Origin of the sequence: Streptomyces sp. NPDC088400, assembly GCF_044753355.1 — a bacterium.
Classification (GTDB): Bacteria; Actinomycetota; Actinomycetes; order Streptomycetales; family Streptomycetaceae; genus Streptomyces.
The window spans coordinates 1-57,671 of sequence record NZ_JBIVMZ010000006.1 but is presented as its reverse complement, the minus strand read 5'-3'; the positions used below and the strand labels follow the sequence as shown (position 1 = coordinate 57,671).

The following is a 57,671-nucleotide window of genomic DNA, read 5'->3' as shown; positions in this document are numbered from 1 at the left end:
CGGCTCGGCTCGCTCGCCGAGGTGGAGACCCTCATCCGCGCGGGCATCCCCGTCATCACCTCGCAGTCCTTCCTCAAGGAGGAACTGACGGGCGCCGGCTACGGCACGGCGGGCCATCTGATGACCGTGATCGGCTTCACGGCCGACGGGGACGTGGTCGCCAACGACCCGGCCTCGCCGGACAACCCGGCCGTACGCCGTGTCTACCGGCGGCACGAATGGGAGACGATCTGGTTGAGGACGAAGCGGTACAACGCCGCCGGCAACGTGGCGTCCGGTACGGGCGGTGTCTGCTACGTGTACTGGCCCGCCACGCCCACCCCGGCCCAGCGCAAGGCCCTGCGGTCGGTGGGCCTGCTCTGACACCTGGCTGTGGTGTGCGCTGTTGGCCGTGGTGTGTGCTGTGTGTACGCGCCGTGGTGCGCGCCCGGCTCCCGGGGCAGTGACGCGGGTCTCTGCCCCGGGAGCCGGAATCCCCGGCACTGTGGCCGGGTCGCCGCCGGACGGCGGCCCCCGACTGCCGGCGCACGTGCCCGGCCGGACCCTGGCCGTGCCGCTCGCCGTCCTCGTCACGCGCGCGGGTCTGACGCGGGATGCGGACGCCCTGGCATGTAGCCGCCCTCGCAGGCCACGGGCGCCTCTGCAATCCCCGGTGTCTCTGCAATACTGCGGGGATCTTTGGCAGTCGGAGACCAGGACGCGAATGTGAATCGTAGTCAACAACGGGGCGCCTCAACGAGATCGCAGGTGCGACGCTCCGAACTCATCGCGACCGGCCGGAAGTTATTCGCCAATACTTCGTACGACGCGTTGTCGATGGACGACATAGCCCACCACGCCGGAGTGGCGAAAGGGCTGATCTACTACTACTTCAAGAACAAGCGCGGCTACTACCTCGCCATCGTCGAGGACTCGGTCACGGAGCTGGTGACCCTCGCGGCCGCCAGCGGCGCCGAACTGCCGCGCACGGAACGGGTCCAGCGCACCGTCGAGGCCTACCTCCGCTTCGCCCAGCACAACGAAGCCGCGTACCGCACCATCATCACCGGTGGCGTCGGCTTCGACACTCAGGTCCAGGAGATCCGCGACGCCGTCCGCACGGGCCTGGTCTCCACCATCGCCGAGGGCTCCTACGGCCACCACGACATCCCGCCGATCGCCCGGCTCGCGCTGCTCGGCTGGCTGAGCAGCGTCGAATGGCTGACGCTGGAGTGGCTGGAATACCAGGACCTGAGGCTGGAGATCCCGCGCGACCTGATGGTGCGGATGCTGCGTCATACGCTCAACACCATCGAGGAGTTCGCGCCGGAGTGCCCCGCGCCGCCGCAGGACCTCAGCTGGCGGCCGTACACGGGGCTGGAGCCCGCCGGTTCGACGGCGGGACCGGGTCCGGGACCGCTGGAGGACATAGGGCGAGGCCACGACGACGCGGAGGGCGGGAGCCGATAAGGCACCCCGCCCCCGCCCTCGCCCCCGAAGCCGGTCGACGAACCGGTCGGTGAACTAGTCGATGGACTTGATCAGTTCACCGTCGCCGGTGTCGCCGCTCAGCTCCCAGAAGAAGGTGCCGCCGAGGCCCTGCTGGTTCTTGTACGCCATCTTCCCCGCGATGGTGGCGGGAGTGTCGTAGCTCCACCACTGGCCGCCGCAGAAGGCGTACGCCGTACCCGCGACCGTCCCGTTGGCCGGGCAGCTGTTCTTGAGGATCTTGTAGTCCTCGATGCCCGCCTCGTACTTCCCCGGCGCCGCCCCCGTCGCCGTACCGCCCGGCTCCTTCTGGGTGACGCCGCTCCAGCCGCGTCCGTAGAAGCCGATGCCGAGCAGCAGTTTCTCGGACGGGATGCCGAGCCCCTTGAGCTTGCTGATGGCCGCGTCGGTGTTGAAGCCCTCCGTGGGAATGCCCTCGTACGAGGTGAGCGGGGAGTGCGGGGCGGTCGGGCCCTGGGCCGCGAAGGCGCCGAAGAAGTCGTACGTCATCGGGTTGTACCAGTCGAGGTACTGGGCTGCGCCCGCGTAGTCGGTGGCGTCGATCTTCCCGCCGTCCGAACCGTCGGCCGTGATGGCCGCCGTCACCAGATCGGACCCGAATGCGGTGCGCATCGCCGACATGACGTTCTTGAACGCGTCGCGCCCACTGGTGTCACACGTCAGGCCACAGGCGTTCGGGTACTCCCAGTCGATGTCGATACCGTCGAAGACATCGGCCCAGCGCGGGTCCTCGACGAGGTCGTGGCAGGACTTCGCAAAGGCGGCCGGGTTCTTCGCCGCCTCGGTGAAGCCGCCGGACCAGGACCAGCCGCCGAAGGACCAGACCACCTTGAGGCCGGGGTGCAGCTTCTTGAGCTTGCGCAGCTGGTTGAAGTTGCCGCGCAGCGGCTGGTCCCAGGCGTCCGCGGTGCCGTCCACGCTCTGGTCGGCGGTGTACGCCTTCTCGTAGTCGGCGAACGAGTCGCCGATCGTGCACTTTCCGCCGGCCACATTGCCGAAGGCGTAATTGATGTGAGTCAGCTTGGCGGCCGAGCCGGAGGTCTCGATGTTCTTGACGTGGTAATTGCGGTCGTAGACACCCCAGTTGGTGAAGTACCCGACGACCTTGTCACCTGCGGCGGCTGCCGGGGCAGGTGCGGCGGCCGTTGTGTCCGAGGCGGGTGTCTCACCGGCGGAGGCGCTGCCCGCCCCGGAGAGCAGGGTCACGCCGAGGACGGCGGTACACGTGGCGGCGACCAGCGCCCGGAACCGCGCGCGGTGGAGTCTGAGCATGAACTCTCCTCGTGGGGGAGGAAGAACGAGTGGGGGGAAATCTGGTGTGGCAGGTCTGATGTGGCAGGTACGCGAAAGGCGTTGAGGGGGACGTTAGAAGGACTAGACCAGTGGGGTCAATGGTGCGGACCATTTTCGGTCGTCCCCGGAAAGCGGCCTTCCTCGGCGTGGCCGAAAGGATTTCGCCCCTTACCGAGTCGTTGTGGACGGTGCCCTTCCGAACCGTGACGGGAGGCTGTTGATCGGGCATACTCAACGCTCCACAGCCGCTGATCATGACCCTCCGCGCCCCGGAAGGGCAGCATCGACGGGGTGGAACTGCCGTCCGGGTGCACCCCGGACTCCAGCCGGCGTCGTCGCCGCCCGCCGTGCGCGACCGCCGTAGTGCCCGACAAAAAGGAGAGCGCCGCAATGGCCGACCGCGCCCCGCAACCGGTGGAACGTCAACTGCCCACCGAGGAGGCCCAGGACCTCATCGCCCTCGTACGCGACATCGCCCAGCGGGAGGTCGCCCCCAACGCGGCCGAGGAAGAGGAAGCGGGCCACTTCCCACGCGAACTCTTCACCCTCCTCTCCGAGTCGGGCCTGCTCGGCCTCCCGTACGACTCCGCCTACGGCGGTGGGGACCAGCCGTACGAGGTCTACCTCCAGGTGCTCGAAGAGCTGGCCGCCGCCCGCCTCACCGTCGCCCTCGGCGTCAGCGTCCACTCCCTCGCCTGCCACGCCCTCGCCGGCTACGGCACCAAGGCGCAACAGGCCGAGCACCTCCCCGCCATGCTGGGCGGCGGCCTCCTCGGCGCGTACTGCCTCTCCGAGCCCGCCTCGGGCTCCGACGCCGCCTCCCTCGGTACGAAGGCGGTACGGGACGGCGACGACTGGCTCATCACCGGGACCAAGGCCTGGATCACCCACGGCGGCATCGCCGACTTCTATACGGTGCTGGCCCGTTCGGGCGGAGAGGGCGCGCGGGGCATCACCGCCTATCTCGTACCGGGTGACGCGCCCGGCCTGACCGCGGCTCCCCCCGAGAAGAAGATGGGCATGAAGGGCTCGCCCACCGCCCAACTGCACTTCGACGGCGTACGGGTGGCCGACACCCGCCGTCTCGGCGACGAAGGGCAGGGCTTCGCCATCGCGCTGTCCGCGCTCGACTCGGGCCGCCTCGGCATCGCCGCCTGCGCCGTCGGACTCGCCCAGGCAGCCCTCGACGAGGCCATCGAATACGCCACAGGGCGACGGCAGTTCGGCCGGCCCATCGCGGACTTCCAGGGGCTGCGCTTCCTGCTCGCCGACATGGCCACCCGCATCGAGGCCGGGCGGTCGCTGTACCTCGCCGCCGCACGACTGCGCGACGCGGGCAGGCCGTTCTCCCGGCAGGCCGCCATGGCCAAGCTGTTCTGCACGGACATGGTGATGCAGGTGACCATAGACGCCGTGCAGGTGCTCGGCGGCTACGGCTACACCACGGACTTCCCGGTGGAGCGCTACATGCGCGAGGCCAAGGTGCTGCAGATCGTCGAGGGCACCAACCAGATCCAGCGTCTGGTCATCGCCCGCCACCTGGCGGGCCCCGAGACGCGCTGACTCTCCGCCGAAGGCCCGGCGCGACTCTCCGTCACACGGTCAGGGGTCGCGCCGGAGCCCGTACGAGACCCCCTGGACGCCGCCGAACCTCAGGCGGCGTTCCGCTGCAGAGCCGGCACCTTGAACGGACGCGAGCCCGGACCGCCGACATGCGAGAAGGGCTGCGTCCGCCAGTTGAGCCCCTGAGGCAGCGTCAACAACAGCGCCGTGTCCTGCTCCTGAGCCTCCGACGACTCGTCAGAAGGCCTGGCCTCCGACGCCGAACGTCCCGTACCGGCACACACCGACAGCACGAACGGATTCCACGGCGTGGGGCACAACGCGTGCTCCGGCAGGACATCTTCGTCCGCCAGCAGGGCGATTGGCCGCACGCAGTCCGGGCAGACGACCCGGTACATCTCGAAGGTGTCATACGAGTCGAACTCGTCGGCATCGACGAGATCAACGGGCTCCGGTGCGGTGCGTCCGGTGCGCTTCAGGCTCTGCATGGAGACATTCCCCCTCGGGTGGGCCGACCAGGCACGTGTGGTCTCGACCACAGCAAGCAATGCCCGCCGCGCGAGCCAGGTAACCGTGAGGTCTCGACGGACCGTGCCACAAACCTGTGGTCTTCGTCACATGCCGCTCGCAGGTGCCCCGGAGGGCCGTAACCGACTGTGCCGGAAGTGACCCGGGGCAATAGGTTGATCCGTATGGAGGAGCTGGATCGTCAGATCGTGGAACTGCTCGTCAAGGACGGGCGGACGAGCTACACCGACCTGGGCAAGGCCACCGGCCTGTCCACCTCGGCGGTGCATCAGCGCGTACGCCGCCTGGAGCAGCGCGGAGTCATCCGCGGCTACGCCGCGGTGGTCGACCCGGAGGCGGTCGGCCTCCCGCTCACCGCCTTCATCTCGGCGAAACCGTTCGACCCCAGCGCCCCCGACGACATCGCCGAACGACTCTCGGGCATCCCCGAGATCGAGGCCTGCCACAGCGTGGCGGGCGACGAGAACTACATCCTCAAGGTCCGCGTAGCGACTCCACTGGAACTGGAAGACCTGCTCACCCGAATCCGCTCCCTGGCCGGAGTCTCGACCCGGACAACAGTGGTCCTCTCCACCCCGTACGAGTCGCGACCGCCCTCCTTTTAGGGCTCGGTTCGCCTCCGGGGCCGGATGGGACGTGCTGGGCTGAGGTTCAACAGACTCGGTGTGAAGGCGGACGTTTCGGCACCGACGCGCGCGGCCTTCTTTTTAGGGCTCGGTTCACCTCCGGGGCGCTGCAAGCCACTGTCGACGGTCGACCGTGCTCGGTTTGCTCGTACCTCACAAACCTGCGCGCGCTCTCCCTTTCGACAGCGGCGCGCCCCTTCGGCTCACTCGCCGGCGGACGACACCACCAGAGAGTCCCCTCACCGCCAACCCCAGACCCGCACCCACAGACAAACCTCAGCCCCCCACCTCACCCCACCAGCCCGGGGCAGGGGAGACCACCCCAGCCCCCACCCACCCCTAACCCCATCAGCGGCGGCCGTACGGAATCACGAGGCGGCCCGCAGACGAGGGACCGGCGGGAGGGGGTCGGGGTCGCAGGAGGTGACGTGTCCGGACGTAAAGCGTGATTTGTGGCGCACACCGGCCCGCACCTCAAGAACAGAGCCGCACGCGCCGTAAATCATGCAGTCCGGACATGCGCCTCCGGAGGCCCCGGCACCCGCACCCACCACAAACCCCACCCGCACCCGCACCCGCACCCACCACACACCCGCACCCACCACACACCGGCGCCCACGACCACGCCCCCCGCCGGACGGCGCACCGCACCGCACCCCACCCCCACCGCACGGCCCCCTGGCGCCCTCCCCCTCCCCGACACGCCAGACTGGTCCCCATGACCGAGCGCGCCACCCCCCAGACCGAACACCGCACCACGCTCCTGCGCGGTGGAGAAGTCCACAGCCCCGCCGACCCCTTCGCCACCGCCATGGTCGTAGAACGCGGCCACATCGCCTGGGTCGGCTCGGAAGGCGCGGCCGACTCCTTCGTCTCCGGTGTCGACGAGGTCGTCGACCTCGAAGGCGCACTCGTGACCCCGGCGTTCACCGACGCCCACGTCCACACCACCGCCACCGGCCTCGCCCTCACCGGTCTCGATCTGGCCGGCGCCGCGAGCCTGCCGGAGGCGCTCGCGCTCGTACGGGCCTACAGCGCCGCCCACCCTGGTGACCGGATCCTCCTCGGCCACGGCTGGGACTCCTCCCGCTGGCCGGAACAGCGCCCCCCGTCCCGCGCCGAGCTGGACGGCGTGACGGGCGGCCGGCCGCTCTACCTGCCCCGTATCGACGCGCATTCGGCCGTGGTGAGCACCGCGCTGCTCGACCTGGTCCCCGACGTCACCTCGCTGACCGGCTATCACCCGGACGCTCCGCTGACCGCCGCCGCTCACCACGCGGTGCGCGCGGCGGCCCACGGCGCGGTGAGTGCGCGTCAGCGCGCCGAGGCGCAGCGCGCGGCCCGGCACCGCGCCGCCTCGCTCGGCATCGGGACACTCCACGAGTGCGCGGGCCCCGAGATCTCCGACGAGGAGGACTTCGTCTCTCTGCTGAAACTGGCGGGGGAGGAGCCGGGGACCCGGGTCCTCGGCTACTGGGCCGAGCGGGTCGGCGACGAGAAGGACGCCCGACGGGTTCGTGAACTGGGTGCCATCGGTGCCGCGGGCGATCTCTTCGTCGACGGTTCGCTCGGCTCCCACACCGCCGCCCTGGACGCTCCGTACGCCGACATCGACGGTGACCGCGCCCATACCGGTACCGCGCATCTGGACGCCGCCGCCGTCGCGGCCCATGTCACCGCCTGCACCGAGGCCGGGCTCCAGGCCGGTTTCCATGCCATCGGCGACGCGGCGATCGGCATGGTCGTCACCGGGGTGAGGGCAGCCGCCGAGCGGCTGGGCCTGGCCCGGATCAGGGCCGCCAGGCACCGGGTCGAGCACGCCGAGATGCTCACTCCCGCCATGATCGCCGCCTTCGCCGAGCTGGGCCTCACGGCTTCCGTGCAGCCCGCCTTCGACGCGGCCTGGGGCGGCGAGGACGGTATGTACGCGCGTCGGCTCGGCGTCGACCGTGCCCGCACGCTCAATCCGTACGCGGCGATGCTGCGCGCCGGAGTCCCGCTGGCCTTCGGGTCCGACAGCCCGGTCACACCGCTGGACCCGTGGGGGACCGTCCGGGCCGCCGCTTTCCACCGCACTCCCGGGCACGGGATCTCGGTGCGGGCCGCGTTCACGGCGCATACGCGTGGTGGCTGGCGGGCCGTCGGCCGCGACGACGCCGGGACGCTGGTGCCCGGCGCCCCGGCCGACTACGCCCTCTGGCGCACCGACGAGCTGGTGGTCCAGGCTCCCGACGACCGGGTGTCCCGCTGGTCCACCGATCCGCGCTCGGGGACACCGGGCCTGCCGGATCTCACCCCGGGCCGCCCGCTGCCCGTGTGCCTGCGGACCGTTGTCTCGGGACAGACGGTGTTCGTGCGACCGAACGAGTGACGTACGGACATTTCGTACCGCCGTCCGATGTCTGTCGGCCTCCGCCACGACCTGCGGATCTTCCTCACTGACCTGCCGATTTTGGTCAACGCCGCAGGTCAAACGGCTGTTGACAGTAAGCCGCCACCGGCGGGTAGGTTCGGCCGGGTCCACCGCAGGACGTCCGTCCGGCAACCTCCGCGCAGTCGTCGAACGCCGCTGGGTCATGGGGTGGTGCGCCGCACCGGCGCACCACCACTGGGAGCCAGGTCCAGCACCCGCGTCTCGGGGACGAGAGAGGGTTTCCGTCGGGCCGGCAGGTGCGACCCGGATCGGGGCCCCGGCGTTCAGTAGACAACGGCTTTCGGTCGACCCGCAGCCAGCGGGTCCCGGGCCGGCCCGAAGGACGCCGGGTCCCGATCCGCAGTTCACGCTCTGTCCACGTCCAAGATCTCCGGTTCCGCACCCCATCTCCGGACATGGTGCCCGTCGCCTTCGACTCCCTGTGACCATGGTGGGCGCGGGCCCCCGGCGTGCTCGCTATGGTGGTGCATCGGCGTACGGCTATTAAGGGGCAGCAGTGAACGACGGCGGTGAGAGGCGGTACGGCCCGCTCGGTACAGCCTTGGTGATCATCCCGACCTTCAACGAGGCCGAGAACATCAAGTCGATCGTCTCCCGGGTGCGTGCCGCCGTTCCCAAGGCCGACATCCTGGTCGCCGACGACAACAGCCCCGACGGCACCGGCAAGATCGCCGACGAGCTGGCCGGTGCGGACGACCAGGTCAAGGTGTTGCACCGGAAAGGCAAGGAAGGGCTCGGAGCCGCCTATCTGGCGGGCTTCCGCTGGGGCATCGAGCGCGGCTACGGGGTCCTGGTCGAGATGGACGCCGACGGCTCCCACCAGCCGGAGGAACTGCCCCGCCTGCTGACCGCGCTCAAGGGCGCCGATCTTGTCCTCGGCTCACGCTGGGTGCCGGGCGGACGCGTCGTCAACTGGCCCAAGACGCGGGAGCTCATCTCCCGTGGCGGCAGTACGTACTCACGGGTCCTGCTGGGCGTTCCGATCCGCGACGTGACCGGTGGCTACCGGGCGTTTCGCAAGGAGACCCTGGAGAAGCTCGGCCTCGACGCCGTCGCCTCGCAGGGCTACTGCTTCCAGGTCGACCTGGCCCGGCGCGCGGTCGCGGCGGGCTGTCATGTGGTCGAGGTGCCCATCACCTTCGTCGAGCGCGAGCTGGGCGACTCGAAGATGAGCAAGGACATCCTCGTCGAGGCGCTGTGGCGGGTGACCACCTGGGGTGTCGAGTCCCGGGCGAACCGTCTCCTCGGCCGGAAGCCCAACGGACGGTCCTGATCTCCGCTCCGCCCCCCGGCCTGTCCCGACGGTTCGACTAGCCCGACCAGTCGATCATCCGATGGCCCGACTGTCCTGAACTCCGGTCCTCCTGATCATTTCTGATCGTTCTCATACGCCATCCGGGCCCGTCCCCAGGCACACTGGGAACATGACGACCGCGCAATCGCCTCGCACCGCTCCCAAGCGCTCACGCGCCCGCACCTTCCTCCCACTGGGCGTCGCCGCCTGGCTGGTGCTGGAGATCTGGCTGCTGATCGTCGTGGGCGAAGTGGCAGGCGGACTGGCCGTGCTGGCACTGCTCGTGGGCGCGGCCGTCCTCGGCGGAGTGGTCATGAAGCGGGCCGGCCGCCGGGCCTTCCGTAATCTCACCGAGACGCTGCAACGTCAGCAGCGGCAGCAGCAGGAACACCCCGGAGAGGTCCTCCCGCCGGAGACCGGAACCGGCAGCACCGGCAATGGGTTCCTGATGCTGGGCGGCCTGCTGATCATGCTGCCGGGGCTGATCACGGACGTACTGGGCCTGTTGCTGCTCGTGCCGCCCGTACGGACGGCACTCGGCCGGTACGCGGAGCGCTCGCTGGAGCGGCGGATGAGCGCGGCCGTGGCGGAGCCCGGCAGTCTCGGGAACGCCTTCCAGCAGGCCCGTATGCGTCAGCCGGACGGCAAGGTGGTCCAGGGTGAGGTCATCAAGCACGACGAGACGCCGGAAGGACGCCGTCCCGAGGACGAGGGCCCGCGCCCGCCGCTGACTCCGTGAGAGTCCTGAGAGTCCTGTAGAGACGTCTCGCAAAGGCTCCGCATAGAACAAGGCCGCAGGCCAAAGAACAAAGCCGCGGGCTGCGGCACACACTCGGTGTGACGCGACCCACGGCTTTCTGTTCGGTTGTCGCTTGTCTTGTGCGGTGGTTACGCGGTCAGGCGGACTTCCGGCTGTCCCGCGGATGCACGGCGATGTTCATGGCGCCGGAGCGCAGGACGGCCAGCCTCTCGGCCAGCACCTCCTCCAACTCCTCGCGGGTGCGTCGCTCCATGAGCATGTCCCAGTGCGTACGCGCAGGCTTGCCCTTCTTCTCTTCGGGGCCATCCCCGTCCACCAGGAGTGCCATGGCGCCACACGCCTTGCACTCCCACTCCGGCGGAATTTCCGCCTCAACCGAGAACGGCATCTCAAATCGATGTCCGTTCTGGCATGCGTACTCCACCGCCTGGCGCGGGGCCAGATCGATGCCGCGGTCCGTCTCGTAGCTGGTAACCACGAGTCGCGTGCCGCGGAGAGCTCGCTCACTCATGAATCGTGCCTCCCGGGCTTGTCGCCCACAGGACAGGTGTCGCTGTCGTCGTCATCCGGTCAACGTCCGGTCGGCGGTAAAGATTCCCGTTCCGGGTCATGCGTCGCCCGTCGTGCCGCCCTTGTTGTACCCACCAGCGCCCGGTTTGTCACATCTAACAGGAGATGTCACCCAGTGTTTTCATTCCTGCACTTCGCAGTAACGGTCCGCCTGGCAGGCCAAACGCGTACACTACCGCCCTTTGACTTCAACGTCTAAATCCGGTCCGGAGCAGGGTTTCCGGCGGCCACGATCGCCTGTCTGATCGGCACCCTTGCCAACAGGCCGAACCCCAGGACGAAGAAGACCACCAGGGAGATGATGGCATCCCGATAGCTCCCCGTGAGCTGATACGCGAGTCCGAACACCAGTGGCCCCAGCCAGCTCAGCCCGCGGTCGCTCATCTCGTACGCGGAGAAGTACTCGGCCTCCTTGCCCTGTGGCACCAGGTGGGAGAAGAGCGAACGGGACAGCGCCTGGCTGCCGCCCAGCACCAGGCCGATCGCCGAGGCCAGGACGAAGAACGCGACCGGCGCCCCGGCGGGCAGGAAGTATCCGGCCGTGAGGATCAGCGTCCAGACGGCCAGCGAGGCCAGAATGGTGCGCTTGGCGCCGTACGTTCTGGCCATGCGGCCCATGCCCAGCGCGCCCGCCACCGCCAGAATCTGCACCAGCAGTACGGCGACGATCAGTGTCGTCTGGTCCAGGCCCAGTTCCTCGGAGCCGTAGATCGAGGCCTGTGAGATGACCGTCTGCACGCCGTCGTTGTATACGAGGTAGGCGAGCAGGAAGGACAGCGTCAGCGGATGGCGGCGCATGTCCCGCAGGGTGTTCACCAGTTGCCGCCAGCCGGTGCCCACCGCTCCCTCGCCGCTCTTCGGCGCCCGGCGGTCGCGCAGCCGGCGCAGCGGGATGATCGTGAAGGCGCCCCACCAGACTCCGGCCGAGGCCAGACAGATCCGTACGGCCGTGGACTCGGAGACACCGAACGACTCATGGCCGGTGTAGAGCACCAGATTGAGGACCAGGACCAGTGCGCCCGAGGTGTAGCCGAAGGCCCAGCCGCGCGAGGAGACGTCGTCGCGCTCCTCCGGCCCGGCGATCTGCGGCAGATACGCGTTGTAGAGCACCATCGAGACCGACACCGAGGCGTTCGCCACGATCAGCAGCAGCGCGCCCAGCAGATAGCGGTCGCCGTCCAGGAAGAACATGCAGGTCGTGGCGGTCGCCCCCAGATACGCGGCGGCGGCCAGCAGCGGCTTCTTCCGTCCCGTACGGTCCGCCACCGCGCCCACCAGCGGCATCACCAGCACCGCGACCACGACCGACACGGAGACCGCGTACGCGAAGACCGAGCCCGCGCGTACGGGGATGCCCAGCGGATGGACGAAACCGTCGGCGTCGGCCGCCGCCTTCGCCACCGACGTCAGGTACGGGCCGAGGAAGACCGTGAGCACGCTCGTCGAGTAGACGGAGCACGCGAAGTCGTAGAAGTACCAGCCGCGTTGTTCGCGTCTGCGGTCCGCCGCCTCGTCGGCCCGGTCCTCGGTCTCGACACTCACCCGCGTTTCCCTCTCCCCGTGTGCCCGTCCCGCCCGGTCATCGCCAGGCTCCGCGCGCGGTGAACACCGCACGCAGCGTTTCCAGTTGATCGGTCATGATGCCATCCACCCCAAGATCCAGCAGCGCCTCCATACGATGTGGATCGTTGACGGTCCAGACATGGACCTGAAGGCCGCGCGCGTGTGCCATCCGTACGAATCGTTCGTCCACGACACGGATGCCGTTCTGGGTCTCGGGGACCTGAGCGCAGACGGCGCCCCGGCGGACCGGGGCGGGGATCCCGTACGAGCGAAGTCGCAGGCCCAGCACGCCCCGTACCCCGTACGAGGTGGCGAGGCGGGGACCCGCGAGGCGTTCGGCGGCCGCCACCCGGGCCTCGGAGAAGGAGCCGACGCACACCCGGTCCCAGCTGTCGGTCCTGCGGATCAGGTCGATCAGCGGGGCGAGGGCGGGCGCGGCCTTGATGTCCACGTTCCAGCGCGCTTCGGGGAACTCTTCGAGCAACTCCTCGAAGAGCGGCAGCGGCTCGTTCCCCGCGACCCGGGCCCGGCTCACCTCGGCCCAGGTCAGGTCCGCGATCCGGCCCCGGGTGTCGGTCACCCGGTCCAGGGTCGGGTCGTGGAAGGCGACCAGCCGGCCGTCGGCGGTGGCGTGCACGTCGGTCTCGAAGTAGCGGTATCCGAGTCCGGCCGCGCGGCGGAACGCGGCGGCTGTGTTCTCCAGGCCGTCCGCCGTGCCGCCGCGATGGGCGAACGGAATCGGGGTCGCCCGGTCCAGGTAGGGGTGGGATGCGCGAGTCACCGCCGCAGTATGACCTGCTCGGATGACCCGCCGTTGACGGCTGTGCTTCCGGCGTCCGCCCCAGGGATGGCGAAGACGCGGAGGAACAGCTGGGCGAGCGGCCCGATCGCGAGGGCGTAGGCCACCGTGCCGATTCCCACCGAGCCGCCGAGCGCGAAGCCGGTGGCGACGACGGCGATCTCGATCGCGGTACGGACCAGCCGGACCGAGCGGCCGGTCAGCCGGTGCAGTCCGGTCATCAGGCCGTCACGCGGCCCCGGGCCGAAACGCGCCGCTATGTAGAGCCCGGTGGCCAGGCCGTTGATCCCGATACCGGCGATCAGCAGCGGGACACGGGCGGCCAGGCCGTAGCCGTCGGGGACCAGGGCGAGGGTGGCGTCCATCGCGATCCCGACCACGAAGACGTTGGAGACAGTGCCGAGCCCCGGGCGCTGCCGGATCGGGATCCAGAGCAGCAGCACGACCGCGCCCACGATGATCGAGACGACTCCCATGCTCAGCCCGGTGAGCTCCGCCAGCCCTTGATGCAGGACGCCCCACGGTTCGAGGCCGAGGCCCCCGCGCACCAGCAGCGCGGCGCTCGCCCCGAACAGCGCGAGACCGATGTACAGCTGGAAGAGCCGGCGGGTGAGGTGCCTTCCCCGGAGGCCGGAAGGGCCCGAGGTGGCGGAGGTGGTGGACACGATGTTGCTCCCTGGTGGGATGGTGGACTGGTACACATCACTCTGTGGCTGGCAGACAGACGCCAACCATGGCCAATTCGGGGAAGGTGGACTGACTTCTATGGCTCAGTGGACCTCGGCCGTCGGTGCGACTCAGCTGGCCCGGCAGCTCCTCACGCAGCAGCCCCGGCCCGCCGGATCCGGTACCCGTAAACCGCCCGCCTACCGTGCCCTCGCCGACGGTATCCGGCTGCTCGTGCTCGAAGGCCGGGTCCCCGTCGCCGCCCGGCTCCCCGCCGAACGCGAACTGGCCGTCTCCCTGTCCGTGAGCCGTACGACGGTGGCGGCCGCGTACGAAGCGCTGCGCGCCGAGGGGTTCCTGGAGTCCCGCAGGGGCGCGGGCAGCTGGACGGCCGTGCCGGCGGGCAATCCGCTGCCCGCGCGCGGGCTCGAACCCCTGCCGCCGGAGTCGCTCGGCTCGATGATCGATCTCGGTACCGCGGCCCTGCCCGCCCCCGAGCCCTGGCTGACCCGGGGCGTCCAGGGAGCGCTGGAAGAGCTGCCGCCGTACGCGCACACCCACGGCGACTACCCGGCCGGAGTGCCCGCCCTGCGGCAGATGCTCGCCGACCGCTACACCCGGCGCGGCATCCCGACCATGCCCGAACAGATCATGGTCACCACCGGCGCGATGGGCGCGATCGACGCGATCTGTCATCTCTTCGCGGGCCGGGGGGAGCGCATCGCGGTGGAATCGCCCTCGTACGCGAATATCCTCCAGCTGATGCGGGAAGCGGGCGCCCGGCTCGTGCCGGTGGCCATGGCGGAGGGGCTGACCGGCTGGGACCCGGTGCGCTGGCGCCAGGTGCTGCGCGACGCCGCTCCCCGGATCGCCTATGTCGTCGCCGACTTCCACAATCCGACGGGCGCGCTGGCCGACGAGGACCAGCGGCGGCAGCTGGTGGACGCGGCGCGTTCGGCGGGCACGGTGCTGGTCGTCGACGAAACCATGTCCGAGCTGCATCTGGACCCGGACATCGAGATGCCGAGGCGGGTCTGCGCCTTCGACCCGGCGGGCAGCACGGTGATCACGGTCGGCTCGGCCAGCAAGGCCTTCTGGGCGGGGATGCGGATCGGCTGGGTGCGCGCGGCACCGGATGTGATCAGGTCCCTGGTCGCGGCGCGCGCGTACGCCGATCTCGGCACCCCGGTGCTCGAACAGCTCGCCGTCAACTGGCTGATGCGGACCGGCGGTTGGGAGGAGGCGGTCGGGCTGCGGCGTGCCCAGGCGCGGGAGAACAGGGACGCGCTGGTGGCCGCGGTGCGCGAGCGGCTGCCCGGCTGGGAGTTCGAGGTACCGCGCGGCGGGCTCACGCTGTGGGTGCGGACCGGCGGGCTGTCCGGCTCACGCCTGGCCGAGGTGGGCGAACGGGTCGGCGTACGGGTGCCCTCGGGGCCCCGTTTCGGGGTCGACGGGGCGTTCGAGGGGTACGTACGGCTGCCGTTCACCGTCAGCGGGCCGGTCGCCGTCGAGGCGGCGGCGCGGCTGGCGGCCGCCGCGCGTCTGGTGGAGACGGGAGCGAGCACCGGCACGGACGCGCCCCGTACGTTCGTCGCCTGAGGGCGAAGGCCGCCGGCCTAACCGACCGGCGCGGACCCGGCGGCCCGGTCCGGTTCCTGTTCCTGCCCCGGGACCCGGTCCTGGGTCGGTGTGCCGACGGGAGGCTGGGCGAAGGGGTCGAAGGAGGGGTGCCGCTCCGGCAGCAGCTCCATGACGGCCCGGCGGTGCGCCTCGCTCGTCGCGTCGTCGTACGGGTCGGGGGTCGCCGGGACCTGGAGCCTCAGGACCGGTCCCGCGCCGAGCCGTGCGTAGCCTCTGCCGGGCGGGACGTCTGCCGTGGGCGTCGTGCGCGGCAGTGCCCCGAGCACCGCTTCCACCTGCGCGGGTGTGGCGGCCCCGAGGACGACCCGGGCGCGGGTGTGCGTCACCACGGTCTCGCTGAGCGCGTCCAGGCTGTCGAGCTGATCGGCCACCACCACCGTGACCCGCGCGGCTCTGCCGTGGCGCAGCGGCACCTGGAGCAGTTGCTGCGGGTCGAGCCGTCCGTCGGCCGCCGCCAGATGTCCGAACGCGCTCGGCCGGTCCAGCAGGATCCACAGCGGGCGCCGGGTGTCGTCAGGCGCCGGATGACCCGACTGCCGGGCCCGGTCGGCGGCGATCAGGCGCCGTTCCGTCTCGTTCGCCGCCCATTCCAGGCCGGCCAGCGCGCCGGCGAGTCCGCATTCCACGGCGAGTACCCCGTTGCGCCCGGTCAGGCAGGTGAATTCGCCGGCGCCGCTGCCCTCCACGATCAGTACCTCGCCGTGCTGGAGGGCCTGGAGCGCGATGGACCGCAGCAGGCTGGTGGCGCCGCTGCCCGGCGCGCCCGTGACCAGCAGATGCGGCTCCGTGGAGCGTGATCCGGTCCGCCAGATCACCGGGGGCGCGTCATGGCTCCCGTCGCCCGCCACCACCGGCAGCGTGCGCCGTACTGAGCCGTCGTCGGTGAAGCCGAGCACCGTCTCGCCCGGGATCGTGACGAAACGCTGGGCGGCGATGGAGGTGGAGAGGGCGGGCAGCACGCTCATCAGCAGTTCGTTGGCCTCCTCGGCCCAGTCGAAGAGGTATTCACGGCCTCGCCCGGACTTGGCGTGCAGCAGCCTCTCGACCCGGTCGCGCGCCCTGGGATCGCTGTCGGCGAAATACGGCGGGTACGTCATCCGCAGCTGGGTGAGACGGCCGTCCGGGTCGAACGCGTAGGAGTCGAACGCCGTACTCCACTCGCCGCCGTGGGCGAAGAGCGGATTGGGGTCTTCCGGTACGGAGAAGTACGGCACCAGCGCCTCGTAGAGGGACTGGAGCCGCTTCGTCTCCGCCTCGTCGGGCCCGGTCGGCTCGGGCGTACGGTCCCGTCCCTTCCAGCCGGCCACGGCCATCACCGAGATCAGGACCAGCAGTGGCCCGTACGGCATGAGCGCGACGACCATGCCGCAGACCGCCACCAGGAACAGCGCCGGTCCGCGCCGGTCCTTCGGGGTGGCGGCCCACTTCTGCCGTCCCGCCGAGGCCAGCATCCGCAGACCACGCGTGATCGTGATCAGTGGATGGAGCACATCGGTGGCGCTGTCGGCGGCCGCGCGGGCCATCTCGCGACCGCGGGCGATCCGGTCGCTGCCGCTGGTCAGAATGCGGGGAAGTGGTCGCCGGGCCACGTCTGTCTCCTGGGGGTGCGGAAGGGATGGGCGGGCGTCAGAACTTGATCCCGCCCAGGAGGCCGGCCAGGCTCGCGCCGCCGGCCGTGATGCTCGGGGCGATGGCGGTACCCGCGAGATAGAACCCGAAGAGCGCGCACACCATCGCGTGTGACGCCTTGAGTCCGTCCTTCCGGAAGAAGAGGTAGACGATGATCCCGAGCAGAACGACGCCTGACATGGACAGAATCATGAGGAATCTCCTGGTAGAGGGGGCAGTCACCATGAGGTGTTCCAGGATCACCGAAAGTATCTATGTGACAAAAGGTGTAAATGAGTGAAGATTTAGCTATTTCACTGGCTTGGCCCATGTCGGGGCGCTGTCCGTGTACCGGACGCCGTGCCGGGCGGCCTGGAATTCCCGCCGTGTGCGCGGGCAGTAATCTGTCGGTTTGCTCGTACAGCGGTCTGGTCGTACGTGCCAGGTCAACGACGTGAGAGAGGCGGTCCACCGATGAGCGAGGCTCCGGACCCCGAGGTGGTCGAACTGGCCACGAAGATCTTCGACCTGGCCCGGCAGGGCGAGACCGAGGCGCTCGCCGCGTATGTCGACGCGGGAGTGCCCGCGAACCTCACCAACGACAAGGGCGACTCCCTCCTGATGCTCGCCGCCTATCACGGCCACGCGTCCGCCGTGGAAACGCTGATCGCGCGCGGCGCCGACGCGGGACGGATCAACGACCGGGGACAGACCCCACTCGCCGGCGCTGTCTTCAAGGGCGAGGACGCGGTGATCCGGGCGCTCCTGGCCGGCGGGGCCGACCCAACCGGAGGAACCCCGTCCGCCGTGGATACGGCGCGGATGTTTGGGAAGACCGACCTGTTGGAGCTGTTCGGAGCCAGGTGAGGCCAGGTTCGGAGCCCACTGGGGCCGGGCGGGGAGAGACGCCGTAAATGTGGTCGCGGTGGCGAAATGGCTGGGTCATCATGACGTCGGGGCCCACGAGGGGCCACCGACGAGAGGCAGGGAAGATGGTCTGCATTAAGCGGAAGACAACGGTCGGCCGGATATGTTGCCGCGCGGCCTAGGCCGTGTTTTAGAAGTAGCGGCGTCCGCCCGCCGGGCAGGCGGGACTTCTAAAACACGGCCTAGGGCCGGACAGGGCCTGGAGGCCCTGGCCCCTCTCGGGGGCTCGGTACACACTCCCCGGTTGCTTCGACAGCTTGATGTGAGGCTTTTCCGATGTTTGATCCAGTCATAGCGCCGAGCGGCACGCTGCTCGGTCTGTTGCAGAGGGGCCGCGGCGACGGCACCCTGCACGCGCTCGCGGCGCCCCGGGCGGAGGCTCTCGCCGCCCTCAACCACTGCGTGCTGAACGACCCCCGCCACGACTGGCAGGTCGAGAATCGCTCGCTCTACTACGCGCGCCTGTACCTGGACATCCACGGCGGTCTCGACGCCATCGACCACCATCTCTTCCGCGCCGAGGACCACTTCGACACCGAGGAGTCCCGCACCGGGCTCGCGCTCGCCGTCCTCGGTCATCTCGCCTCGTACGGCAGGCACGACGCCCTGGACCTGCTCCGGCTCTACGCCGCGACCGGTTCCAACTGGGCCTGGGCCCTGGACGAACTCGCGCTGCGTGACGACGACACGGGCCTGCGCTCCCTGGCCGTACCGGTCCTCGCCAGATTCCCGCACACCCCCGAGGGCGACGCCGAGCTGGCGTCCGCCGTCCGGGACGCCTTCGAGCCCCACCCCTGGCGGCTCTGGGCGGAGGACCCGCGCGCCGAGATCGGTGCCCGGATCAGGGCGGCGGGCGAACAGGGTTCCTTCGACCGCTGGCAGCGACAGATGCGGCCGAGCGGCCCACGCCCCGGCTGGAGCGTGCAGGCCGTCTTCGACTGGGCGCAACAGGGTCTGGAACGCGGCAACCCGCTGCATCTTCCGGCGGCCCGCTGCCTCACCGCCGTCGCCGGTCCCGGCGACCGCCCGGCGATCGTCGAGGCGGCGCGTGGCGGACCCGACGGGGCCCGCTGTACGGCGCTCCACTATCTCGCCGAGGCGCGTGACCCGGCCGTACTCGACCTGATCGAGGCCGCCGCGCTCGCTGCGGACCGTACGGTCGCCGACGCCGCGGTCGCCGCCTTCGAGCGGATGTGCGGCGAGGAGGCCGTCGACCGGGCCCGTGGCTGGGTGCACCGGCCCGACGCCCTCGGCGCGTCCGCGGCGGGTGTCCTCGCCTGCCGCGGCGGCGCGCAGGACGCCCCGCTGGTGCTCGGCGCGCTGCGCGAGACCGTACGGTCCGAGGGGCCCGACGCCCAGCGGCTGTGGACGCTGGTCGACGGCGCCGGCCGCCTCGGCATCGTCTGCGCCGCCCCCGTGCTGCGCCACATCTATCGCGAGACCGCCTCCTCCCAGTTGCGCGTCCGTACGGCGAAGGCGCTCGCGGCCACCGATCCTTCCTACGCCACCGGGTTCGCCGTCGAATGCCTGTGGGACTGCGAGGAGACCACCAGAGAGGTCGCCGCGCGGCACGCCGAGACCGCCGACGCACGGGTGGCGGAGCGGCTGCGGCGGCTGGCCGCCGATCCGGCCGAGGAGGCCGAGGTGCAGACCGCCGTACGGAGCCGGTTCGGCCCGGACGCCGCCGCTCTGTAGGTCTTTGTGCCGGTGTGAGAGATGCGGCCGGTGCATGGCATGCGGCCGGTGTGAGACGTGCGGCGGATGTGAGGCGTGGGCTCGGCGTGACGCGGGGCCGGACCGGTGCGCGGCCGGGCCGCCGGGTGCCGCCGGGTGTCGCTGGAGGCGGCCGGTGCGAGCGTGTGGGCGGAATCGACTCTTGGTGACGGTCTCGCACGGTCTGTGTGGTCCCGTCACCCGTGCGGAGCGGTCCCTCTTCCAATGCTCACGGGACGTTTCCCACGCGGAAAGATCCACGTTGGCGGCCACACGCTCCGTGGGACGAGAACACGAATATGCGTGTCGTCATCGTCACCGAGTCCTTTCCGCCCGACGTCAACGGGGTAGCCCACTGCGCCCTCCAGACCGCCCGGCATCTCGCCGCCCGCGGTCATGATCCGCTCGTCATCGCCCCGGCGGTCGCCGCCGATGCCGAGATCGACGCACCGTGCCCCGTCGTGCGCGTGCCTTCCCTCCCGCTGCCCGGCTACCCGCAGGTGCGGGTGGCGCTGCCCAGCCGACGGGTCGCGGCTACCATCGCCGCGCACCGCGCCGACCTTGTCCATCTGGCCGGGCCCTTCGTGCTCGGCGTGCGCGGCATGACAGCCGCCGCCCGCCTTCAGGTCCCCGCCATCGCCGTCTACCAGACCGACCTCGCGGGCTATGCCCGTACGTATGTGGGCGCGGGCGAGGCCGCCGCCTGGCGCCGGATACGCGCCGTGCACACCGCGGCCGACCGCACCCTCGCGCCGTCCAGCGCCGCCGTGCGCGATCTCGCCGAGCACGACATACCGCGCGTACGGCTGTGGCCGCGGGGCGTGGACACCGTTCGGTTCCGGCCCAGCCTGCGTGACGAGGCGCTGCGCCGGCGGCTCGCGCCCAACGGGGAGCTGATCGTCGGATACGTCGGCCGGCTGGCGCCCGAGAAGCATGTCGAACTGCTCGCCGGAGCCTGCGAACTGCCGGGCGTCCGGGTCGTGATCGTCGGGGACGGCCCCAGCGACGCCTCGCTGCGCGGCGCACTGCCCGGCGCGGTCTTCCTCGGCCGTACGACCGGCGACGAACTGGCGCGGACCTTCGCCTCGTTCGACGTGTTCGCGCACACCGGACCGTACGAGACCTTCTGCCAGACCGTGCAGGAGGCCATGGCGAGCGGGGTGCCGGTGATCGCGCCCGCCGCGGGCGGACCGCTCGACCTCGTCGACCACGGACGTACGGGTGTGCTGGTCGCGCCGCACGACACCGAGGCCGTCACCGCGGCGGTACGGGACCTCGCCTGCGCCCCCGCGCTCCGCGCCGCCTACGGACGCGCGGGACGCGCCACGGTCGAGGGCCGGACCTGGGCCGTCGTCGGGGACCAACTGATCGACCACTACGACGAGGTGCTCGGCGCGCGTACGGCGGTGGTCGCATGAGCGGCATCGGCATCGGCACGGACGTCGGGAGCGCCGACGGCAGCGGGCTGAACATCGTACGGCTGGCCAACTTCGTCACCCCCTCCTCCGGCGGACTGCGCACCGCGCTGCGTGAGCTGGGCATCGGCTACCGGGCGGCCGGGCACCGGCCGGTGCTGATCGTGCCCGGGGAGCGGGAGACCGACGAGGACACCGCGCAGGGACGCGTGATCACCCTGCCGGGACCGGTAGTTCCCGGTACCGGCGGCTACCGGGTGCTGACCGCGCGCCGGCGGCTGCGGGAGGTCCTCGAAGAGATCGGGACCGACCGGCTCGAAGTCTCCGACCGGACCACCCTGCGCTGGACGGGGGAGTGGGCACGACGCCACCGGATCCCCTCCGTGATGGTCTCCCACGAGACGGCGGACGGGGTGCTGCGCACCTGGGGCGTGCCCGGGGCGGCGGCGGAGCGGGCCGCCGACCGGCTCAACCACCGCAGCGCGTGGGCGTATTCGCGGATCGTGTGCACCACAGAATGGGCGGAACGGGAGTTCCTCCGGATCGGCGCCGCCAATGTGGTGCGCGCGCCACTGGGGGTCGATCTGGCCCGCTGTCGGCCGGGACGCGGCGCGACGGCGGGAACGGGCGCGAGTGGTGGACGGGGCACGACGGTACGGCGCCGGTACGCGCGCGAGGGTGACGTGCTGCTGATGCTCGGATCCCGGCTGTCGGTGGAGAAGCGTCCGGGCACCGCGCTGGACACGCTCGCCGAGCTGCGGGACCGGGGCGTACGGGCGAGGCTGATCGTGGCGGGCGACGGACCGATGAGGAACAGCCTGGTGCGCCGGGCCCTCGCGGAGGGGCTGCCCACGCAGTTCCTCGGGTATGTCGGTGACCGTGAGGACATGGCCGATCTCCAGGCCGCCGCCGACATCTGTCTGGCGCCGGGACCGGCCGAGACGTTCGGACTGTCGGCCCTGGAGTCCCTCGCCTGCGGCACCCCGGTCGTCGCGAGCGCGTCGTCGGCGTTGCCCGAGGTGATCGGCGACGCGGGTGTGGCCGCCGCGGACAACGCCCCGGCCTTCGCCGACGCGGTCCAGGAACTGCTGGCGCGCCCGGAAGCGGCCCGTCGGGCCGCGGCCCGTGCCCGCGCGGAACTTTTCAGCTGGGACAGCGCGGTGGCCGCGTTCCTGGCGGCCCACGACGCCCCGTTGCTGAGGATCCCGTCGCCGCGTGCTCCGGGCGGAGCGCCGTGATGACACGGATCGGGAGTGCCCCGGACAGTGGCTGTCCGGTCGACGCGGCTCGCGGGGTGACGGGGGCGGTGGAGGCGGCCGGGACGGACCTTGCCACCGCGGTGGTCGAGGCAAGTACTGCGGCAGGTGGAGCCGGTGGAGCTACTGGGGCTGGTAAGGCTGGTAAGGCCGGAACGGTTGGGGCCGACGCGGCGCTCCGGACGCGGGGACAGTCCGGTGGGCGGAAGACATCCGCGTCCCACGGACGCGCCGTCTCCGAACCGTCGCGCCGGAGGGTTCCCGTACCGCCACGCCGTGCCGTCTCCGCGCCACCGCGCCCCCTGCGGTTCGTCGCGCTCGGGGACTCGTTGACCGCCGGGATCGGCGACCCCGTGGACGGTGGCGAGTGGCGCGGGTGGGCCGCGCTGCTCGGCGGGGCGCTGGGCCCCGCCCGGCCGGACCGGTCGGCCTCGCCGGGAAGCGGCGATCAGTCAGGTCCGACCGGACCGGACCGGGCGGATCTGGCGGATCTGTTCGACAGCCGGCCCGACAAGCACAGCCGGCCCGACAAGCACAGCCGGCCCGACAAGCACAGCCGGCCCGACATGCACAGCCGGCCCGACATGCACAGCGACCCCGACATGCACAGCTGTCCCGACATACACGGCCGCGCCAAAAGTCCTCACCGTCCCGACGGCTCCGACCGCACTGACGACGTCGGCGGCATCGCGGACATCCGGTTCCGTAACGTCTCCGTCAGCGGCGCGCTCACCCGTGACGTCGAGGAGCGGCAGGTCCCGGCCGCCCTCGATTTCGCGCCCGATCTCGCCTCCGTCCTCGTCGGCGTCAACGACACCCTCCGCCGCGCCTTCGACATCCAGGACCTCGCCCCGCGACTCGACCGGATCTGCGCGGCCCTCGCCGACAGCGGCGCTGTCCTGATGACCGCCTGTCTGCCCGACCCGGGCGCCGTGCTCGGCCTGCCCGCGCCCCTTGCCCGCCCGCTCGCGCGCCGACAGCGCGCCGTGAACGCCGTCGTACACGCCCTGTCCGCGCGCTATGACACCGTCCATCTGCACATGGCGGACGCGTCCTGGGTGGCCGACCGGTCGCTGTGGAGCGCCGACCGGCTGCATCCGTGCGAACGCGGCCACCGGATGATCGCCGCGCGCTTCCACGAACTGCTCGCCGCGCGCGGACTGGCGCTCGGGACGCCTCCCTCGCTCGAAGCCGACCAGCCGCCACCCACCCGTACGGAGGCACTGCGCTGGCTCGCCGTCTCGGGCACCGGATGGGTGGTGCGCCGTTGCCAGGACCTCCTGCCCGAACTGCTGCGACTGGCGGGCGACGAGGTACAGCACTGGGCGCGCGGCACCGGGGCGCGCCTCGATCTGCACGCGGACGAGACCCTCTCCCGCGCGCTCGCCGCGCTCTCCCCGCGCGCATCCGTTGCGAGAATGGGGGAATGACCGGGCGCTGGGAATTCTGGATCGACCGGGGTGGCACCTTCACCGACGTGGTGGGCAGGCGTCCCGACGGAGAGCTCGTCACACGGAAGCTCCTCTCGCACCATCCGGAGCGCCACGACGACGCGGCGGTCGCCGGTATCCGGCTGCTGCTCGGCCTCGGACCGCACGACCCGGTTCCCGCCGACCGCGTCGACGTCGTCAAGATGGGGACGACCGTCGCCACGAACGCGCTCCTGGAGCGGCGCGGCGAGCCGACCGTCCTCCTGATCACCGAGGGCTTCCGGGACGCCCTCCGTATCGCCTACCAGAACCGGCCCCGGCTGTTCGACCGCCATATCGTGCTGCCCGAGGCGGTGTACGAACGTGTCATCGAGGTCCCGGAGCGCACCGACGCGCACGGCGCCACGGTACGGCCGCTCGACACGGAGGCCGTCGCCGCCGCCCTCCGTACCGCCTACGAGGACGGCTTCCGCAGCGCCGCCGTCGTCCTGATGCACGGCTACCGTCACCCCGCGCACGAGAGCGCCGTCGCCGACGCCGCGCGTGCGGCCGGTTTCACCCAGGTCAGCTGTTCGCACGAGGTCAGCCCGCTGATCAAGCTCGTGCCGCGCGGTGACACCACCGTCGTGGACGCCTATCTCTCGCCGATCCTGCGCCGCTACGTCGACGAGATCGCCGGGGAACTGCCCGGCATCCGGCTGATGTTCATGCAGTCCAACGGGGGGCTCAGGGAAGCCGCCCACTTCCGGGGCAAGGACGCCGTGCTGTCGGGCCCGGCCGGCGGCGTCGTCGGCATGGCCCGTACGTCCGGACAGGCGGGCTTCGGCCGGGTCATCGGCTTCGACATGGGCGGCACCTCCACCGATGTGTCGCACTACGCGGGCGCGTTCGAGCGCGAACTCGGCACCCAGGTCGCCGGGGTGCGGATGCGCGCGCCCATGATGAGCATCCACACCGTCGCGGCGGGCGGCGGCTCCGTGCTGCACTTCGACGGACAGCGCTACCGCGTCGGCCCCGACTCGGCGGGCGCCGTACCGGGCCCCGCCTGCTACCGGCGCGGCGGCCCGCTCACCGTGACCGACGCCAATGTGATGCTCGGCCGCGTCCAGCCGGCGCACTTCCCCACGGTGTTCGGCCCGCACGGGGACCAGCCCCTGGACACCGAGGTGGTACGGGAGCTCTTCGCGGCCCGCGCCGAGGAGGTACGGAAGGCCACCGGCGTACGGCGTGCCCCGGAGGAAGTCGCGGCCGGCTACCTGGAGATCGCCGTCCTCAACATGGCGAACGCCGTCAAGAAGATCTCCGTGCAGCGGGGACACGACATCACCCGCTACGCGCTCACCAGCTTCGGTGGGGCGGGCGGCCAGCACGCCTGCGCGGTCGCCGACGCCCTGGGCATCGGCACCGTGATCGTGCCGCCGCTGGCCGGGGTCCTCTCCGCGTACGGCATCGGGCTCGCCGACGCCACCGCCATGCGGGAACAGTCCGTCGAGGCCGAGCTGGACGACGGGACACTGCTCCGGGTGCGCGAGCTGTGCGACGCACTCGCCGGGCGCACCCGCGCGGAACTGCGCGCCGACTCCGTCCCGGACAGCGCCGTCACCACGCACGCGCGCGTGCTGCTGCGGTACGCCGGTACGGACGCGAGCCTGCCGGTCGAGCTGGCCGGCGTCGCCGCCATGACCGGGGCGTTCGAGCGTGAACACCGCGCGCGGTACGGCTTCACCATGGACAAGCCCCTGATCGTGGAGGCGGTCTCCGTCGAGGCGGTGGGGACATCCGGGCCGCACACCGCGCCGTACGCCCCGCACCGGGCGGCCCACGCCGATCGTCCGGGCGGGAGCGAACCGTACGCCGATCGTCCGGGCGAGGGCGAACCGTACGCCTCCGTAAGGATGTTCACGGAAGGACGCCTCCGGGACACCCCGCTGTACCGCCGCGAGGACCTGCGGCTGTCCGGCACCGTGACCGGGCCCGCCGTGATCGCCGAGGCCGACGCCACCACCGTGGTCGAACCGGGCTGGCAGGCGGCCGTGGGCGAGTTCGGACATCTGCTGCTCACGCGCGTACGGCCCCGCCCCGCGCGGGCCGCGGTCGGGACGGACGTCGATCCCGTACTGCTGGAGGTCTTCAACAACCTCTTCATGGCGATCGCCGAGCAGATGGGCGTACGCCTGGAGAACACCGCCCACTCCGTCAACATCAAGGAGCGGCTCGACTTCTCCTGCGCTCTCTTCGACGCCGACGGCAATCTGATCGCCAACGCACCGCACATGCCCGTCCATCTGGGGTCGATGGGCGATTCCATCAAGGAGGTCCTGCGGCGCAACGAGGGCACGCTGCGGGCCGGAGACGTGTACGCCATCAACGACCCGTACCACGGCGGCACCCATCTGCCCGATGTGACCGTCGTGACACCCGTGTTCGGGGAGACACCCGGCGAATCGTCCGGCGGGGGAGGCGAACGGCCGGCGTTCCTGGTGGCCTCGCGCGGCCACCACGCCGAGATCGGCGGCATCTCCCCGGGCTCCATGCCCGCCTTCAGCAGAACCGTCCACGAAGAAGGCGTGCTCTTCGACAACTGGCCGCTCGTCAGGGACGGCAGGTTCCGCGAGGCCGAGACCCGGGAACTGCTCACCACCGCGCCCTACCCCTCCCGCGACCCGGACAGCAATCTCGCCGACCTGCGGGCCCAGATCGCCGCGAACGAGAAGGGCATCGGCGAACTGCGGCGTATGACACGTGAGTTCGGCACCGACGTCGTCCAGGCCTACATGGGGCACGTACGGAGCAACGCCGAGGAGTCCGTCCGCCGGATCATCGCCGGGCTGCACGACGGTTCGTACCGCTACGAGACCGACGGCGGCGCGGTGATCAATGTCGCGCTGAGCGTCGACCGGGAGGCGCGCGGCGCGGTCCTCGACTTCACCGGCAGTTCGCCGCAGCTGCCGGGCAACTTCAACGCGCCCACGTCCGTGGTGATGGCCGCCGTGCTGTACGTCTTCCGGACGCTGATCGCCGACGACATCCCGCTCAACAGCGGCTGTCTGGAACCGCTGGAGGTGCGCGTACCGGACGGCTCGATGCTGGCGCCCGCCTTTCCGGCCGCGACCGTCGCGGGCAATGTGGAGACCTCGCAGGCCGTCACGGGCGCGCTCTACGCGGCCCTCGGCGTCCAGGCCGAGGGCTCGGGCACCATGAACAACGTGGCCTTCGGCAACGACCGGGTGCAGTACTACGAGACGATCGCGAACGGCTCGGGAGCGGGCGACGGCTTCGACGGTGCCGATGCCGTACAGACCCATATGACCAACTCCCGGCTCACCGACCCCGAAGTCCTGGAGTGGCGTTACCCGGTACGGGTCGACAGCTTCGCCGTACGGGAGGGCAGCGGCGGCGCGGGGCGGTGGCGGGGCGGCGACGGAGTCGTACGGCGCCTGCGCTTCCTGGAGCCGATGACGGTGACGCTCCTGTGCGGACACCGCAGGATCCCGCCGTACGGCATGGCGGGCGGCGGGACCGGCGCGCTCGGCGGCAACACGGTGGAGCGCGCGGACGGTACGGTCACGCCGCTGCGGGGCGTCGACCTGGTGGAGATGGACCGGGACGACGTCCTGACCATCAGGACGCCGGGCGGCGGCGGTTACGGAACGGCGCGCTGACGCCGTACTTCCTGGGATTCCCCGGATGCCGCCCGAGCGGAGCCGGCCGTCACGGGCCCTCCGGCGGCCTGCCCTCGGCCGACGACACCTCGATGAGATCCGCGCGGCCCCTTGAGTTGAGGCTGAGGATCGGCACCGCCTTGTTGCGCGGATTGCCATTGTTCTGGAAGGAGATGAAGCCGCTCGCTCCCGCCACCGGCTGGCCGTCCATCTGGTGGAACATCCGGCCCACCGCCTCGCCGGTCACCTCGGGCCCGCCCGCCGCCAGTTCGATGCCGTGGGCCGCGGTGAGAACGGCGTCGTGCGCCATGATGTCCTGGCCGTCGTAGCGGTCGTCACCGGGGAACCAGCGGTCCATCTGGCCGTCCACCTGGAAGTACTGCGCCGAGGGTTCGGCCACGCTGTTCGGTGAATTGCTCAGCGTGTCGCGGTGGGCCAGACCCGTGTAGAGCACCCGCACGGCCCGCTTCGCGGCGATCTCGATCTGCCGCCGGTTGAGATTCGAGGTGTCGTCACCCGCGACGACGGTGAACTTCCGCTGGGTGCAACTGCGGTTGGCGAGCGCGTCGAGGAAGTGGGTGAGCTGGCGGCCACGCCCCGCGAAGAAGATGATCTCCGGCTTCTTGTCGCAGATACTCACGGGGATATTGCGCAGCTCGGTCTTCCAGACCCCGGGTGCTCCCGCCGAGTCGAAGGTCATGGTCTCCCCGAGCAGCTTGTGGCCGTCGTCGGGAAACGCCTCTCTGAACGCGTCGTTCAGGGTCTTCGCGTAGTTGTTGTCGGCGATGTCCTGGACGACGACCGCCGTACGGGCGTCCGTCCGCTTCAGATAGTTCGCCGCGGCGTGCGCCTCGGCCACATTGTCGGGACCGACCCGTACGAAGCCGGGGATGTTCTGGATGTTGGTGGCGCTCATGGTGCTGGCGACCGTGGCGATACCGTTCTTCGAGAGTCTCTTCAGCGCGGCCAGATTGGGGTCGGTGCTGGGGCCGAGTCCGGCGACGGCGACCAGCCTGTCGTCGGAGGTCTTGCGCTCGATCAGCTCGCCGACGGTGTGTTCCCACTGCGCGGAACGGCTGCCCGTATTGGCGACCAGCAGCCGGATCTTGGGGGAGGAGGAGAGGTCGCCGCGGTTGTGCCGGTGCTGCGCGAGATAGGCGCCCTCCAGCTCGTGGCGCACCGAATCCGCGGAGTTGCTGTCGTCGTAGCCGAGCGTGAAGGACGTCATGTACGCGACGCTGACGTACGGCTCCTTCTTGGTCTTGGCGTCCTTGAGCACCTGGTCGTTCTCCGCCTTGATCATTCCCTCGACCCGTTCGAGGTGGTCGGCGAAGGCCCACGAGCCGTCGGTGACACCGACGCACTCGCCGTTCTCGCCCTTCTTGACGACGCCGTCGTCACAACGGGCCCGTACCTCACCGATCCGGTTCATGGTGAGCGGGACGGCCACGGCGAGGGCGGCGACGACCACCACCGCGATCACGACCCGGCGCACGATGTGCAGCGGCCATTCGAGTCTCGGACTCATCCGGCTCTCACCCCTCGCTCGTGGATATCAGTGGATGGCGCCAGTGGCGGTAGCGCTCCGCCTCGTTGAACAGGGCCACGACATCGTTCCTGCGCAGCCGCGACAGCTGGTTGAACCCGTCGGCGAGCAGGTTGTTCAGCCGCATTCCCGGATCGGCGAGCGGGTCGCTCCACACCCATCGGGTGATGATCAGCTCTCGTATCACCGATCCGGTGGTGACCGCCTCGCCGGGCTCGGCCGGGCCGAGCCCGGCGAGCAGTTCGAGCGGTCCACCGGTGGTGGGGAGCCGGTTGGGCGCCGCCGTGATCGCGTTGAACTCGTTGATCCACTGCGCCGCGGGCACCGCCGGGAAGCGTCCGACCAGATAGCCGGTCACTTCTTCGATCTGTCCCCAGGCCAGCCGGTGGTACATCTCCTGGACCGTGCGCCGGCCGGACCTGAAGTGCTCGGCGAGCAGTTCGTGCACCGTGTCCCAGTCGTCCGGGCGCCGCGCGAGGCGCCACAGCAGCATCCGCCGCAGCCAGGGGTGGAGCGTCGGTGTCACGGCCCCCGGGCTGAGGAGCAGCCAGCGCGCGCGGATCTCGCCGAACAGCGAGTCCCCGGGGCTCAGTACACGCGTGCCGATGGACAGGTCATGCGCGGCGGCGCACTCGGCGAGGGTGTCGCGCCGGGTGTCGTCGAACCCTTCGAGCAGATGGTCGAGCGCGGCCTCGGAGAGCGTAGGCGTGTTCTCGCCGTCACGCAGCGTCCGGTCGGGGAGGGTGCGCAGCCACCGGTCCTGCTGCAGCCCGCCCTCCGGCGGTACGTCGGAGTGCCGCAGCGCGTCGAGCACGTGGTGCACCGCCCTCGGCAGTCCGCAGGTCAGCCGGTGCACGAAGGGGGCGAGGCGGGTGAAGGGCGCGAGGTCGGCGTGGCGGCGCAGCTCCAGCTCGATACGGATGCGCACCTCGTCGAGGTTCAGGTCGCGCAGCCGCAGCGGATACCACCAGGTGTCGTCGCTGTCACGCGTCGGCCGGTGCTCGCTCCAGTCCGCGAGGGACGCCCGGTCGGGGCCGCGCAGCTGCCACGGCCACTGATCGCCCGTGGCCGGGCCCCAGCGGGGCAGCCAGCGGTTGGAACTCGCGACGATGGTCAGCGGGTCGCAGGGGGCGCCCGCCACCACGGTGTCGTCGTGCCGGGCGCGGATCAGCAGATCCAGGAAGCGGCGGCCGTACTCCGAATGGGAGTTGTCGAGCAGGAGCAGGTAGGAGCGGGGCATGAACGAGCGGGCCACGTTACGGCGGAGGTCCTCCAGAAAGGCCGAGAACAGCACCCGGTCCAGTCTCTCCTGGTCGTCCTCGTCGCCGTCGTGCCGCCAGAGGTTGAGCTCGACCAGCGCCTCCCACGGATCCTGGCTCCGGACCAGCGGGTGACCGCCGTACCACGCGGCGCCGCCGGTGAACTTACGGCCGGGGAGCCGGCGCCGACCGTGCCGCAGGGCATCCATCAGCAGCGCCGCCGCCGCGGTCGAGGCGCCGTCCGGAGCGCCCACGGCGCCCCCGGCCACCTCGAAGAACGCGGCGAGATAGTCGCCGTAACGCGCCTCGGTCCGCTCCTGGAACGCGTCCAGCTCCCGCCGGATGTTGCGCCGGCCCTCGGCCAGGCTGGTCATCCGCAGCTCGTGGTCGGAGGCGAGCAGCCCGAGGGTGAGACGGGGGAAGTGCGAGCGCCGGTACCTCGGCAGCTTGCGTTCCAGCTGGCCGGCGAGGAGGGCCAGGCCGTAGCGCGGCAGCAACGCGTGCTCGCCGGCCAGATTGACGTAGGCGAACGGGTTCTCGGGCCCGAACTGCTCCATGAGCGCGCTGTGCGCCTCACTGGCGCCGCTGCCACGCGGGCCGAGCAGGATGGTCACGGGACGTTCCGCGTCGGGAGGCTGCCTCAGGCACTCGTCGGCAAGGGAAAGGATGCCGCTGCGCCCTCTGAGCCCCATGCGCACTCCGGACTCCGTCATGCGCCTCAGCCCCCCCGAGCTTCAGCCACCCGACCGGGCGCGGTGGGGTGGCGGTGTCAAGTCTAGCCAGTGGGCATGGCAACTACTGCTGTTTTTCCGGTGATTGTTGAGGTGAGCGGTCAACTTGCCCGGCAGTGGGTGCTCCGAGCGCATGGTTTCGGCCGCGCTTTACGGGGGGGGCGAGGCCTACGGCGGGGTCCGACGCCCTACCCGTACGAAACGCACCGGTGTCCCGGGCGTTGCCTGGGCCGCCGCCGGGAGGTCCTCCTCCCGGACGACCGCGATCACCGGATAGCCGCCGGTCGTCGGATGGTCGGCGAGGAAGACCACCGGGCGGCCGTCCGGCGGCACCTGCACGGCCCCCGTCACCATGCCCTCGCTGGGCAGTTCGTCCGGTACGGCGCGCTCCAGGGCAGGCCCCTCCGTACGCAGCCCTATGCGATTGCTCGCCGACGACACCCGGTAGGCGCGGGTGGTCAGCGTGCGCAGCGCCGCGGGGGTGAACCAGCCGTCGCGCGGCCCGAGCCGTATGCGCAGCACCAGTTCGGCCGGCGGGGCCCCCGACGGCACCCCGTCGACCGCCGCGGCCCGGCCCGTCGCGGGGCCCAGCGGCAGCACCGTTCCGTCGCGCAGCGGCCCCGGGCCGAGGCCGGACAGCAGATCCGTGGACCGGCTGCCCAGCACCGGCTCCACCGTGATCCCGCCGCCGAACGCCACATAACCGCGGACCCCCGCGACCGCCGCCCCGACCTCCAGCAACGCGCCCGCCGGGACCCGTACCGGAGAGCCCCAGGCAGCCGGGCGGCCGTCGACGGTGACCGGGCACGGCGCACCCGTGACCGCCACGGTGACCGCGCAACGCGGCCGTACCGCACACCCGTTGAGCGTCGTCTCCAGAGCCGCCGCACCCTCCGCGTTGCCGACCAGCCGGTTGGCCAGCCGCAGCGCGGGCGGATCGAGCGCCCCGGAGCGCGGCACGCCCAGATGGGCGTGTCCGCACCGGCCCAGATCCTGCACCGTGGTCAGCGCCCCGGCCCTGATGACCGCGAAGGCCCGGTCCGTCATCGGCTCGTCGCCTTCGCCGCTGCTTCCGCTGCTTCCGTCGCTTCCGTCGCTTCTGACGTTTCCGCCGTGAACCGCACGCGCGTCCCCGGCGCGAGCAGCGCGGCGGGCTCGCGCGCCGGGTCCCACAGGACCGCGTCCGTCGTCCCGATCAGCTGCCATCCACCGGGGGAGGAGCGCGGATAGACCCCGGTGTAGGGGCCCGCGAGGGCGACGGCGCCGGCCGGGACGGCGGTACGTGGCGTGGGCCTGCGGGGTACGTCGTAGGCCTCGGGCAGCCCGGTGAGATAGCCGAAGCCGGGTGCGAAACCGCAGAAGGCGACCCGGAATTCGGCCGCCGAGTGGATCCGTGCCACCTCCTCGGCCGGCACCCCCCACAGCGCCGCGACCTCCGCCAGATCGGGACCGTCGTAACGGACCGGCAGCTCGACGGTGTCCGGCACGCGCGCGTGCGGCTCGGGAGTGTCCCAGCCGCCGAGCCGCGCGGCGAAGCCGGCCGGATCGTCCAGACCGTCGAGCAGTACGGTGCGGGCCGCGGGCACGATCTCCCGTACGGGCGGCAGGGTGCCGGCGGCCCGGCGGCGCAGCAGCTCCGCGTGGAACGCCGCCGTCCGCTCCCCGTCGGCCAGTTCGACGAGCAGCGCCCGGTCCCCGACAGGCAGCGTTCTCATACGAAGGCCTCCACCCGTACTCCCGAGGCTTCCAGCTGACTGCGGACCCGGCGGGCCAGACCCACGGCGCCCGGGGTGTCCCCGTGCAGGCAGAGCGAACGGGCGCGGACACCGACGGACTGCCCGCACTGGGAGGTCACCACGCCGAACCGGGCCATGGAGACGGACCGTTCCACGACGACCCCGGGGTCCGTGATCACGGCCCCTTCCCGCCCGCGCGGCACCAGCGTGGCCTCCGGGGTGTACGCCCGGTCGGCGAACGCCTCGGTGACGACGGGCAGTCCGGCCTTCTCCGCCATGTCGTGGAGGCGCGAGCCCGGCAGCCCGAGCAGGGGCAGCCGCTCGCCGGTCAGCATGACCCCGTCGACCACGGCCTCGGCCTGCTCCGCGTCATGGACAACTCTGTTGTAGAGAGCGCCGTGCGGCTTGACGTACGAGACCCGGGAGCCGGCCGCCTTCGCGAACACCTCCAACGCGCCGATCTGGTAGGCGACCTCGGCGGCCAGTTCGTCCGACGGCACATCCATCGCGCGCCGGCCGAAGCCCGCCAGATCGCGGTACGAGACCTGGGCACCGATGCGCACCCCGCGCTCGGCGGCCCGCGCGCAGACCCGCCGCATCGTGGCCGCGTCCCCGGCGTGGAAGCCGCAGGCCACATTGGCGCTGGTGACGACGGAGAGCAGCTGCTCGTCCTCGGTCAGCCGCCAGCGGCCGAAGCCCTCGCCGAGGTCGGCGTTGAGGTCGATGGACGCCCAGGTCATGGAGTCACCTTCCGATCGGATCGGATCAGTTCACGGTCGCGCGTCCCGGGGAGTCCGATCGGCGCGAGACCGCGAGTACCGCGAGACCGTAGCCGACGGCCCCGAATACCAGCACGCCCCGACTGTCGGCCAGGAAGCCGACGAGGGCGGGAAAGAACGCGCCGACGGCCCGCCCGGTGTTGTACGTGAAGCCCTGCCCCTGTTCCACGTACGGCTGTCGGATACAACTCACTCAGGGACGAACCGAAACCGCCGAAAATGGCCGGCATGCAGAAGCCGAGCGCCAATTCCAGAACCAACCGAACGGTTTCAGCCGGGAGTTCGTCCTTGCCCAGCCGCGCTTGGGGCGTGCTCATCTGCTACCTCGCGGGAGGGGGAGCGCACGGGATCGCGAGCTGAGCCCAACGTAGAGGATCGTTCAACAATCCGACAAGAGGTATGTTGTTTCGTTCTGGCTTCTACGATGGGTCCCGCAGGCCGGGGGAGTCGCGTCGGCGGCGGGGCAGGGCGGACAAGGGGAGAGGGCGCTGTGGCGACGAGCGGGGCCGGACTCGGTGAACTGACGGACGACCGCCCCCTGCTGGGCCGTACGAGCACGGCGGAACGGGTCGCCGACATACTGCGGACACGGATCGCGGAGGGCTACTTCCAGCCGGGGGAACGGCTCTCCGAGGACGCCATCGGCAGGGCGCTCGGTGTCTCGCGCAACACGCTGCGCGAGGCGTTCCGGCTGCTCACGCACGAGCGGCTGCTCGTCCACGAACTCAACCGCGGCGTCTTCGTCAGGGTGCTCGCGGTCGAGGACGTCGAGGACATCTACCGCACACGCCGGCTGATCGAATGCGCGGTCGTGCGCGGGCTCGACGGACCGCCTTTCAAGATCGAAGGCCTGGAGCGGGCGGTTTCCACGGGCGAGAGGGCGGCGAAGGAACGGCTCTGGAAGGGCGTCTCGACGGCGAACATCCACTTCCACCGCGAACTCGTCGCGCTGGCGGGCAGCGTACGCACCGACGAACTGATGCGCGGGGTACTGGCCGAACTGCGCCTCGCCTTCCACATCGTGGACGATCCACGTCGACTCCACGAGCCGTATCTCGTACGCAACCGGCAGCTCCTCGAATCGCTCAGATCGGGGGACCGGGACGGGACGGAACGCATGCTCGCCAAGTATCTGGACGACTCGCGCCGACAGCTCGTGGAGGTGTACGCGAGCCTGGTCGCGGAGGACGGCGAGCGGCACACGGACGGCCCGGACTGAGGCCGTTCCCGGGGCCACTTCCCGCGTCGGAGGCGACGGCGTTTCCCCGGGCGCTCTGCGCCGTTTCGACCGTTGTCAGTGCGAGGACATAATCTGTGCAGCGTGACTTCGCCTGCCTCGACGGACTTCGTTCCGCCCCAGCTCAGCGCGGGGCCGCGGCCCGCACTGGGCCCGGCCGCCGACGAAGGGCTCGCGCGGCGGCTGCGCGCGCTCGCCTGCACAGCGCCGCTGCACGATCTGGACACCCGTAAGGCCAATCTCGCGGGGGAGTACTCCGTCTACTCGATGGCCGAGGTAGCGCTCTCCGCCATCGATCTGGTCACACTCAACATGGACTTCGACACCGGCGCCGACCACGAGCAGATCGTGGCCCGGCTGCTGCCACGCGTCGCCGCCCAGGCCCCCGGGCGCCCGGTCACGGAACACGAGCGCGTGGCCCGCTGGGTGCTGGAGAACCTGATCAACGTGGGCAGCGTGGACCGCGGATTCCGCGCGGTGTACGGCACCTTCGGCACCGACGGCGTCTACACCCGCAGGGATTACGACTTCAAGCTCATCGAAGAGGTGCCGGGGCACGGCGGCAGCGTCTATCTCCGTACCACCGACGAAGCGGTCAACGTGCTGGTCGGGGCGCTCGACACCGACGTCACCAGCGCGCAGATCGCCGCCGAGGTCAAGCTGGAGGTGCTGATCAGCCGGGGCAGGCTCGCCGACGCCCAGCTCGCCGCCGAGCAGGCCCGGTACCGGACCGTGCAGTACGCGGAAACGCTCCGCAGGACGCTGGAGGCGACCCGGCGCAATGTGCGCGCGGTCGACTGGCTCAACTCCGTACCGGACATGATCGACGAGGCGCTCGACCACGTCGCCGACCGGTACCGCCACGAGAACGCGATCCTGACCAACATCCGCAAGGCACGCGACGAAATGGAGACCGGCACCGACCCCAGGGCGGCCGAACACAAACGGCGCGCCGCCGAACTGGTCGACATCGTCAAGGACTGCATCCGCCGGCACACCCAACTCCAGTCCCGGTTGCTGGAAGCGGGCCCGCTGTTCCGCGCGGAACAGGACCGCCAGGCCTTCGCCCGGCCCACCGTGCACACGGGACTCGACCTGTACGGACAGCTGGTCGCCCCGCTGCTGCCGCTGCCCGTCGAGCAGGCGACGCGCGTGACGGACGCGTTCTTCACCCGCGGCACCGGCCTGCGCACACCCACCTCCGTCCGCGTCGGCGACCTGATCGACCTGCTGCTGACGCCACCGGTCGAACGTGAACATCTGGGCGCGGAAATGCCCGAACCGGACCTGATCGCGACCCCGGACGACAGCCGCTTCAGCGAAGAACAGCTGGCGAGCGCGAAAGAACTGCTCGACCTGGAACACGACGCCCCGCGCCGCCTCTCCGGCCTCCTGGCGGAGGCCCGCGACCGCGACCCGGAACTGCCGTACCTGGTCGCCCTCCTGGCCATCCACGCGGCCAGCCCTCCAGTAGGCACGGCCTACCGCCAGGGCGAGGAACGACTCCTGTTCGCCGTCGATGACGGCACCCCGCTGGACGACCCGGAGTTCGGCGGCGCGGACCTCATCGTCGGCACGGCACTCCTGGACGCGGCGGGCATGACGGCAGACCGCAAGGAGGCGGCATGAAGGGGGCGCGGGCGGCGAGAGACGACATCAGCCCCCACTCACCCCAATCCCCGCCTGGGGTGGCCGTACGGAACCGAGAGCCGACCCGCAAGGAGCCACACCCGTGAGTGACCACCACGCCGAGCACACCGCCGCGTGGCCCGAGACCGGCAGCGCGGACGCGGCCGAGACCACCGCCCCGGCGAGCACCGGCGGTGTCACCCCCGCCGACGCCGCCGACGCCGCCCGGCTCGTCTCCTTCGGGCTCCAGCCGAAGCTGCTCCCCGCGCGGGACACCGAGTACACCGAACTGCTCCGGCGCTACCGCGAGGACCCCGCCTTCGCGCGTATCGCCGACGCCGTCGCCACCGGCTTCGGCCTGATCGTCCTGGAGGTCTCCCCACGCGCCGGTATGGCCGTGACGGCGGACGAGGACTCGGTGTTCGCGGTCCGGATGGGCGACTACGCCCGTCGCGCCTCCCCCGACTCCGCCGACCGCTTCCTGCACGGACTGGCCCACCTGGCCGTCGCGGCCATGGCGTTCCCCCGGCCGGCGGACCTCGCGGACGACGGATACATCGGCCGGATCACCGTCAACGGCGTCGACGCGTTCGTACGGCAGGCTTGCCGGAGGCTGGAGGAGCGCGCCGAGGAGCAGGGCGACAACACCGATCCGTCGACCGACGCGCCCGGCCTCGAAGCCGCGTGGCGGATCTACGCTCGGCGCAGTGCCACCGGAGCGACGAAGGACGCCCGCAGGCTCGCCGGTTCGACCACCGGCATCGTCGGCAAGGCTGTTGTGTTCCTCACCGAATCGGGATTCCTCCAGCGCACCGGCGACGACGCCGGAGGGGCCTATCGCACCACCGCCCGCTATCAACTCCAGGTGCGCGACATGGCGGGCCACGCTGCCATGGCCGAGCTGCTGGAGCTGGGCGTCGTGCCGGTGAGCGACGGTTCGGCCACCCTGCTGCCCCCGCCGGACGGGGACGACCTGGAGCTGGCGGCCGACGCGGGCCTGCCTTTCCACGCCTGATCCCGACGCGGATCCCGAACCGGATCCGCAACCGACCGCGATCCCGAACCGCAACCGACCCGGATCCGCAACCGACCTCGATCCCGAACCGCAACCGACCCGGATCCGACAATCGACCCCGACCCGGATCCGAAATCGACCCTGAACCCCGACCAGACCCCGAACCCCTGACCAGACCCCCAACCCGACCGATCCCACCGGCCCCCACCGGTCCGCACCACAACGAGAGTCCGCCGCCATGTACGAGCTGTCCCGGGTCCGCCTCTACTCCATCGGCCCCGCCGGTGCGCGCTACGCCGACACCGTGCTCGACCTGCGCGGGGTCGGCGCACCCGTGCCCCACCCCGCGCCCACCCAGGCGGAGTTCTTCGAGGAGGAGCCGGTAGGCCCGCCGCGCCGCCCGGCCCCCGCCGGCGTGCTCTTCCTGGAGAACGGCGGCGGCAAGTCCGTCCTGCTCAAGCTGATCTTCTCGGTGATGCTGCCCGGACACCGCAATACGCTCGGCGGCGCCAGCTCAGGGGTGCTGCGCAAGTTCCTGCTCGCCGACGACTGTGGACATGTGGCCCTGGAGTGGCAGCACACGCTGACCGGCGAACTCGTCGTGGTCGGCAAGGCGAGCGAGTGGCGTGGCCGCCAGGTGTCCAACGACCCGAGGAAGTTCGCCGAGGCCTGGTACTCCTTCCGGCCGGGCCCCGGGCTCAGCCTCGACTCCCTGCCGGTCGCCGAGTCCACCGCCGTACGGGCGCCTGTCGAGGGGGCGTCGGGCGCGCGGGGCCGGCGCCGCACGATGAAGGGCTTCCGGGACGCCATCACCGAGGCGGGCAAGGTCTATCCGCATCTCGACATCCACTGGGAGGAGATCCACGACCGCTGGAACGAACATCTCGGCGACCTGGGTCTGGATCCCGAACTCTTCCGCTACCAGCGGGAGATGAACGCCGACGAGGGTGAGGCGGCCGGCCTCTTCGCGGTCAAGAAGGACTCCGACTTCACCGATCTCCTGCTGCGCGCCGTCACCGACACCCGGGACACGGACGGGCTGGCGGATCTCGTCGGAGGGTTCGGCAACAAGCTGGGCCGTCGCGCCGAACTCACCGCCGAGCGCGACTTCACGGCCGGTTCCGTCGAACTGCTCGGCCGGATCGTCGAAGCCGCCGACACCCGCTCCCGTGCGCGCGACGTCCACGCCGGCGCCGAGCGCCGGGCCCGTACCCTCGTACGCCGGCTCACGGCCCGCGCGGCCGGCGAGCGGGAGCGGGCCGCGGACCTCGCCCAGCAGGTCACCGCCGCCGCGCACACCGTGACCTCGGCCGAGCAGGCACGCGGCCACAGTTCGCTGATCGCGTCCGAACTCGCCTACCGGCACGCCTCTCTGGCCCTTTCCACGGCGGAGAAGCGCGCCGCCGCCCAGCGCCGTGAGCTGATCGAAGCCCGTACGCTGCACTCCGCATGGCAGGCCGCCGAAGCCGTTCTGCGGCACCGCGCGGCCGCCGACCGCTCCGCGCGGGTGGCTGTCGCGATCCGGGAGGCCGAGCGGGACGCCGCGCCCGCTCTGGCCGCGCGGGCCACCGCCGCCGCCGACCTCGTACGGGCGCTGCACGCCGCCGCGGAGGACGGGGAGCGCGTGGCGAACGAGGAGGAGGAGCGTTCCGCCGTCCTTCAGGAGACCGGCGAGGCCGCCCACCGCGACGCGACGTCCGCCGCCACCGAGGCCCAGCGGGCCCGCAGTGAGGCCGGGCATCTGCGCCAGCGCCTGGCCGAGGTCGAGCAGGAGACGGCCGAGGCGGTACGGGCCGGCTGGCTCGACGACACCGCGCCCGACGCGGACCCGGCCCGTGCCGCGCTCGCCGCGAGCGACGCGGAGAAGTCAGCCGTCGCGGGCTGGGACACGGCACGCGAGGCGGCGAGTACGGCAGCCGAGCGGGCCAGGGAGACGGCTTCGGCGGAGTCACGCGTCGAACTCGCCGCCGCGCGCGCCGCCGACGCGGCGCAGGCCGCCGAGCACGCGTACGACGCGGAGCGCCGCGCCGCCGAGTCGATCGCCGGGGACGAGCGGCTCGCCGAACTGCTGAGCCTGCCCGCCGCGGCGGCCGCTCTGGCCGTGGTCCCGGCACCCCGCGACGGCTCGGGCGAGAACGCGGGCGACGCCGGGCATGCGAACGGGCCGGGCGACCGGCGCCCGGCCCAGTGGGCGGCGGCGGGGCCGCTGAGCCCCGAGGAGCTCGACCGGTGCGCCGACGAACTGCGCGAGCTGCTCGACCAGGGCATCTCCTCCGCGGAACGGCAGCTGTTCGACCTGCGTACCGCCGCGGCCGACGACTCCCGCATCCTCGGCGCGCTCGGCGACGGCGGACTGCTGCCGCCGGGCCCCGACGTCCTGGCCACCGTCGAGTACCTCGGCGAGCACGGCATCCCCGCCCTCCCCGGCTGGCGCTATCTGGCGCAGGCCGTCGACCCCGCGGACCACGCCGCTGTGCTGGCCGCCCGGCCCGAGCTGGTCGACGGCGTCGTGATCACCGACTCCGCCTCGCACGCCCGCGCCCGCGAAGTCCTCGCAGGCGCCGCCCTGCTGCCGCGCTCCACCGTCGCGGTGGGCACGTCCGCCGCGTTGCTGGCGCCAGTCCCGAGGTCCGGCGAGGGCGGCGCGGACGACAGCGGTGTGTTCCTCGTACCGCCGAACCCGGCCATGCACGACGAACACGCCGCCGACGAGGAGCGGCAGGCGCTGCGTACGCGCGCGGCTGCCCGCGACGAAGAGATCCGGGTGCTCGCGGCGCGGCTCGCCGGGGACCGTTCGCTCGCCGCCCGGCTCGGCTCCTGGCGGGCCGACTGCCCGCCCGGCATGCTCATGGAACTGGCCGCGGCGGCCACGACGGCCAGGGAGAGCGCCGAGGCGGCCGAGGCGACGCTCACCGAGGCCCGTACGGCGCGGGCCGAGGCGGACGAGGCCGCCGCCGACACCGCCCGCGTCCGCGACGAACGGCAGGAAGCGGCCCAGCGCGCCCGCCGGGTCGCCGACGCCCTGGCCGGTCTCGCGTTCCGGCTCCGCGAGCGGTCCGGCTGGCAGGCCAAACTCCGCGAACTGGCCGACGACGCTGCCGAGTCCGAGGCACGGGCGACCGCTTGCCTGGAGCGGGCACGCGCCGCCGACGAGGACCGCAGGGCCGCCCAGCGCGCCGGAGACGACGCCCGCCGCACCGCCCGCGCCCTGCGTGCCGAGCGCGCCGAGATCGCCGGTGCGCCGGAGAACATCCCGGAGCCGGCCCCGGACGCTCCGCGCGCCGCGCTGCCCGCACTGCGCGAGGCCTACCGCGCCGCCTCCCAGCTGTACGAGAAGGTGGGCGTCGGCGCCGACCTGCGGGCCGAGCAGGCCCGCGCGGAGAGCGACGAGAGCGCGGCCCTCGCAGAGCTGGACCGGCTCACCAACAAGGTCCGCACGCGCGCCGCTCAGCTTCTCGAATCGACGGACGGCGCCGACGGCCCGTCCCGGCAGGCGGCGGCGGCCCGCGCCGAGTCGCTCGTCCAGATGCTGGAGTCACGCGCCTCGGCCGCCAGCGAGCAGCTCGGCCGGTACCGGGGCGAGGCCGAGCGACTGGCCCCCGAGGACGGCGGCGCGCACACCGAACTCCCCGAGGAACTGGTTCCCGCCGACGCGGAGCAGGCGCAGACCCTGCTCCGTACCGCCACCACCGAACTGGCCGTCCGGACCGACGCGTTGGAGACCGCGCGGGGCGCGCACGGCGAGCTGCTCCACGCGCACCGCGCCTCCGAGGACGCGGCGGGCGGTTTCGACGAGACGGCCGCACTCCTGCGCGACCTGTTGCGCGGCGCCGTCGTGGAGGACGGCGGGGGCGACGAGGCACCGCAGGACCCGGAGCCGTACCCGGGCACGCTGGAAGAGGCGCGGCAGTCCGCGGCCGAGGCCCGCCGGTCGCTGCGCGCCTGTTCGTCCGACCTGTCCGCGGCGGAAGCCGCCGTACGGGAAGCCGGCGACGTTCTCGTACGGCACGCCAACTCCACCCGCTACGAGCAGGTGCGCACCCCCGCCCGCCAGCAGATCCGCGAACTGCCCGCGTCCGCGCTGCCCGAGCACGCGGCGTCGTGGGCGCAGGCCTTCGCGCCGCGACTGCGGGTGCTGACGGACGAGTTGGCGCAGCTGGAGCGCAACCGCGACTCCATCGTCGACCGGCTGCGCGGGCTGGTGGAATCCGCGCTGACGACGCTCCGTTCGGCGCAGCGGCTCTCCCGGCTGCCCGAGGGACTGGGTGAGTGGTCCGGGCAGGAGTTCCTGCGGATCCGCTTCGAGGATCCGGACCGGTCGACGCTCACCGAGCGGCTCGGCGAGGTCATCGACGAGGCGACCCGCGCGGCCCTGAAGAAGAATTCCGATCTCCGCCGGGACGGCATGACCCTGCTGCTGCGCGGGGTCGAGGCGGCGCTCCGGCCCAGGGGCATCGCCGTCGAGATCCTCAAGCCCGACGCCGTGCTGCGCGCGGAGCGGGTCCCGGTCGGGCAGATGGGCGATGTCTTCTCCGGCGGCCAGCTGCTCACCGCCGCGATCGCGCTCTACTGCACCATGGCGGCCCTGCGCAGCAACGACCGAGGACGTGACAAGCATCGTCACGCGGGCACGCTCTTCCTCGACAACCCGATCGGCCGGGCCAACGCCACCTACTTGCTGGAGCTCCAGCGCGCGGTGTCCGACGCCCTGGGTGTGCAACTCCTGTACACCACCGGCCTCTTCGACACGACCGCGCTCGCCGAATTCCCGCTGGTCATCCGGTTGCGCAATGACGCCGACCTGCGTGCCGGACTGAAGTACATCAGCGTCGAGGAGCATCTGCGCCCTGGCCTGCCCCAGCAGGACCCGGACGGCGAGACCGTGCACGGCGAGATCACCGCGACGCGGATGTTCAAACGGACCCCGGAGCCCGTCGCACCGGAGCCCGTCGGAGCAGACGGAGCGGCAGGGAGCGGCACGGAGTAGCAGGCAGCGGTACGAGGGGCGGGAAGCAGCGGTACGCGCGGCGGAAGCAGCGGAACGGGAGCAGGAGGCGGCGGTACGGGCGGCCTACCGCCCTTGGAGCGCCGGAAGATGCGGCTGCCGGAGGACGCGGCCGTCGGCGCCCATCGCCTGTCGTATCCCGTGGCCAAGTGGGGGACCGCGCCTGCCGTATGCCCGGGGAGGGATGGGCCCGCGCAAGGTGAGCCCGCGGCCAGGCGTGCCCCGGGCGTCAGGCCCCGCTGAGCCTGCCCGACCCCTGAGTCTCCTTCAACGCCTGGTCACGGCCCCGTATTCGCACCCCGTCGCGCTCCTCGTTCCTCGCCGCACGCCGGGCCCTGCGCCGCTCGCGCCGCAACTGCCGCGCCGTGCTGCTGGGCATGGACACCACCCCATACCGTTGGTTCCACACCTGGCGCGTCACCCATACGTCCAGCACTCCCCAGGTCGCCACGACCGTGGAGGCCACACTGCTCAGCACCATGGGAAAGGCGAGCCAGGAGCCCGCGAGCGTACTCAGAAACGCGACCATCGCCTGAATCAGCGTCACAGCCGTGATGATCACGGCCCGAACCGCCGCCGTCCTGACCGGATCCGGCATGCGCAAGCGCGTCGCCGGCTCTTCGACCCAGAGACTCCGCGAGACCCCCGTGAACCCGTCCGCCGAGGCCGTGCCACGGCGCTCAACCGTCTCCATGGACTCTCACTCCCCACCCACCGTCCGACATAAGGACAACTGCCCGGCTTCGCGTGCGTCACTCCGGCCATGGAACCGAACGTGATGCGCGAATCACCCGCAGTGCCCCCAACGTGTCCCTACATGTCTCTCATCGCCGTACACAAGGACGAATGGCCGCACGGGAAGATTCCCGACGTGATCGACAATCGAATGATTCCAGCCATCTGACGTGAACGGTCACACGTCGTCCTTCCTGGTCCCGAACGTCTCGACGGCAGTAGCCATCTCGTCGAATACCAGGACAACTCGTGAACAAGGTGTCAGGGTACGGCTGAAAAACATCCGGACGTGTCTTCGAGTTGCCGGTGTGACAGTAGTAGGCTCGCGCCGTTTGCTGACGAAGTATCTCCCGCACAAGGCTGGGGATCGAGCTGGGGGAGGCCATGCGCTTTCGCGGGAAATCCATCCGCCGGAAGATCGTGGCGCTGCTGCTCGTGCCGCTCGTCGCACTCACCGGTCTGTGGGCGTTCGTCACCATGATCACCGGTGGTGAGGCCGACCAACTCGTCGATGTCAGACATGTGATCAACCAGGTCGGCCACCCTGTCGAGAAGACGATCCGGGTCCTCCAGAGCGAGCGCCGTCAGTCGCTCATCTACCTGTCCGACCCCCGGGCCTCGGACGCGCTGGCCGAACTCCGCAGCCGCCGCGCCGACACTGACGACGTTGTCGCGGAGGTCAAGAAGAACGCCAACGCCGACGTACGTGACCGCATGGACTCCATTACGTCCGAGCGCTACGAATCGCTCATCGAGGCCCTGAACGGCATGGACTTGATGCGCCGCTCCGTGGAGGAGAGCACGGTCACCCGTGAGAAGGCGCTGAACTTCTACAACCAGGTCGTCAACCCCAGCCACACCTTCCTGGCATCCCTGTACGGGCACGAGGACGTGGACGGGGACAACTGGGGCCGTGCGCTGGTCGGACTGGACCGCGCCAAGGAGATGCTCTCCCGCGAGGACGCGCTGGTCTCCTCCGCGCTGGCCGCCCGCAGATTCACCGCGGAGGACATCCGCGCCATCTCCGACCTGGTCGCCAACCGCACCATGCTCTACGAGACCAACCTGTCCGACCTGCCGCTCACGGACCGCGTCACCCTCGAACAGTACTGGCGCACCCCGGCCACGCTCGCGCTGCGCGAAACCGAGGACAGCCTCATCGCGGCCGGCTCCACGGAAAAGCCGCAGTTCGGCACCAAGGTCTGGCAGCAGGCGACCGCTCCGGTCCTGGCGGACCTGACCCGCGAGAGCGCCGAGGCCGACGCGCTGTACCGGGACCATGTGGACCCCGTCCGCCGTGACGTGTTCATCCGGCTCGCCATCGCGGCCGCGGTCGGCTTCACCGCCCTCCTCGTCTCCGTGATCATCTCCGTACGCGTCGGCCGCGAGCTGATCCGTGACCTGTCACGGCTCCGCAAGGAGGCCCACGAGGTCTCCGGCGTACGCCTGCCCAGCGTCATGCGGCGGCTGGCCGCCGGCGAGCAGGTCGACGTGGAGACCGAGGCGCCGCGGCTCGACTACGAGCGGGACGAGGTCGGCCAGGTCGGCCAGGCGCTCAACACGCTTCAGCGCGCGGCCGTCGAAGCGGCCGTGCAACAGGCGGACCTGAGGCGCGGCGTCTCCGACGTGTTCGTCAACCTCGCCCGCCGCAACCAGGTCCTGCTCCACCGTCAGCTCACGCTCCTGGACACCATGGAGCGTCGTACGGAGGACACCGAGGAACTCGCGGACCTCTTCCGTCTCGACCACCTCACCACCCGTATGCGACGGCACGCCGAAGGCCTGGTGATCCTCTCCGGAGCCGCGCCCTCCCGGCAGTGGCGCAAGCCGGTCCAGCTGATGGACGTGGTGCGTGCCGCCGTCGCCGAGGTCGAGGACTACGAGCGCATCGAGGTCCGCAGGCTGCCGCGCATCGGAGTCGGCGGTCCCGCCGTCGCCGACCTCACCCACCTCATCGCCGAACTCCTGGAGAACGCCACGGTGTTCTCGCCTCCGCACACCGGCGTACAGGTGCACGGCGAGCGGGTCGCCAACGGCTTCACCCTGGAGATCCACGACCGCGGCCTCGGTATGGCTCCCGATGTGCTGCTCGACGCGAATCTGCGGCTCGCGGAGACTCCCGAGTTCGAGCTGTCCGACACGGACCGGCTCGGCCTGTTCGTGGTCAGCCGGCTCGCCCAGCGGCAGAACGTCCGCGTCTCGCTCCAGACGTCCCCGTACGGCGGGACGACCGCGATCGTCTTCCTGCCCGTCGCGCTGCTCACGGACGCCCCCGAGACCGAGGGCACCGGCTTCCGCCTCGACCGGAAGAGCGCGGTGGAGCGACAGCGCGGCCGTGTCGAGAGCGGTGGAGGGCGGCGCACCGCACTGGCACAGGTCCCCACCGGACTGGGCAGCGGCCCGTCCGTTCTCGACGGACCGGTCGAGCTCGAAGCTCCGGTCGGCTCTCTCGGAGGGGAGGGCGGGCCGGCACTCGCGGGAGGTGACGGTATCGCCGGTCTCGAGGACTCGGAGAGCGAACGCGGGGGACTGTTCCGCGCCCGTGAACATCTCCGGGACTCCAGCCGTGACAGCCGTGAGGCCAGTCTTGACGGCCGTGACGCACTGGAACCGCGAGACCCGCGGGACTCAAGAGACTCGCAGGACTCAAGAGACGCGCGGGACACACAAGATGTACGTGATCTGAGGGACGTACGGGACGACTTCCGTGACCGGCGCGACGGCCGTGCCGTCCCGGAGGTGCGTGCTCTCCACGACCAGCACCACCAGGGACCGGACGCCGGCGACGAGCGCTCCGGTGACGGTGACCCTGTCAGGCTGCCCCGCCGTAAGCCCCCGACCCTGGTCGCGGACCGCGGCCGCCGGGTGGACGAGCCGAGCGGTTCCCACGCGTCGTCCGGCGGCCCCGGGCGCTCCTGGTCCGGCGAGCAGGCCCGGACATCGAGTCAGTCGTCGGCCCAGACACCCGGCCGGATACCAGGTCAGCCAGGCCGGACGCCGCATCCGGCACCGGATCGGACACCGAGCCGAACACAGGACCAGATACCGGGGCGGGCACCGTCCGCCCCCTCCGACGAGGCTCCGCCGCTGCTCGACGGGCTGCCCCGCCGGGTCCGGCAGGCCAGCCTCGCCCCTCAGTTGAGGGACGCGGCTCCGGAGCCCGCCGGTGCCCCGGCGCCCGCCGCGAACCACGACACCGAGCGGGACGCGGAGGAAGTACGCGATCGCATGGCCTCGCTCCAACGCGGCTGGCAGCGGGGTCGTCGGCAGAACGAGGCCGAGGACACCGCGGGCCCGGGCGAGAATCAAGGAACCACATCGGAGGGGGACGGTCGATGACCGCACCGAATGCCGCAGCACGCACGTTGACCGATCCCAATGCCGCGGGAGAGCTCAACTGGCTGCTCGACGAACTTGTCGAGCGGGTCGCCAGCATCCGTAAGGCGGTGGTTCTCTCCGGAGACGGTCTCGCCACCGGCACCTCCAAGGACCTCACGCGTGAGGACGGCGAGCACCTCGCTGCCGTCGCGTCCGGGTTCCACAGCCTCGCCAAGGGCGTGGGCCGGCATTTCGAGGCGGGCAAAGTCCGGCAGACCGTCGTGGAGTTGGACGACGCCTTCCTCTTCGTCACGGCGGCCGGCGACGGCAGTTGCCTGGCCGTCCTCTCCGACGCGGACTCCGACGTCGGTCAGGTCGCCTACGAGATGACGCTCATGGTCAAGCGGGTCGGTGTCCATCTCGGCACGGCCCCACGGACCGGCCTGTCCGCCAGAGGGTGAGCAGGCTGAGATGAGTGACCCAGATCAGGGCCGGCAGCACTGGTTCGACGGCGAAGCCGGACCGGTGGTACGTCCGTACGCGATGACGCGCGGCCGCACCAGCAGCGCGGCACGCCACCGGCTCGACCTGATCGCGCTCGTCGTCTGCGAACCCGAGGCCGATGACCCGGACCGGGACCAGACGCTCTCCCCCGAGCATGTGGAGATCGTCGATCGCTGCTATACGAGTCCCCAGTCGATCGCCGAGCTCTCCTCGGGCCTCGACCTCCCCGTCGGGGTGGTCAGGGTGCTCGTGGGTGACCTCGTGGACGACGAAATCGTGCGTGTAACCCGTCCCGTTCCGCCGGCCGAACTGCCGGACGTGAACATTCTCCGCGAGGTGATCAATGGTCTTCGGGCGCTCTAGCCGCAGGCCGCGTCCGGTCGATCCGGTAACGCTGAAGATTCTGGTCGCCGGTGGCTTCGGGGTGGGCAAGACCACCCTGGTGGGCGCGGTCAGTGAGATCAAACCGCTCCGTACCGAAGAGGTGCTCAGCGAGGCCGGCCGGCCCCTCGACGATGTCGAGGGAGTCGAGGGAAAGACGACCACCACGGTCGCCATGGACTTCGGCCGGATCACCCTCCGCGAGGACCTGGTGCTGTACGTCTTCGGCACTCCGGGGCAGGACCGCTTCTGGTTCCTCTGGGACGAACTGGCCCAGGGAGCCCTGGGCGCGGTCGTGCTGGCCGACACCCGGCGCCTCGCCGACTCCTTCGCCGCCGTCGACTACTTCGAGCGGCGTGGAATCCCGTTCACGGTCGCCGTCAACTGCTTCGAAGGAGCGAACCGGTTCCCGGCCGAGACCGTACGCACGGCGCTCGACCTCGACCCCGAGGTCCCGCTGGTGATGTGCGACGCGCGCGAGCGTGAATCCGTCAAGGAAGTGCTGGTGGCGGTCGTCGAGCACGCGATGACCCGCGCGGCACGGTCGCGCGAGCACGCGGTGAACGGAACGTAAGGCGCCTCCGGGACGTAAGGGACCTCGCCGGCCCCGGTCGGCGAGGATCCGCCTCGTCGTCCCCGGCCGGCGAGGCGTCGTCCCCGCAGCCCTGCCGCGGTCAGTGCCGTGCGCCCCGGGGCCAGGCCACCGGGAAGTCGAAGTAGCTGTCCGGGAAAGTCTCCGGCTTGTACGTGAAGTGCCACCATTCCTCGGGCAGGTTGGTGAATCCCACCGCGGCCAGCGTCCTCTTCAGGAGCTGCCGGTTCGCGCGCTGCTCGCCCTGAACACGCGGATCGTCCGTGTGCGCGAGCGTGTCGAAACAGTCGAAGCCGGTACCCATGTCGACGGAGTTGTCGGGGAACCGCTCCGCCTTCGGGCCGTAGCAGGGAGCGAGCCGTTCACCCGGTACGTACGGCCGTGTCGGCAAGGCCGGCAGCTTCACCACGGTCAGATCCACTGTGCTGCCCCTGCTGTGGCCGGACTTCTCGGCGATGTAACCGTCCGCGAACAGCCGTGACTTGTCGACGCGCGGATAGAACTCCGCCTTCATCCGCTCGTCCTGGAGATCCTCCGCCCACCGCACGAAGTGATCGACGGCCCGCTGCGGGCGGTAACAGTCGTACACCTTGAGGGAGTAGCCCTGCCGCAGCAGCTTCGCCTGCGCCGCGCGCAGCGCCTCGGCGGTGGGGCGGGTGACGATGCAGACCGGCTGCCGGTAGCCGGTCACCGCCACACCCATGAAGTTGTGCGGCGTGACGTAGCGCATCTCCTGGATGATCGTCGGCGCGACCGCGCGCAGCGCCACGAATTCCCTGGGCGGCGTCGGCTCGGGCCGGGCCTGAGCAGCGGGCGCGGTGGTGCTGACGGCGAGCAGCGCGGCGGCCGAAGCGGCCAGGACACGGAGCACGGTCCGGAGTCTTGTCATGGGCACTTTCATCTATCAGCTCCGGGGGCCGAAGGGAAGAGCGATCGGATACAGTCCGCGCGTGTCCAGGAAGAAGCCCGTACCCCACTCACACTGCGGCAGTTGCGGCACGCCGTATCCCGAGGCGGCCGGCTGGCCCCGTACGTGCACGGCCTGCGGCGCCACCGCCTACCGCAACCCACTGCCCGTCGCCGTCGCCCTGCTGCCGGTGACGGACCACGAGGGCAGCGCGCTGGTCGTCATCACCCGCACCATCGCACCGCAGTACGGAGGCATCGCCCTGCCCGGCGGTTTCGTCGACCACACCGAGGACTGGCGGCACGCCGTCGTACGGGAGCTCCGGGAGGAGACGGGCATCAGGGCGGCGCCCGAGGACGTACGGCCGGCCGACGTGCTCAGCTCGCCGGACGGCCACCTGCTGCTCTTCGGGCTGCTGCCGGAACGCCCGGCCGCCGACCTGCCGCCCTCGGTCCCCACGGACGAGACGGAGGGCTGGCACCTGCTGCGCGCCCCGGCGGAACTGGCGTTCCCGCTGCACACGGAGGCCGTACGGTCCTGGTTCGCCGGCCGCTACGACACCCGGGACGGCGGCTGACGGGCACGGCGCGCGTCTCCGGCCCTGGGAGGGCTGGGGCACGGCCCACGCGCCCAGCCCCGGGCGAGCGCCCGACAACGCCCGGCACACACCGCCGCTGCCTCAGCCCTGCCTCACAGCGCCCCGTACCCGTACCGGCCACTCCGGCTCCGACGGCCCCTCGCCCGCCACCCGCTCCACCCGGACCTCACCGTCCACCAGCCGCGTGACGTACCGCTCCACTTCCGCCGGCCCCCAGCCGTCGCCCGGGTCGCGGACCACCAGGCCGCCGCCCGTCTGTCCGGCCCTGGGCGCCCACACCTCCAGTTCGGTGTGCCCGCCCTCGCCCCGTACGGGCAACACCGCGCCCGCCCGCGCCAGCACCGGGATCCGGGACCACGGCGCGTCCAGCAGCACCTGCCCGGGACCCTCGTACGCCTCCTCCGTGGCCGTGTCGTACCACCGTCCGCGCGGCAGGCGCACCGCCCGCCGGTCCGTGCCGGGCTCCAGCACCGGCGCGACCAGCAGCGCGTCCCCGAGCAGGAACGCGTCCTCGCAGTCACGCAGCGCCCGGTCCTCCGTGGCTCCCCACCACGTCGGCCGGACATACGGCGCCCCCGTGAGTCGTGCCAACTGAGCCAGTGTCACGAAGTACGGCCGCAGCCGCTCCCGCCCGACGAGCGCGGCCCGCGCGTGTTCGAGCACATCGGGCCCGAACTCCCACGGCTCCCTGCGGCCCGCGTCGATCGCCGCGTGCGTACGGAACAGCGGCAGATACGCCCCCAGCTGGAACCAGCGCAGATACAGCTCGGGCGACGGACTCCCGTCGAAACCACCCACGTCGGGGCCCGAGTACGGCACCCCGCACAGGCCCATCCCCAGCACCAGCGAGAGCGACGCCCGCAGCCCCGGCCAGCCGGTCGCCACATCACCGGACCAGGTGCCGCCGTACCTCTGCATCCCCGCCCAGCCGGAACGTGAGAAAAGGAAAGGACGCGTGTCCGGCCGCAGCCGCCGCAACCCCTCGAAACCGGCCCGCGCCATGGCCAGCGCGTACACATTGTGGGCCTCACGGTGGTCTCCGCCCCTGCCCTCCAACTGATGCCGTGCCGAGCGCGGCAGGGTCGTGTCACCGAACGGCGCGAACGACACCGGCTCGTTCATGTCGTGCCACACCCCGGCGAAGCCCTGCGCCAGCCGCTCCTCGTACAGCCCGCCCCACCAGTCACGCACCGCCGGATCCGTGAAGTCCGGATACACGCACTCGCCCGGCCAGACCACACCCCGTGCCTCGCGCCCTCGCGAGTCCCGTACGAACGCGCCGCCGCCGGCCGTGCCCGCCGCGCGACCGCTCTCGTACACCGCGTTCCCGCGCTCCGCCTTCACCGCCGGATCGACGATCGAAACCAGCCGCACACCGTCCGCGCGCAACTCCTTGGCGAGCCCCGGCAGATCCGGGAAGCGCTCCTGGTCGACCGTGAAAACCTGATGCGCGTCGTAATGATCGATGTCGAGATGGATCGCGGACAGCGGCAGATTCCGCTCCCGGTAACCGGCGGCGATCCGCCGCACCTCCCGCTCACTGCCGAAACCCCAGCGCGCGTGCTGCGGCCCGAGCGCCCACGACGGCGGCGGCACCGGCGCCCCGCTCAGCGCGGTCCAGCCGTGCAGCACCCGCGCGGGCGTACCGGTCATCACCCAGCAGCGAAGCGGCCCGCCGTCCATCCGCAGCTCGCTGGTGCCGGGCCGGTCATGCCCCGAGCCCGCGCCCTCCTCGCCCTCCCGGAGTGTGACCCGGCCGTCCCAGGAACTGTCGTGGAACGCCAGATGCGTGCCCGCGTCGGCCACCACCACCTGCACCGGCATGGTCACATACAGCGGATCGTCGTCCGGCCCGAAACGACCGCCCGGATCGGTGTTCCACAGCCGGTACGTGCCGTCCCGCAGCCGGGGCCCCGAAGCCCGCCCGCCCAGACCGAAGAACCGCGCGTCCGCAGGCACCTCGGACCGCTGCACCCAGCGCGCGGGACCACCCGCGACCGGCTCCCACCAGCGCGGCGGCAACTCCCGGCGCAGCACGACTCCGCCCGGCGTCCGGACCTCCACACCGCCGTGGCGTGAAACCGCCACCGTCACCCGCTCCGACACCACCCGCCAGCCGCCGTCCTTGTCGGGTTCGAGACAGGCCCGCGGGTCCCGCTCCGGAGGTCCGTCGGCGATCGCGTACGACGGGAGGGGCTCCGCGCCGTCCCAGCCCCAGAAGACGGCGCCGCCCACCATCACGTACACATGCAGCTCCGCGCGCGCGAACCGTACGGTGCCGCCTCCCGGCAGCGGTTCGGCACCGCTGACCTGGCCGGGCACCCGGGCCCGCTCCGGGCCACGCGCCGCCAGCGCTCTGGCATCCGTACGCCGTTGGCGCCAGGCGGACCGCACCGCGCGGAGCCCCTGTACCGAGCCGACCTCTTTCACCGAGCGCACCAGTTCACGACCGTTCATGCTGCTCAGCCTGCCATCCGGCCGGACCGTTGTGGGCTCTGTTCAACTCCCGTTCACCCGTGGCGAGAGCACATCTCGGCCAGGCCGGCCGTGAGGGACGAAGCCTGGTGCCACGGACGATCACATGGCATCGTCCGTGACAGCCGCGTCACGCGCCCACCCGCGCGCGTGTACGCGACCGACGCACACCACGAGCCCACGCGCCACACCACGAGCCGACGCACCACACCACGCGTCGACTCACCACACCAGCGCCGAGTCAGCCCGGGAGCCGCTCCATGACCGCAGCAGCAGCAAGCCCCGCACCCCTCTGGCAGCCGACTGCCGACCGGATCGCCGCCGCCCGTGTCACCCGCTTCCAGACCTGGGCGGCCGAGCGGTACGGAGCCCCGGCCGAGGGCGGCTACGCCGCGCTGCACCGCTGGTCCGTCGATGAACCGGAGACCTTCTGGACCGCTGTCGCCGACTGGTTCGACGTCCGGTTCTCCACCTCGTACGAACGAGTCCTGGGCGATCGCACCATGCCCGGAGCCCAGTGGTTCCCCGGCGCCACCCTCAACTACGCGGAACACGCCCTGCGCACCGCCGAGGACCCGGCTCGCGCCCACGAACCGGCCCTCCTCCACGTCGACGAGACGCATGAACCGGCCCCGGTCAGCTGGTCCGAGCTGCGCCGCCAGGTCGCCGCGCTCGCCACGGAGCTGCGCGCCCTCGGCGTACGCCCCGGAGACCGCGTCAGCGGCTACCTCCCCAACATCCCGCAGGCCGTCACCGCACTGCTCGCCACCGCGGCCGTCGGCGGCATCTGGACCTCGTGCGCCCCCGACTTCGGCGCCCGCAGCGTCCTGGACCGTTTCCAGCAGGTCGAACCCGTCGTACTGTTCACCGTCGACGGCTACCGCTACGGCGGCAAGGAACACGACCGTACCGAAACCGTCGCCGAACTCCGCCGCGAACTCCCCACGCTCCGGGCCGTCGTCCATGTCCCGCTCCTGGGCACCCCGGCCCCCGAAGGCGCCCTCGACTGGGCGGACCTCACCGCCGGCGACGCCGTGCCCGTCTTCGAACAGGTCCCGTTCGACCACCCCCTGTGGGTCCTGTACTCCTCCGGCACCACCGGCCTGCCCAAGGCGATCGTCCAGTCCCAGGGCGGCATCCTCCTGGAGCACTACAAACAGATCGGCCTGCACTGCGACCTCGGCCCCGAGGACCGGTTCTTCTGGTACACCTCCACCGGCTGGATGATGTGGAACTTCCTCGTCTCCGGCCTGCTCACCGGCACCACGATCGTGCTGTACGACGGCAGCCCCGGCTTCCCCGGCATCGACGCCCAGTGGGCCGTCGCCGAACGGACCCGCACCACACTCTTCGGCACCTCCGCCGCGTACGTCATGGCCTGCCGCAAGGCCGGCGCGCACCCCGGCCGCGACCACGACCTCTCCGCCGTGAAATGCGTCGCCACCACCGGCTCACCGCTCCCGCCGGGCGGCTTCCGCTGGCTCCACGACGAAGTGGCCGATGACCTCTGGATCGCCTCCGTCAGCGGTGGCACCGACGTGTGCAGCTGCTTCGCCGGAGCCGTACCCACACTCCCCGTCCACGCCGGAGAGCTCCAGGCGGCCTGCCTGGGCACGGACCTCCAGGCCTGGGACCCCCAGGGCAAGCCCGTCATCGACGAGGTCGGCGAACTCGTCGTCACCAACCCCATGCCGTCCATGCCGATCCGCTTCTGGAACGACCCCGACGGCAGCCGCTACCGCGACAGTTACTTCGAGATGTTCCCCGGCGTCTGGCGCCACGGCGACTGGATCACCATCACCGGCCGCGGCTCGGTCGTCATCCACGGACGCTCCGACTCCACCCTGAACCGCCAGGGCGTCCGCATGGGATCCGCCGACATCTACGAAGCCGTCGAACGCCTTCCCGAGATCCGCGAATCCCTGGTCATCGGCCTGGAGGAACCGGACGGCGGCTACTGGATGCCCCTCTTCGTCCACCTCGCGGAGGGCGCCGTCCTCGACGACGCCCTGCGCTCGCGCGTCAAGCGGACGATCCGGGAGCAGCTCTCCCCACGCCATGTCCCGGACGAGATCATCGAAGTCCCCGGCGTCCCCCACACCCTGACCGGCAAGCGCATCGAAGTCCCGGTCAAGCGCCTGTTCCAGGGCACGGCGCCGGACAAGGCCGTCAACGCGGGTTCCGTCGACAACCTCGACGTGCTCCGCTTCTACGAGAACCTCGCCCGCGAGCGCCACTGACCGCCCGAGCACCTGACCGCCTGACTGCCGCCGCTTCGGGGACCCGCGTTGTCAGACCCTCCGATTACTGTGAGTGAGCAATGATCGACAGTGCTCAGGGGGAGTCATGGCGCACACCGACCGGACCAAGCAGACCACGCGGCGCAGACTGCGTCGCGAAGTCCCCAGCACCGTCGGCCTGTTGGCCGACGAGCGGGACTTCACCGCGATGCGGCGCTACCGCACCTTCACCTTCGACGACCACACGGCCTATCTGCGGCAGATCGACGCCCTGCTGAAAACCCTGGCCTCCCAGGGCGTCCCCACCACCGTTGCCCTCTTCGACCCCGAGGAGTTCGCGGAGTACTGCGAAGACACCGGGACCGACCCCGACACCGCCGCCAGCCGCGGCCGCTTCACCGCCCGGATCCCCGGGAGCGGGGCCGCCGTCGCCTACACCGGCCAGCCCATCGACGACCTTGTCCCGCAGCTCATCAGCACCGCGGTCCGCAAGGCCACCTGGGAGTACGCGACGACGCGGCTCGCGGATCTCGGCGAGTGCGCGGACTGCGGACAGGACATCGGACGCGCTGCCTTCGACCAGGCCTCCCGCATCCTGCTGCGGCTGATCGAAGAGGCCGGCTCCGGCATCCACCACCTCGTCTGCAGCATCCCCGTGGCCGACGAACAACTCCTCGCCGTCCTCCACACCGACCGCCCCGACGGGGAGGAGCCCGCCCAGCTCGGCTCCTCCGAAGGGGCCGAATTCGTCAGCGTACTGGCCGTCGGTATCGCCCTGGAGAGTCCCGGGGGAGTAGTTCTCCGTACGACCAGGCCCGACGCCCCCGACCGGCTGCACGGCTGGCGGCTGCGCCGGGGCAGCCTCGTCCCGCTCACCGTGGCCGAGGTCTTCAGCGCCTATTGCACCGACGCGGACACCGGAGAGCCGCTCTCCCCGGAGTCGGGCGTCGAATACTGCGCCGGCTTCGATCTCGGACCGGACGACACCGGCCCCCACCACTGACCCGTCACCACGGCAGAGGGGCTTCCCGCCACGGCACGGCGGGAAGCCCCTCAAGAACCCGCGTCAGAAACGGATTCCGGTCGTCTCAGCTCACTCGGTCGTCCAGGCTCACTCGCCGGACAGCACAGCCTGCGCGGCCTTCCTGGCCTCGTCGGCACTGTCCGCGGCCCGAGCGGCCGAGGCGGCCCGCTCACACTGCGCCAGTGTGTGCTTCGCCAGAGCCGACCTCACATACGGAATGGAGGCCGCGCCCATCGACAACGACGTCACACCGAGCCCGGTGAGCACACACGCGAGCAGCGGATCGGAGGCGGCCTCACCGCACACCCCACAGCTCTTGCCCTCGGCCTTGGCACCCTCGGCCGACAGCGCCACCAGATCGAGCAGCGCGGGCTGCCACGGATCCTGGAGCCGCGACAGCGCACCCACCTGACGGTCGGCCGCGAACGTGTACTGCGCAAGGTCGTTGGTGCCCAGCGAAAGGAACTCGACCTCCTGGAGAATCGAGCGCGCCCGCAGCGCGGCGGACGGAATCTCCACCATCGCACCGAACTTCGCGTTCAGCCCCGCCTCCCGGCACGCGTCCGCGAACGCCCTCGCATCCGTACGGTCGGCCACCATCGGCGCCATGACCTCGAGATACACGGGCAGCCCCTCGGCGGCCTTCGACAGCGCGGTCAGCTGGGTGCGGAGCACATCCGGGTGGTCCAGCAGACTCCGCAGACCGCGCACACCGAGCGCCGGGTTCGGCTCGTCGGCCGGGGTGAGGAAGTCCAGCGGCTTGTCCGCGCCCGCGTCCAGCACCCGTACGACCACCCGGCCTTCGGGGAACGCTTCGAGCACCGCGCGGTACGCCTCGACCTGCTTCTCCTCCGACGGCGCCTGCTTGCTGTCGTCCAGGAACAGGAATTCGGTACGGAACAGTCCGACACCCTCGGCGCCCGCGTCCACGGCGGCCGGTACATCCGCGGGTCCGCCGATATTGGCGAGCAGCGGCACCTTGTGACCGTCGGAGGTCGCACCGGGGCCGCTGGAGGCGGAGAGCGCGGCCTTCCGCGCGGCCGCCGCCTGCTCAAGTCCCGCGCGCTTCTCGGTACTTGGCTCGACAAAGATCTCACCGGTGCTGCCGTCGACAGCGATCACGATGCCCTCGGCCAGCTCCCCGGCCCCCGGCAGCGCGACGACAGCCGGCACCCCGAGCGCACGCGCCAGAATCGCGCTGTGACTCGTCGGCCCGCCCTCCTCGGTCACGAATCCGAGCACCAGAGCCGGGTCGAGCAACGCTGTGTCCGCCGGGGCGAGATCACGGGCGATCAGTACATACGGCTCGTCGCTGTCCGGCACCCCCGGCATCGGAACGCCCAGCAGCCGGGCGACGATACGATTCCGCACGTCGTCCAGGTCCGCGACCCGCCCGGCCAGATACTCCCCGGCCCCGGCGAGCAGCGCGCGGTACGAGGCGAACGCGTCGTACACCCCACGCTCGGCCGTGCTCCCGACGGCGATCCGCCGGTCCACATCGGCCATCAGCTCGGGGTCCTGCGCCATCATCGCCTGAGCCTCGAGCACGGCCTGTGCCTCGCCGCCCGCCAGATTGCCGCGAGCGATGAGATCGGCCGACACCGCCTCGACGGCCTGCCGCGCACGTCCCTGCTCGCGCTCGGCGTCCTCCGGCTGAATCTGCTTGGCCGGCGGCTCCAGCACCGCGGTCCCCATGTGCCGGACCTCGCCGATCGCCACTCCGTGGCTGACCCCGACGCCTCGCAGAGTTGTCTCCATGTCACCCGTCCCCGGTTGTACGGCGACCTGGTCGCCGCGATGGATGTACGTACGAGCGCCCTGCGCCCGTCCCAGACAGTAGTCAGGCCGGCGTCACTGCCAGTCGAAGAGGGAGTCGCCGCTCTTCACATCGCCGTCCTCACGAAGGCCGGAGAGAGCGTCGGCCGTGGCCTCCAGCGCCACGACTGGGCAGATCGGCGACTTACCGGCCTCTTCGACGGCCACGGGGTTCCAGCGCACGACCGCCTGTCCGCGCGTGACCGTGTCGCCCTTGTTGACGAGCAGCTCGAAGCCCTCGCCGTTGAGCTGCACGGTGTCGATGCCCAGGTGTGTCAGTACGCCGTGTCCGGCGGCGTCCACAACGACGAAGGCGTGGGGGTGCAGAGAGACCACGACACCGTCGACCGGAGAGACGACCTCACCCGGCTCCCGCGCGGGATCGATGGCGGTGCCAGGACCCACCATCGAGCCGGCGAACACCGGGTCGGGAACAGCGGCAAGTCCGATGGCCCGTCCGGGCAGTGGGGCGGTCACGGTGGTCATGGGAGCCTCCCAGGGGGGCGGAATGAAGATCGGGCCGCCGTCACCGCCTGTGAGGGGACGACGAGCTGTTCAGAAGGGTAAGTCATAGGAAGTGACGGTTCCGCGTAAGAGCTGCCAGTTGGCGGGCGTAGGGCCGTGCCAAAGTGATTTGCCTGTGTCGGCCGGGGGGATGTACTGTCGTACTCCTGCCTGACCCCAACGCGACTTCAAGTCGGGGGTCGGCGGCACCTATCAAATCTTGATCCTTAACCCGGATTAGCTTTCGCATGTCTGCGAAACGGTGGTCAGGGAGAGCGAAAAAGCCTGATAGAGTTTGAAACACGAAATGCCGAAGGGAAGCGCCCGGAGGAAAGCCCGTGAGGGTGAGTACAAAGGAAGCGTCCGTTCCTTGAGAACTCAACAGCGTGCCAAAAGTCAACGCCA

General features: G+C 71.2%; 43 protein-coding genes and 1 pseudogene (1 of these 44 running past the window's edge). 25 read left to right on the top strand and 19 right to left on the bottom strand.

Features of this window, described 5'->3' with window-relative positions:
- Both ACIQD6_RS16695 and ACIQD6_RS16690 read left to right on the top strand, forming a co-directional pair.
- A protein-coding gene (locus ACIQD6_RS16695; protein ID WP_401883037.1) for a peptidase C39 family protein crosses the window boundary here: on the top strand, positions 1–363 show its end. Its footprint begins 1,026 nt before the window's first position; the window shows 363 of its 1,389 coding nt (coding positions 1,027–1,389); the start codon falls outside the window, past its left edge; it ends in the stop codon at positions 361–363.
- 342 nt (positions 364–705) lie between these two features.
- The gene (locus ACIQD6_RS16690; RefSeq protein ID WP_401883034.1) at positions 706–1,449 is read left to right on the top strand and encodes a TetR/AcrR family transcriptional regulator; all 744 of its coding nucleotides are present in this window, start codon (positions 706–708) and stop codon (positions 1,447–1,449) included.
- Between the two features lie 54 nt (positions 1,450–1,503).
- Here the strand turns inward: ACIQD6_RS16690 and ACIQD6_RS16685 are convergent, their stop codons facing one another.
- On the bottom strand, positions 1,504–2,760 hold the full coding sequence (locus ACIQD6_RS16685) for a glycoside hydrolase family 18 protein (RefSeq protein WP_401883031.1): 1,257 nt from the start codon (positions 2,758–2,760) through the stop codon (positions 1,504–1,506).
- Between the two features lie 411 nt (positions 2,761–3,171).
- Between ACIQD6_RS16685 and ACIQD6_RS16680 the strand changes: the two genes are divergently transcribed.
- Positions 3,172–4,344 (top strand): acyl-CoA dehydrogenase family protein, encoded by a 1,173-nt coding sequence (locus ACIQD6_RS16680; protein ID WP_401883029.1) that lies wholly within the window; start codon positions 3,172–3,174, stop codon positions 4,342–4,344.
- An 89-nt stretch (positions 4,345–4,433) separates the two neighbouring features.
- Here ACIQD6_RS16680 and ACIQD6_RS16675 read toward each other — a convergent pair whose 3' ends face one another.
- The gene (locus tag ACIQD6_RS16675) at positions 4,434–4,832 is read right to left on the bottom strand and encodes a hypothetical protein (protein ID WP_401883026.1); all 399 of its coding nucleotides are present in this window, start codon (positions 4,830–4,832) and stop codon (positions 4,434–4,436) included.
- A gap of 204 nt (positions 4,833–5,036) precedes the next feature.
- Between ACIQD6_RS16675 and ACIQD6_RS16670 the strand changes: the two genes are divergently transcribed.
- The 4 genes from ACIQD6_RS16670 (at position 5,037) to fxsA (ending at position 9,965) form a co-directional block, all read left to right on the top strand.
- Positions 5,037–5,477, top strand: a complete 441-nt coding sequence (locus tag ACIQD6_RS16670) for an Lrp/AsnC family transcriptional regulator (protein WP_401883023.1) — start codon at positions 5,037–5,039, stop codon at positions 5,475–5,477.
- 739 nt (positions 5,478–6,216) lie between these two features.
- Positions 6,217–7,869 (top strand): amidohydrolase, encoded by a 1,653-nt coding sequence (locus ACIQD6_RS16665; protein ID WP_401883020.1) that lies wholly within the window; start codon positions 6,217–6,219, stop codon positions 7,867–7,869.
- 559 nt (positions 7,870–8,428) lie between these two features.
- Positions 8,429–9,205, top strand: a complete 777-nt coding sequence (locus ACIQD6_RS16660) for a polyprenol monophosphomannose synthase (protein WP_401883017.1) — start codon at positions 8,429–8,431, stop codon at positions 9,203–9,205.
- Positions 9,206–9,356: 151 nt separating this feature from the next.
- On the top strand, positions 9,357–9,965 hold the full coding sequence (fxsA, locus tag ACIQD6_RS16655) for an FxsA family membrane protein (protein ID WP_401883015.1): 609 nt from the start codon (positions 9,357–9,359) through the stop codon (positions 9,963–9,965).
- Between the two features lie 157 nt (positions 9,966–10,122).
- Here fxsA and ACIQD6_RS16650 read toward each other — a convergent pair whose 3' ends face one another.
- The 4 genes from ACIQD6_RS16650 to ACIQD6_RS16635 form a co-directional block, all read right to left on the bottom strand.
- On the bottom strand, positions 10,123–10,497 hold the full coding sequence (locus ACIQD6_RS16650; protein ID WP_007262928.1) for an RNA polymerase-binding protein RbpA: 375 nt from the start codon (positions 10,495–10,497) through the stop codon (positions 10,123–10,125).
- A gap of 254 nt (positions 10,498–10,751) precedes the next feature.
- Positions 10,752–12,098 carry an MFS transporter gene (locus ACIQD6_RS16645; protein WP_401883012.1) on the bottom strand — a complete coding sequence of 449 codons (1,347 nt, stop codon included), beginning with the start codon at positions 12,096–12,098 and terminating at the stop codon, positions 10,752–10,754.
- A 37-nt stretch (positions 12,099–12,135) separates the two neighbouring features.
- Entirely contained in the window at positions 12,136–12,900 is a 765-nt protein-coding gene (locus ACIQD6_RS16640) for a glycerophosphodiester phosphodiesterase (protein WP_401883009.1), read from the bottom strand.
- Positions 12,897–13,583 carry a YitT family protein gene (locus tag ACIQD6_RS16635; RefSeq protein WP_401883006.1) on the bottom strand — a complete coding sequence of 229 codons (687 nt, stop codon included), beginning with the start codon at positions 13,581–13,583 and terminating at the stop codon, positions 12,897–12,899. The genes ACIQD6_RS16640 and ACIQD6_RS16635 overlap by 4 nt, the downstream gene beginning before the upstream one ends.
- A gap of 100 nt (positions 13,584–13,683) precedes the next feature.
- On the opposite strand from ACIQD6_RS16635, the gene ACIQD6_RS16630 reads away from it, so the two are divergent.
- Positions 13,684–15,183: a PLP-dependent aminotransferase family protein gene (locus ACIQD6_RS16630; protein WP_401883003.1), complete on the top strand. Its 1,500-nt coding sequence runs from the start codon at positions 13,684–13,686 to the stop codon at positions 15,181–15,183.
- A gap of 17 nt (positions 15,184–15,200) precedes the next feature.
- On the opposite strand, the gene ACIQD6_RS16625 is transcribed toward ACIQD6_RS16630, so the two are convergent.
- Positions 15,201–16,814 carry a hypothetical protein gene (locus tag ACIQD6_RS16625; protein ID WP_401883000.1) on the bottom strand — a complete coding sequence of 538 codons (1,614 nt, stop codon included), beginning with the start codon at positions 16,812–16,814 and terminating at the stop codon, positions 15,201–15,203.
- 37 nt (positions 16,815–16,851) lie between these two features.
- Positions 16,852–17,046, bottom strand: a complete 195-nt coding sequence (locus ACIQD6_RS16620; protein WP_401882998.1) for a hypothetical protein — start codon at positions 17,044–17,046, stop codon at positions 16,852–16,854.
- Positions 17,047–17,307: 261 nt separating this feature from the next.
- Between ACIQD6_RS16620 and ACIQD6_RS16615 the strand changes: the two genes are divergently transcribed.
- The 6 genes from ACIQD6_RS16615 (at position 17,308) to ACIQD6_RS16590 (ending at position 27,236) form a co-directional block, all read left to right on the top strand.
- The gene (locus tag ACIQD6_RS16615; protein ID WP_401882995.1) at positions 17,308–17,700 is read left to right on the top strand and encodes an ankyrin repeat domain-containing protein; all 393 of its coding nucleotides are present in this window, start codon (positions 17,308–17,310) and stop codon (positions 17,698–17,700) included.
- A 336-nt stretch (positions 17,701–18,036) separates the two neighbouring features.
- The gene (locus ACIQD6_RS16610; protein ID WP_401882992.1) at positions 18,037–19,455 is read left to right on the top strand and encodes a HEAT repeat domain-containing protein; all 1,419 of its coding nucleotides are present in this window, start codon (positions 18,037–18,039) and stop codon (positions 19,453–19,455) included.
- A 317-nt stretch (positions 19,456–19,772) separates the two neighbouring features.
- Positions 19,773–20,891: a glycosyltransferase family 4 protein gene (locus ACIQD6_RS16605; RefSeq protein ID WP_401882990.1), complete on the top strand. Its 1,119-nt coding sequence runs from the start codon at positions 19,773–19,775 to the stop codon at positions 20,889–20,891.
- On the top strand, positions 20,888–22,126 hold the full coding sequence (locus ACIQD6_RS16600) for a glycosyltransferase (RefSeq protein ID WP_401882987.1): 1,239 nt from the start codon (positions 20,888–20,890) through the stop codon (positions 22,124–22,126). Before ACIQD6_RS16605 ends, ACIQD6_RS16600 begins: the two co-directional genes overlap by 4 nt.
- 347 nt (positions 22,127–22,473) lie before the next feature.
- Positions 22,474–23,574 carry an SGNH/GDSL hydrolase family protein gene (locus tag ACIQD6_RS16595; RefSeq protein WP_401882984.1) on the top strand — a complete coding sequence of 367 codons (1,101 nt, stop codon included), beginning with the start codon at positions 22,474–22,476 and terminating at the stop codon, positions 23,572–23,574.
- Positions 23,571–27,236 carry a hydantoinase B/oxoprolinase family protein gene (locus ACIQD6_RS16590; RefSeq protein WP_401882981.1) on the top strand — a complete coding sequence of 1,222 codons (3,666 nt, stop codon included), beginning with the start codon at positions 23,571–23,573 and terminating at the stop codon, positions 27,234–27,236. The genes ACIQD6_RS16595 and ACIQD6_RS16590 overlap by 4 nt, the downstream gene beginning before the upstream one ends.
- A 49-nt stretch (positions 27,237–27,285) precedes the next feature.
- Here ACIQD6_RS16590 and ACIQD6_RS16585 read toward each other — a convergent pair whose 3' ends face one another.
- The 6 genes and pseudogenes from ACIQD6_RS16585 to ACIQD6_RS16560 form a co-directional block, all read right to left on the bottom strand.
- On the bottom strand, positions 27,286–28,764 hold the full coding sequence (locus ACIQD6_RS16585; RefSeq protein WP_401882978.1) for an ABC transporter substrate-binding protein: 1,479 nt from the start codon (positions 28,762–28,764) through the stop codon (positions 27,286–27,288).
- Positions 28,765–28,771: 7 nt separating this feature from the next.
- Positions 28,772–30,754: a hypothetical protein gene (locus tag ACIQD6_RS16580; RefSeq protein WP_401882976.1), complete on the bottom strand. Its 1,983-nt coding sequence runs from the start codon at positions 30,752–30,754 to the stop codon at positions 28,772–28,774.
- A 186-nt stretch (positions 30,755–30,940) separates the two neighbouring features.
- A complete protein-coding gene (locus ACIQD6_RS16575) occupies positions 30,941–31,819 on the bottom strand; it encodes a biotin-dependent carboxyltransferase family protein (RefSeq protein WP_401882973.1) in 879 nt (292 codons plus the stop codon).
- Positions 31,816–32,487 (bottom strand): allophanate hydrolase subunit 1, encoded by a 672-nt coding sequence (locus ACIQD6_RS16570; protein ID WP_401882971.1) that lies wholly within the window; start codon positions 32,485–32,487, stop codon positions 31,816–31,818. Before ACIQD6_RS16570 ends, ACIQD6_RS16575 begins: the two co-directional genes overlap by 4 nt.
- Positions 32,484–33,248 carry a LamB/YcsF family protein gene (locus ACIQD6_RS16565; RefSeq protein WP_401882968.1) on the bottom strand — a complete coding sequence of 255 codons (765 nt, stop codon included), beginning with the start codon at positions 33,246–33,248 and terminating at the stop codon, positions 32,484–32,486. Before ACIQD6_RS16565 ends, ACIQD6_RS16570 begins: the two co-directional genes overlap by 4 nt.
- Positions 33,245–33,562 (bottom strand): annotated as a pseudogene (locus ACIQD6_RS16560) (MFS transporter); the annotation flags it as partial. The gene ACIQD6_RS16565 and the pseudogene ACIQD6_RS16560, both read right to left, overlap by 4 nt.
- A 215-nt stretch (positions 33,563–33,777) precedes the next feature.
- Between ACIQD6_RS16560 and ACIQD6_RS16555 the strand changes: the two are divergent.
- From ACIQD6_RS16555 to ACIQD6_RS16540, 4 genes are all read left to right on the top strand, one after another.
- Complete coding sequence (locus ACIQD6_RS16555; RefSeq protein WP_401882966.1) at positions 33,778–34,506, top strand: GntR family transcriptional regulator; 729 nt, start codon at positions 33,778–33,780, stop codon at positions 34,504–34,506.
- Positions 34,507–34,608: 102 nt separating this feature from the next.
- A complete protein-coding gene (locus tag ACIQD6_RS16550; protein WP_401882964.1) occupies positions 34,609–36,153 on the top strand; it encodes a hypothetical protein in 1,545 nt (514 codons plus the stop codon).
- 103 nt (positions 36,154–36,256) lie between these two features.
- Positions 36,257–37,168 carry a hypothetical protein gene (locus ACIQD6_RS16545; RefSeq protein WP_401882962.1) on the top strand — a complete coding sequence of 304 codons (912 nt, stop codon included), beginning with the start codon at positions 36,257–36,259 and terminating at the stop codon, positions 37,166–37,168.
- A gap of 238 nt (positions 37,169–37,406) precedes the next feature.
- On the top strand, positions 37,407–42,155 hold the full coding sequence (locus ACIQD6_RS16540; RefSeq protein ID WP_401882959.1) for a hypothetical protein: 4,749 nt from the start codon (positions 37,407–37,409) through the stop codon (positions 42,153–42,155).
- A 247-nt stretch (positions 42,156–42,402) separates the two neighbouring features.
- Here ACIQD6_RS16540 and ACIQD6_RS16535 read toward each other — a convergent pair whose 3' ends face one another.
- On the bottom strand, positions 42,403–42,867 hold the full coding sequence (locus ACIQD6_RS16535; protein WP_401882957.1) for a hypothetical protein: 465 nt from the start codon (positions 42,865–42,867) through the stop codon (positions 42,403–42,405).
- Between the two features lie 425 nt (positions 42,868–43,292).
- Here ACIQD6_RS16535 and ACIQD6_RS16530 point away from each other — a divergent pair, with 425 nt between their 5' ends.
- From ACIQD6_RS16530 to ACIQD6_RS16515, 4 genes are read left to right on the top strand one after another with little or no spacing between them, the layout of a single operon-like run.
- Positions 43,293–46,247 carry a nitrate- and nitrite sensing domain-containing protein gene (locus ACIQD6_RS16530; RefSeq protein ID WP_401882954.1) on the top strand — a complete coding sequence of 985 codons (2,955 nt, stop codon included), beginning with the start codon at positions 43,293–43,295 and terminating at the stop codon, positions 46,245–46,247.
- Positions 46,244–46,687 (top strand): roadblock/LC7 domain-containing protein, encoded by a 444-nt coding sequence (locus ACIQD6_RS16525; RefSeq protein ID WP_401882951.1) that lies wholly within the window; start codon positions 46,244–46,246, stop codon positions 46,685–46,687. The genes ACIQD6_RS16530 and ACIQD6_RS16525 overlap by 4 nt, the downstream gene beginning before the upstream one ends.
- Positions 46,688–46,697: 10 nt before the next feature.
- Positions 46,698–47,093, top strand: coding sequence for a DUF742 domain-containing protein (locus tag ACIQD6_RS16520; RefSeq protein ID WP_401882949.1), 396 nt, complete (start codon positions 46,698–46,700; stop codon positions 47,091–47,093).
- Positions 47,074–47,685 (top strand): GTP-binding protein, encoded by a 612-nt coding sequence (locus ACIQD6_RS16515; RefSeq protein ID WP_401882946.1) that lies wholly within the window; start codon positions 47,074–47,076, stop codon positions 47,683–47,685. Before ACIQD6_RS16520 ends, ACIQD6_RS16515 begins: the two co-directional genes overlap by 20 nt.
- A gap of 100 nt (positions 47,686–47,785) precedes the next feature.
- Here the strand turns inward: ACIQD6_RS16515 and ACIQD6_RS16510 are convergent, their stop codons facing one another.
- Positions 47,786–48,592 (bottom strand): M15 family metallopeptidase, encoded by an 807-nt coding sequence (locus ACIQD6_RS16510; RefSeq protein WP_401882943.1) that lies wholly within the window; start codon positions 48,590–48,592, stop codon positions 47,786–47,788.
- A 61-nt stretch (positions 48,593–48,653) separates the two neighbouring features.
- Between ACIQD6_RS16510 and ACIQD6_RS16505 the strand changes: the two genes are divergently transcribed.
- Positions 48,654–49,187, top strand: a complete 534-nt coding sequence (locus ACIQD6_RS16505; protein WP_401882940.1) for an NUDIX domain-containing protein — start codon at positions 48,654–48,656, stop codon at positions 49,185–49,187.
- Positions 49,188–49,289: 102 nt separating this feature from the next.
- On the opposite strand, the gene ACIQD6_RS16500 is transcribed toward ACIQD6_RS16505, so the two are convergent.
- On the bottom strand, positions 49,290–51,665 hold the full coding sequence (locus ACIQD6_RS16500) for a TIM-barrel domain-containing protein (RefSeq protein ID WP_401882938.1): 2,376 nt from the start codon (positions 51,663–51,665) through the stop codon (positions 49,290–49,292).
- A 278-nt stretch (positions 51,666–51,943) separates the two neighbouring features.
- Here ACIQD6_RS16500 and ACIQD6_RS16495 point away from each other — a divergent pair, with 278 nt between their 5' ends.
- On the top strand, positions 51,944–53,923 hold the full coding sequence (locus tag ACIQD6_RS16495; protein ID WP_401882935.1) for an acetoacetate--CoA ligase: 1,980 nt from the start codon (positions 51,944–51,946) through the stop codon (positions 53,921–53,923).
- 106 nt (positions 53,924–54,029) lie between these two features.
- Positions 54,030–54,926, top strand: a complete 897-nt coding sequence (locus tag ACIQD6_RS16490) for a hypothetical protein (protein ID WP_401882932.1) — start codon at positions 54,030–54,032, stop codon at positions 54,924–54,926.
- Between the two features lie 108 nt (positions 54,927–55,034).
- Here the strand turns inward: ACIQD6_RS16490 and ptsP are convergent, their stop codons facing one another.
- A complete protein-coding gene (gene ptsP, locus ACIQD6_RS16485; protein ID WP_401882929.1) occupies positions 55,035–56,705 on the bottom strand; it encodes a phosphoenolpyruvate--protein phosphotransferase in 1,671 nt (556 codons plus the stop codon).
- 93 nt (positions 56,706–56,798) lie between these two features.
- Positions 56,799–57,248 carry a PTS glucose transporter subunit IIA gene (locus ACIQD6_RS16480; RefSeq protein WP_401882926.1) on the bottom strand — a complete coding sequence of 150 codons (450 nt, stop codon included), beginning with the start codon at positions 57,246–57,248 and terminating at the stop codon, positions 56,799–56,801.
- Positions 57,249–57,671 lie beyond the last annotated feature (423 nt).

Bases quoted from the DNA above. Each gene is read 5' to 3' on its own strand.
- ACIQD6_RS16535 (WP_401882957.1), bottom strand. From the start codon at position 42,867: ATGGAGACGGTTGAGCGCCGTGGCACGGCCTCGGCGGACGGGTTCACG.
- fxsA (WP_401883015.1), top strand. From the start codon at position 9,357: ATGACGACCGCGCAATCGCCTCGCACCGCTCCCAAGCGCTCACGCGCC.
- ACIQD6_RS16490 (WP_401882932.1), top strand. From the start codon at position 54,030: ATGGCGCACACCGACCGGACCAAGCAGACCACGCGGCGCAGACTGCGT.
- ACIQD6_RS16540 (WP_401882959.1), top strand. From the start codon at position 37,407: ATGTACGAGCTGTCCCGGGTCCGCCTCTACTCCATCGGCCCCGCCGGT.
- ACIQD6_RS16500 (WP_401882938.1), bottom strand. From the start codon at position 51,665: ATGAACGGTCGTGAACTGGTGCGCTCGGTGAAAGAGGTCGGCTCGGTA.
- ACIQD6_RS16565 (WP_401882968.1), bottom strand. From the start codon at position 33,248: ATGACCTGGGCGTCCATCGACCTCAACGCCGACCTCGGCGAGGGCTTC.
- ACIQD6_RS16650 (WP_007262928.1), bottom strand. From the start codon at position 10,497: ATGAGTGAGCGAGCTCTCCGCGGCACGCGACTCGTGGTTACCAGCTAC.
- ACIQD6_RS16665 (WP_401883020.1), top strand. From the start codon at position 6,217: ATGACCGAGCGCGCCACCCCCCAGACCGAACACCGCACCACGCTCCTG.
- ptsP (WP_401882929.1), bottom strand. From the start codon at position 56,705: ATGGAGACAACTCTGCGAGGCGTCGGGGTCAGCCACGGAGTGGCGATC.
- ACIQD6_RS16570 (WP_401882971.1), bottom strand. From the start codon at position 32,487: ATGAGAACGCTGCCTGTCGGGGACCGGGCGCTGCTCGTCGAACTGGCC.
- ACIQD6_RS16580 (WP_401882976.1), bottom strand. From the start codon at position 30,754: ATGACGGAGTCCGGAGTGCGCATGGGGCTCAGAGGGCGCAGCGGCATC.
- ACIQD6_RS16575 (WP_401882973.1), bottom strand. From the start codon at position 31,819: ATGACGGACCGGGCCTTCGCGGTCATCAGGGCCGGGGCGCTGACCACG.
- ACIQD6_RS16530 (WP_401882954.1), top strand. From the start codon at position 43,293: ATGCGCTTTCGCGGGAAATCCATCCGCCGGAAGATCGTGGCGCTGCTG.
- ACIQD6_RS16605 (WP_401882990.1), top strand. From the start codon at position 19,773: ATGCGTGTCGTCATCGTCACCGAGTCCTTTCCGCCCGACGTCAACGGG.
- ACIQD6_RS16620 (WP_401882998.1), bottom strand. From the start codon at position 17,046: ATGATTCTGTCCATGTCAGGCGTCGTTCTGCTCGGGATCATCGTCTAC.
- ACIQD6_RS16670 (WP_401883023.1), top strand. From the start codon at position 5,037: ATGGAGGAGCTGGATCGTCAGATCGTGGAACTGCTCGTCAAGGACGGG.
- ACIQD6_RS16480 (WP_401882926.1), bottom strand. From the start codon at position 57,248: ATGACCACCGTGACCGCCCCACTGCCCGGACGGGCCATCGGACTTGCC.
- ACIQD6_RS16520 (WP_401882949.1), top strand. From the start codon at position 46,698: ATGAGTGACCCAGATCAGGGCCGGCAGCACTGGTTCGACGGCGAAGCC.
- ACIQD6_RS16630 (WP_401883003.1), top strand. From the start codon at position 13,684: ATGGCTCAGTGGACCTCGGCCGTCGGTGCGACTCAGCTGGCCCGGCAG.
- ACIQD6_RS16685 (WP_401883031.1), bottom strand. From the start codon at position 2,760: ATGCTCAGACTCCACCGCGCGCGGTTCCGGGCGCTGGTCGCCGCCACG.
- ACIQD6_RS16615 (WP_401882995.1), top strand. From the start codon at position 17,308: ATGAGCGAGGCTCCGGACCCCGAGGTGGTCGAACTGGCCACGAAGATC.
- ACIQD6_RS16680 (WP_401883029.1), top strand. From the start codon at position 3,172: ATGGCCGACCGCGCCCCGCAACCGGTGGAACGTCAACTGCCCACCGAG.
- ACIQD6_RS16585 (WP_401882978.1), bottom strand. From the start codon at position 28,764: ATGAGTCCGAGACTCGAATGGCCGCTGCACATCGTGCGCCGGGTCGTG.
- ACIQD6_RS16515 (WP_401882946.1), top strand. From the start codon at position 47,074: ATGGTCTTCGGGCGCTCTAGCCGCAGGCCGCGTCCGGTCGATCCGGTA.
- ACIQD6_RS16600 (WP_401882987.1), top strand. From the start codon at position 20,888: ATGAGCGGCATCGGCATCGGCACGGACGTCGGGAGCGCCGACGGCAGC.
- ACIQD6_RS16675 (WP_401883026.1), bottom strand. From the start codon at position 4,832: ATGCAGAGCCTGAAGCGCACCGGACGCACCGCACCGGAGCCCGTTGAT.
- ACIQD6_RS16510 (WP_401882943.1), bottom strand. From the start codon at position 48,592: ATGACAAGACTCCGGACCGTGCTCCGTGTCCTGGCCGCTTCGGCCGCC.
- ACIQD6_RS16525 (WP_401882951.1), top strand. From the start codon at position 46,244: ATGACCGCACCGAATGCCGCAGCACGCACGTTGACCGATCCCAATGCC.
- ACIQD6_RS16590 (WP_401882981.1), top strand. From the start codon at position 23,571: ATGACCGGGCGCTGGGAATTCTGGATCGACCGGGGTGGCACCTTCACC.
- ACIQD6_RS16610 (WP_401882992.1), top strand. From the start codon at position 18,037: ATGTTTGATCCAGTCATAGCGCCGAGCGGCACGCTGCTCGGTCTGTTG.
- ACIQD6_RS16495 (WP_401882935.1), top strand. From the start codon at position 51,944: ATGACCGCAGCAGCAGCAAGCCCCGCACCCCTCTGGCAGCCGACTGCC.